The 54,148-nt window shown below is 66.3% G+C and carries 44 protein-coding genes and 1 tRNA gene; 18 read left to right on the top strand and 27 right to left on the bottom strand.

Features of this window, described 5'->3' with window-relative positions:
• Positions 1–120: 120 nt before the first annotated feature.
• Positions 121–822 carry a hypothetical protein gene (locus E6K79_09145; GenBank protein ID TMQ63800.1) on the top strand — a complete coding sequence of 234 codons (702 nt, stop codon included), beginning with the start codon at positions 121–123 and terminating at the stop codon, positions 820–822.
• Positions 823–839: 17 nt separating this feature from the next.
• Here E6K79_09145 and E6K79_09140 read toward each other — a convergent pair whose 3' ends face one another.
• The gene (locus tag E6K79_09140; protein TMQ63799.1) at positions 840–2,285 is read right to left on the bottom strand and encodes a DUF2029 domain-containing protein; all 1,446 of its coding nucleotides are present in this window, start codon (positions 2,283–2,285) and stop codon (positions 840–842) included.
• Between the two features lie 108 nt (positions 2,286–2,393).
• Here E6K79_09140 and E6K79_09135 point away from each other — a divergent pair, with 108 nt between their 5' ends.
• The 6 genes from E6K79_09135 to E6K79_09110 all read left to right on the top strand — a co-directional run bounded on the left by E6K79_09135 (position 2,394) and on the right by E6K79_09110 (position 15,377).
• On the top strand, positions 2,394–2,858 hold the full coding sequence (locus E6K79_09135) for a VOC family protein (GenBank protein ID TMQ63798.1): 465 nt from the start codon (positions 2,394–2,396) through the stop codon (positions 2,856–2,858).
• Complete coding sequence (locus tag E6K79_09130) at positions 2,858–3,817, top strand: cysteine synthase family protein (GenBank protein TMQ63905.1); 960 nt, start codon at positions 2,858–2,860, stop codon at positions 3,815–3,817. The genes E6K79_09135 and E6K79_09130 overlap by 1 nt, the downstream gene beginning before the upstream one ends.
• Positions 3,818–4,195: 378 nt before the next feature.
• Positions 4,196–12,553: a hypothetical protein gene (locus E6K79_09125; protein ID TMQ63797.1), complete on the top strand. Its 8,358-nt coding sequence runs from the start codon at positions 4,196–4,198 to the stop codon at positions 12,551–12,553.
• A 280-nt stretch (positions 12,554–12,833) separates the two neighbouring features.
• Positions 12,834–13,034 (top strand): cold-shock protein, encoded by a 201-nt coding sequence (locus E6K79_09120; protein TMQ63796.1) that lies wholly within the window; start codon positions 12,834–12,836, stop codon positions 13,032–13,034.
• Positions 13,035–13,136: 102 nt separating this feature from the next.
• On the top strand, positions 13,137–13,697 hold the full coding sequence (locus E6K79_09115; protein TMQ63795.1) for a hypothetical protein: 561 nt from the start codon (positions 13,137–13,139) through the stop codon (positions 13,695–13,697).
• A 57-nt stretch (positions 13,698–13,754) separates the two neighbouring features.
• The gene (locus tag E6K79_09110; GenBank protein ID TMQ63794.1) at positions 13,755–15,377 is read left to right on the top strand and encodes a hypothetical protein; all 1,623 of its coding nucleotides are present in this window, start codon (positions 13,755–13,757) and stop codon (positions 15,375–15,377) included.
• Between the two features lie 13 nt (positions 15,378–15,390).
• Here E6K79_09110 and E6K79_09105 read toward each other — a convergent pair whose 3' ends face one another.
• On the bottom strand, positions 15,391–15,783 hold the full coding sequence (locus tag E6K79_09105) for a hypothetical protein (protein TMQ63793.1): 393 nt from the start codon (positions 15,781–15,783) through the stop codon (positions 15,391–15,393).
• Positions 15,784–15,909: 126 nt separating this feature from the next.
• Here E6K79_09105 and E6K79_09100 point away from each other — a divergent pair, with 126 nt between their 5' ends.
• Positions 15,910–16,380 (top strand): DUF4440 domain-containing protein, encoded by a 471-nt coding sequence (locus tag E6K79_09100; protein TMQ63792.1) that lies wholly within the window; start codon positions 15,910–15,912, stop codon positions 16,378–16,380.
• Positions 16,381–16,421: 41 nt separating this feature from the next.
• Here E6K79_09100 and E6K79_09095 read toward each other — a convergent pair whose 3' ends face one another.
• The 4 genes from E6K79_09095 to E6K79_09080 form a co-directional block, all read right to left on the bottom strand.
• Positions 16,422–17,231 (bottom strand): hypothetical protein, encoded by an 810-nt coding sequence (locus tag E6K79_09095; protein TMQ63791.1) that lies wholly within the window; start codon positions 17,229–17,231, stop codon positions 16,422–16,424.
• A gap of 124 nt (positions 17,232–17,355) precedes the next feature.
• Positions 17,356–17,431 (bottom strand) — tRNA-Cys (locus tag E6K79_09090).
• A gap of 168 nt (positions 17,432–17,599) precedes the next feature.
• A complete protein-coding gene (locus tag E6K79_09085) occupies positions 17,600–19,921 on the bottom strand; it encodes a T9SS type A sorting domain-containing protein (GenBank protein ID TMQ63790.1) in 2,322 nt (773 codons plus the stop codon).
• The gene (locus E6K79_09080; GenBank protein ID TMQ63789.1) at positions 19,899–20,363 is read right to left on the bottom strand and encodes a VCBS repeat-containing protein; all 465 of its coding nucleotides are present in this window, start codon (positions 20,361–20,363) and stop codon (positions 19,899–19,901) included. The genes E6K79_09085 and E6K79_09080 overlap by 23 nt, the downstream gene beginning before the upstream one ends.
• Before the next feature lie 179 nt (positions 20,364–20,542).
• Here E6K79_09080 and E6K79_09075 point away from each other — a divergent pair, with 179 nt between their 5' ends.
• Complete coding sequence (locus tag E6K79_09075) at positions 20,543–21,436, top strand: EamA family transporter (GenBank protein TMQ63788.1); 894 nt, start codon at positions 20,543–20,545, stop codon at positions 21,434–21,436.
• 59 nt (positions 21,437–21,495) lie between these two features.
• Positions 21,496–21,936: a response regulator gene (locus tag E6K79_09070; protein ID TMQ63787.1), complete on the top strand. Its 441-nt coding sequence runs from the start codon at positions 21,496–21,498 to the stop codon at positions 21,934–21,936.
• A gap of 1 nt (position 21,937) precedes the next feature.
• Here E6K79_09070 and dinB read toward each other — a convergent pair whose 3' ends face one another.
• The gene (dinB, locus tag E6K79_09065) at positions 21,938–22,591 is read right to left on the bottom strand and encodes a DNA polymerase IV (GenBank protein ID TMQ63786.1); all 654 of its coding nucleotides are present in this window, start codon (positions 22,589–22,591) and stop codon (positions 21,938–21,940) included.
• Between the two features lie 15 nt (positions 22,592–22,606).
• Complete coding sequence (locus tag E6K79_09060) at positions 22,607–23,041, bottom strand: hypothetical protein (GenBank protein ID TMQ63785.1); 435 nt, start codon at positions 23,039–23,041, stop codon at positions 22,607–22,609.
• A 73-nt stretch (positions 23,042–23,114) separates the two neighbouring features.
• On the opposite strand from E6K79_09060, the gene E6K79_09055 reads away from it, so the two are divergent.
• Entirely contained in the window at positions 23,115–24,101 is a 987-nt protein-coding gene (locus tag E6K79_09055; protein ID TMQ63784.1) for an SMP-30/gluconolactonase/LRE family protein, read from the top strand.
• A gap of 21 nt (positions 24,102–24,122) precedes the next feature.
• Here the strand turns inward: E6K79_09055 and E6K79_09050 are convergent, their stop codons facing one another.
• Positions 24,123–25,112: an aldo/keto reductase gene (locus tag E6K79_09050; GenBank protein TMQ63783.1), complete on the bottom strand. Its 990-nt coding sequence runs from the start codon at positions 25,110–25,112 to the stop codon at positions 24,123–24,125.
• 131 nt (positions 25,113–25,243) lie between these two features.
• Between E6K79_09050 and E6K79_09045 the strand changes: the two genes are divergently transcribed.
• Genes E6K79_09045 through E6K79_09035 form a run of 3 tightly spaced genes read left to right on the top strand, consistent with a single transcriptional unit; the run spans position 25,244 to position 29,641 of the window.
• A complete protein-coding gene (locus E6K79_09045) occupies positions 25,244–26,041 on the top strand; it encodes a TIGR00730 family Rossman fold protein (protein TMQ63782.1) in 798 nt (265 codons plus the stop codon).
• Positions 26,038–27,552, top strand: a complete 1,515-nt coding sequence (locus E6K79_09040) for an RNB domain-containing ribonuclease (protein TMQ63781.1) — start codon at positions 26,038–26,040, stop codon at positions 27,550–27,552. Before E6K79_09045 ends, E6K79_09040 begins: the two co-directional genes overlap by 4 nt.
• Before the next feature lie 16 nt (positions 27,553–27,568).
• Positions 27,569–29,641 (top strand): SDR family oxidoreductase, encoded by a 2,073-nt coding sequence (locus E6K79_09035; GenBank protein ID TMQ63780.1) that lies wholly within the window; start codon positions 27,569–27,571, stop codon positions 29,639–29,641.
• On the opposite strand, the gene E6K79_09030 is transcribed toward E6K79_09035, so the two are convergent.
• The 10 genes from E6K79_09030 to gnd all read right to left on the bottom strand — a co-directional run bounded on the left by E6K79_09030 (position 29,601) and on the right by gnd (position 40,839).
• Positions 29,601–30,833, bottom strand: coding sequence for a pyridoxal-phosphate dependent enzyme (locus E6K79_09030; protein ID TMQ63779.1), 1,233 nt, complete (start codon positions 30,831–30,833; stop codon positions 29,601–29,603). The genes E6K79_09035 and E6K79_09030 overlap by 41 nt on opposite strands.
• Positions 30,613–32,871 carry a hypothetical protein gene (locus E6K79_09025; GenBank protein ID TMQ63778.1) on the bottom strand — a complete coding sequence of 753 codons (2,259 nt, stop codon included), beginning with the start codon at positions 32,869–32,871 and terminating at the stop codon, positions 30,613–30,615. The genes E6K79_09030 and E6K79_09025 overlap by 221 nt, the downstream gene beginning before the upstream one ends.
• Before the next feature lie 2 nt (positions 32,872–32,873).
• On the bottom strand, positions 32,874–34,088 hold the full coding sequence (locus tag E6K79_09020) for an ammonium transporter (protein TMQ63904.1): 1,215 nt from the start codon (positions 34,086–34,088) through the stop codon (positions 32,874–32,876).
• A 49-nt stretch (positions 34,089–34,137) separates the two neighbouring features.
• Entirely contained in the window at positions 34,138–34,986 is an 849-nt protein-coding gene (locus E6K79_09015; protein TMQ63777.1) for a hypothetical protein, read from the bottom strand.
• Positions 34,987–35,018: 32 nt separating this feature from the next.
• Entirely contained in the window at positions 35,019–36,377 is a 1,359-nt protein-coding gene (locus E6K79_09010; GenBank protein ID TMQ63776.1) for a DUF2156 domain-containing protein, read from the bottom strand.
• Between the two features lie 179 nt (positions 36,378–36,556).
• A complete protein-coding gene (locus tag E6K79_09005) occupies positions 36,557–36,961 on the bottom strand; it encodes a DUF4332 domain-containing protein (protein ID TMQ63775.1) in 405 nt (134 codons plus the stop codon).
• Entirely contained in the window at positions 36,958–37,395 is a 438-nt protein-coding gene (locus tag E6K79_09000) for a DUF4332 domain-containing protein (GenBank protein ID TMQ63774.1), read from the bottom strand. Before E6K79_09000 ends, E6K79_09005 begins: the two co-directional genes overlap by 4 nt.
• Before the next feature lie 407 nt (positions 37,396–37,802).
• Positions 37,803–38,486, bottom strand: a complete 684-nt coding sequence (gene pgl / locus E6K79_08995) for a 6-phosphogluconolactonase (protein ID TMQ63773.1) — start codon at positions 38,484–38,486, stop codon at positions 37,803–37,805.
• Positions 38,474–39,832: a glucose-6-phosphate dehydrogenase gene (gene zwf, locus E6K79_08990; GenBank protein ID TMQ63772.1), complete on the bottom strand. Its 1,359-nt coding sequence runs from the start codon at positions 39,830–39,832 to the stop codon at positions 38,474–38,476. The genes pgl and zwf overlap by 13 nt, the downstream gene beginning before the upstream one ends.
• Positions 39,829–40,839, bottom strand: a complete 1,011-nt coding sequence (gene gnd / locus E6K79_08985) for a decarboxylating 6-phosphogluconate dehydrogenase (GenBank protein TMQ63771.1) — start codon at positions 40,837–40,839, stop codon at positions 39,829–39,831. The genes zwf and gnd overlap by 4 nt, the downstream gene beginning before the upstream one ends.
• Positions 40,840–41,095: 256 nt before the next feature.
• On the opposite strand from gnd, the gene E6K79_08980 reads away from it, so the two are divergent.
• The gene (locus E6K79_08980; protein TMQ63770.1) at positions 41,096–41,455 is read left to right on the top strand and encodes a hypothetical protein; all 360 of its coding nucleotides are present in this window, start codon (positions 41,096–41,098) and stop codon (positions 41,453–41,455) included.
• Positions 41,456–41,688: 233 nt separating this feature from the next.
• Positions 41,689–42,624 (top strand): SH3 domain-containing protein, encoded by a 936-nt coding sequence (locus E6K79_08975; protein ID TMQ63903.1) that lies wholly within the window; start codon positions 41,689–41,691, stop codon positions 42,622–42,624.
• Positions 42,625–42,640: 16 nt separating this feature from the next.
• Here E6K79_08975 and E6K79_08970 read toward each other — a convergent pair whose 3' ends face one another.
• The 6 genes from E6K79_08970 to ligD are packed head-to-tail and all read right to left on the bottom strand — an operon-like array spanning position 42,641 to position 51,017.
• Positions 42,641–42,919: a DUF2277 domain-containing protein gene (locus tag E6K79_08970; GenBank protein TMQ63769.1), complete on the bottom strand. Its 279-nt coding sequence runs from the start codon at positions 42,917–42,919 to the stop codon at positions 42,641–42,643.
• A 49-nt stretch (positions 42,920–42,968) separates the two neighbouring features.
• Entirely contained in the window at positions 42,969–43,376 is a 408-nt protein-coding gene (locus E6K79_08965) for an EVE domain-containing protein (GenBank protein TMQ63768.1), read from the bottom strand.
• 2 nt (positions 43,377–43,378) lie between these two features.
• Entirely contained in the window at positions 43,379–46,855 is a 3,477-nt protein-coding gene (locus tag E6K79_08960) for a TM0106 family RecB-like putative nuclease (GenBank protein TMQ63767.1), read from the bottom strand.
• A gap of 33 nt (positions 46,856–46,888) precedes the next feature.
• Positions 46,889–47,614: a DUF72 domain-containing protein gene (locus E6K79_08955; GenBank protein TMQ63766.1), complete on the bottom strand. Its 726-nt coding sequence runs from the start codon at positions 47,612–47,614 to the stop codon at positions 46,889–46,891.
• The gene (locus tag E6K79_08950) at positions 47,593–48,291 is read right to left on the bottom strand and encodes an alpha/beta hydrolase (GenBank protein TMQ63765.1); all 699 of its coding nucleotides are present in this window, start codon (positions 48,289–48,291) and stop codon (positions 47,593–47,595) included. The genes E6K79_08955 and E6K79_08950 overlap by 22 nt, the downstream gene beginning before the upstream one ends.
• Positions 48,288–51,017 carry a DNA ligase D gene (gene ligD, locus E6K79_08945; protein TMQ63764.1) on the bottom strand — a complete coding sequence of 910 codons (2,730 nt, stop codon included), beginning with the start codon at positions 51,015–51,017 and terminating at the stop codon, positions 48,288–48,290. The genes E6K79_08950 and ligD overlap by 4 nt, the downstream gene beginning before the upstream one ends.
• Positions 51,018–51,125: 108 nt before the next feature.
• Here ligD and E6K79_08940 point away from each other — a divergent pair, with 108 nt between their 5' ends.
• On the top strand, positions 51,126–52,022 hold the full coding sequence (locus E6K79_08940) for a Ku protein (GenBank protein ID TMQ63763.1): 897 nt from the start codon (positions 51,126–51,128) through the stop codon (positions 52,020–52,022).
• A 25-nt stretch (positions 52,023–52,047) separates the two neighbouring features.
• Positions 52,048–52,935 (top strand): tetratricopeptide repeat protein, encoded by an 888-nt coding sequence (locus E6K79_08935; GenBank protein TMQ63762.1) that lies wholly within the window; start codon positions 52,048–52,050, stop codon positions 52,933–52,935.
• A gap of 4 nt (positions 52,936–52,939) precedes the next feature.
• Here the strand turns inward: E6K79_08935 and E6K79_08930 are convergent, their stop codons facing one another.
• Together E6K79_08930 and E6K79_08925 are read right to left on the bottom strand one after the other, a co-directional pair.
• Positions 52,940–53,623, bottom strand: a complete 684-nt coding sequence (locus tag E6K79_08930) for a peroxiredoxin (protein TMQ63761.1) — start codon at positions 53,621–53,623, stop codon at positions 52,940–52,942.
• Between the two features lie 135 nt (positions 53,624–53,758).
• Positions 53,759–54,112, bottom strand: a complete 354-nt coding sequence (locus E6K79_08925) for a hypothetical protein (protein TMQ63760.1) — start codon at positions 54,110–54,112, stop codon at positions 53,759–53,761.
• Positions 54,113–54,148 lie beyond the last annotated feature (36 nt).

Raw genomic sequence — 54,148 nt, 5'->3', positions numbered from 1 at the left:
GTACTCGGAGTCATAATAGAACTGCGTCGGGCAGTTCCAGACTCGCGCGGCGCGGGTGGCCGCGACGTCCCCTGCCAGGGTCGGCACGGGCGTCCCCTCGGGCGTCAGGTAGGGACCCAGGTGCTCGATGGAGCGCATCGATCGAAGGGCTCGAGCCAGGCCCAACGCACGATCGACGTGCCCGAAGCATGGGAGCCACGCCTCGCGGCATGCTCCGGTCACGGCGCCGAACAGGGTCGTGTCGGCGATCTCGAACAGCTTGATGCAGTCGAAGCCGTCGGAGCGGTAGTGAAAGATCTTGCGCCGCCCTTCCTCGGGCGATGCGGTGTTCTTCGCGCCGATGGGCGGCGAGGCAAGGTAGAGAGACGGGCTCAAAATCTCGCCGCGCTGCATTCGGCGCCGTACGATCGGGTGATCGGGCGAGCCGATCGTGCTCCGCACGGTGGTGACCCCGTTCGCGACGAAGAATTCCAGATACGCATCGACTTCGGTCCAGTTGATCCCCGGCGACGGCATGTGGAAATGCATGTCGATGAGACCCGGAATCAGATAGCGCCCGGTACCGTCGATCACGGTCGCACCGGTCGGGATCACGGTCTTGGCCGCCGGCCCGAATGCGACGATGCGCGACCCGCTGACGACGACGGTCTGATGAGGGAGAACGCGCGCCGAGTCCATGGGAATCACGTTGACGTCCCGAAATGCGGTGACCGTTCGATTGCCGCGCGCGAGGCGCGGGAGGAGCGGCTTGAGGACCGAATCGGGTTCCCCGAGCGCGAGCGACGTCGCCGGCGAGGCGAGGAGGAACACAAGGAGTGCTAGCGCGAGCGCTCTTGGCTTCACGTCGTGGCGGCGATGGCGGCTTCTCGGCCGCTTCGCCTGAGGGCTACGATCGCAAGCGCGATCGTCACGACCTGCGGAATCGTGCTTAGCAAAGCAAGCAGCCTGGGATCCATCGGCCAGTCCATCGGCCACGCGATGTTGAGCGCGAGCCAGGTCAGCAGAACAGCGGCAAGCGTCTTCGGCGTTAGAGCGGACATCGCCCCCAGCAGCACCAAAAGGACGAGCGCCGGGAACCCGGCGTAGCCCTGCGGGAGAAATGGGCTGCGCAGCGTGGCCAGGATGATGATTCCCAGCCACACCAGCGGCTTCTGGCGCGCGGCCACCGGACGCCTACCGATGGCGACGATGACCGCGAGGAGGATCAGCGTGTAGATCCATCCGACAACCTTCGCGGCGGCGAATGTCATTCCCGGCGCGCCGAATAGCTTGAGCTTGAACACGAGCCCGGGGATCGAGTAGTTGATCGCAACGGCCATTGGATTGCGGAATGCGGGGAACGCCTCGCCGCCGACGAGGCCCGGGAGATGGTCGAGAAATGCCACGAAGGGTGCCGAGCCGATATCGATCACGGTGACGGCCGCCAGGGCGACGCTCATCCCCGCAGTCCAGGCCACGGCGCGCCACTCACGCCGCGCGATCAGGTACACGACGAGAAGGCCCGGGTAGAGCTTGCTCACCGTGGCATAGGCGAGGAGCGCTCCGCCCATCCCCCATCGTCGGCGCTCGAAGAGCGCCATGGCGAGGATCGAGATCGCGATCACCAATGCCTGCGCATTGCCCTTCTGCAGCACGCTCAGAGTCGGAGCTGCGGCCCACATGAGCGGTGAGAGCAGCAGTGCGCGCGTTCCCGCGGCGGGCCCCAGACCGCGGGCTAGAACCAGCATGGCCAGGAGAATGACGGCTGAATTCAATCCGAACCACATCATGCGGAACCGCAGGAAATCCGGGAATACGGTCCGAAGCGCTCGCGGCAAGAGAAGGAACGGCGGCGGGTACTCGTACACATCGATCTTGAACGGACCGATCATCCGCGCCTTTCGTATGGTGGTCGGATCGTCATCAGGGCTCGTGTAGAGCGAATCCGCGTAGATGTTGGGCACGTGATCCGCAGCGCGAGCGGCGACGAAGTAGGCCGAGAGGCAGGAGTGGCGGACCTCCCAGTCGCTGGCGGGAACTTGGGAGTAGCCTGGCTTCGTCGGGTCCACCATGAATACCGCGAGTCGCGCGAGCTGAACCAGGGCCGCGACCGTCGCCACGAGCGCGACGATCTTGAGTCCGCGTGGGCTGGCGGCTTCGTCGATCGGGACAAGCGGGCGCGCCCGCCAGGCCCATCCGACGAGCGCCGCGACGATGACCGCGATGACGAACGCGGCGGCAAGGGAGCCCACGGCTCCCGCCGCGATCGTGAATGCGAAAATTCCGCAGGCAAGACCGAACAACAGTGCGCATGATGCCCGAAACCTAAGGGTGTGCGGAGGTGATGTCCAGTACGAAAGCCGTGCGTGTGGCGAGCCAGGCGACTACTCTTGGACAGTGGAGGGCGAACGACCATGAGCCATGTCAAACCGATACCCGAAAACTCCTCCGTTCTGATTCCGATGCTGGTGTGCCGTGACCCTTCGGTGCAGGTCGACTTCTGCAAGACGACGTTCGGCGCCGCGGAGCTGGGGAGCCGATCAGGTCCGGATGGCACCGTGGCGCATGCCTTGCTGTCGATCGGCGGCGCGATGGTCATCATCGAAGCGGAGTGGCCGACCCTCGCGAGCCGTGCTCCCCAGCCGGACGGCAGCTCGCCGGTCGTAATCTTTGTTTACGTTGAGGACGTCGACAAGGTAGTAGAGCGGGCGGTTGCTGCGGGCGCGAAGGTCCTGCTCCCGGTGAAGAATCAGTTCTGGGGGGACCGCACCGGGCGGATTATCGATCCGATGGGACACGTGTGGACGATTGCCACGCGCATCGAAGAGACCTCGACCGAAGAGAGGAAGGAACGGTGGTCCAGCATCGTCAAAGGCTGATGCCGTCGGCACCGGCCAGCGCCGCGGGCCCGCCAAGCCTGAGGATTCTCGACGCGATCGGGAACACTCCGCTGGTCGAGCTTCGCCATGTCGTGCCGGCTGGGTCCGCCCGCGTCGTAGCGAAGCTGGAATCGACCAATCCCACGGGAAGCATGAAGGATCGCATGGCCAGGGCGTTGATCGAGCGCGCGGCCGCGGACGGACGGCTGTCGCCCGGAGGTACGGTCGTCGAGTACACGGCCGGCACGACCGGCATCTCCCTCGCGCTCGCGTGCACCGCGCTTGGATATCGGACCCACTTTGTCTTCTCGGACGCCTTCAGTGACGAGAAGCGCTGCACGATGCGCGCCCTTGGCGCAGAGATCACGGATGTGCCGAGCGAGAACGGGAAGATCACGGAAAAACTGATCAAGGCGATGATCCGAACCGCGGGAGAGATCGGTCGCCGGCCAGGACACTGGTCGTGCGATCAGTTGAACAATCGGGACGGGGAGGACGGCTACCACCCGCTCGGTGAAGAGATCTGGGAGCAGACCGGCAAGCGCGTCGATGCCTTCGTGCAGTCCGTCGGCACGGCGCACTCGATCCACGGTACGGCCCACGCACTGCGGCGCCACAACCCCAAGGTGCGCGTCTTCGCGGTAGAGCCCGCCGAGTCCGCCGTCCTTTCGGGCAAGCCTTCAGGGTCCCATCAGATCGAAGGGATCGGCATCGGCTTCATTCCTCCACTCTGGAAGCCCAACGAGGTCGATGAGATTTTCACGGTGACCACGGAAGAGGCGAAGGAGATGGCGCGGCGTCTGGCGCGGGAGGAGGCGATCTTTGCGGGAACGTCAACGGGCGCGAACGTGGTTGCGGCGATCCGGGTGGCGGAACGCCTCGGCTCCAAGGCGACCGTAGCCACCATCGTGGTCGACTCGGGGTTGCGCTACGTCAGCGCGGACGTGTTCCGACCCTAATTCCAGCAAAGCGGTCGATCCCACGTGCGCACTCTCGCTCGGGACGAAGGTCCAACTGCCCCATCCCTGCTACTATAGGTTGGTCGCCCTGATCGGGGCCGCGGGCTCCCCGCGGTCCTTTCCGAAAGGACTACAGGCCTTTGCTAGGCACTCACGACACGCCGTCCCGCGCCGCTCCCCATGCGGCCCCGGCCCACCAATCGCTGATCGGCCTTGACTCCAGCCCACTGCACGGCGAGCTCCTCGGCGTCGAGCGCCTGGAAGAACGCCGGATTCACGCTCTCGCGAAACCCGCGGCGTGGCCCCCCCCGGCTGCTGCGCCGCCTGTCCGACGATACGCGCGTACTCCGTGACGCGTATCGCATTCTGGCCGGCGACGTGCGGCACGGCGAGCCGATCGCGCCCGCCGCAGAGTGGCTGCTCGACAACTTTCACCTGGTCGAAGGCGAGATACGCGAGATACGCCATCACCTTCCGACTCGGTACTACCTCGAGCTTCCGAAGCTCGCCACGCGCGAACTCGTCGGGACCGCTCGCGTATACGCCATGGCGGTGGAGCTGCTCCGCTACAGCGACGCACGACTCGACGCTCGCCGGCTAAACCGGTTCATCTACGCCTATCAAACCGTCGCACCCCTCACGATTGGCGAGCTATGGGCGTGGCCCAGCATGCTCAAGCTCGCGCTGATCGAGCACCTGCGCCGGCTCTCCGAGGAATTGATCGACAGCCGCGCGGGCCGCCTCGAGGCGGATCGATGTTTCGCCGACTTCGAGAGCGCGCGGGAAAGCGGCCGCGTGCCCCTCCTTCCGGAGGTCCTCCACGTGGCGTTCGTGGACCAACTGCTGCAGCGCATGCGAGAGTACGGCGCCGGCGCCGCCGGGCTCAGGAGGCAGCTGGAGGTGCGGCTGGATGCCGCCAGCACGACGGTGGAGGACGCCGTGCGCGCCGAGCATCAGCGACAGGCGATGAACAACCTCTCGATGGGCAACTCCATCACCAGCCTCAGGCTGTGCGCCACGCTCGATTGGAACGAGTACGTCGAGGGCGTCAGCCTGATCGAACAGATCCTCCAGCGCGATCCACAAGGCGTCTACCGCCGGATGGAGTTCAACAGCCGCGATCGCTACCGCCACGCGGTCGAGGCGCTGGCAGACCCGACCGGCGAGGCCCAAGTGAGGGTCGCGCTGCGCGCCATCGAGAGCGCCCGTCAGGCGGCGGAAAAGCTGGGCACCGATTCCAGAACCGCACACGTAGGTTACCACCTGATCGGACGCGGCCGCCGCGAGCTGGAGAGCGACGTCGCCCACCACCCCCGACTGCCGATACGCCTGAAGCGCCTGGTGTTTGAGCATGCCACGCCCATCTACCTCGGCTCTCTCGCCGCGCTCACGGGGATCGGGGTGGCGACCGCGGTGGCGGCGGCGCGAGCGGCGCGGGCACCGCAGTGGATGTGGATCTGGGTCGGCGCGCTCGCGCTCATTCCCGTAAGCGAATTCGCGGTGGCGCTCATGCACCGGGTGGTCCACCGGATCGCGAGGCCGTGGCCGCTGCCGCGCCTCGACTTGCGCGGCGGCGTGCCCGAACACGCTCGGACCATGGTCATTGTTCCCACCCTCGTTTCCTCGGTCGAGGGCGCGCGGGCTCTTGTCGAGCGCCTCGAGGTGCACGCGCTCGGCAATATGGATCCGCATATCCATTTCGCATTGCTCACGGACTTCCCGGACGCGCCGTGCGAGCACCTGGCGGGCGAGGACGAGGTACTCGGGGCAGCGATCGCGGCGATCGAGGCACTCAATGCGCGCTACGCGCCCGGCGCGGCCGACCGCTTCTACCTCTTCCATCGCGCTCGCCGCTGGAACGGCAGCGAGGGCGTCTGGATGGGCTGGGAGCGTAAGCGCGGCAAGATCGAGGAGTTCAACCGGTTGCTGCGGGGCGCCACCGATACGAGTTTCACAGTGAGGGTGGGCGATCCCGAGATCCTGCCGCGCGTCCGCTACTGCATCACGCTCGACAGTGACACCCGCCTGCCGCGCGATGCGGCGCGGCAACTAATCGGTGTAATCGAGCACCCGCTCAATCGTCCGCGTTTTGACCACGCGCTCCGGCGCGTCGTCGAGGGCTACGGGATCCTCCAGCCCAGGGTCAGCGTCACGATGGCGAGCGCGGCCGGCTCGCTCTTCGCCCGGGCCTACGCCGGGCACACCGGCATCGATCCCTACACGACCGCGGTTTCCGACACGTACCAGGACCTTTTCGCTGAAGGCATCTTCACCGGCAAGGGGCTGTACGATGTGGATGCCTTCTCGGCAGCGCTCGAGGGTCGGGTGGCCGAGAACGCCATGCTCTCGCATGACCTGTTCGAGGGCCTGTTCGCGCGCTGCGCGCTGATCTCGGATATCGAGGTCGTGGACGACTTTCCCTCGAGCGTGCTCACCCACGCTCGGCGTCAGCACCGTTGGGTGCGCGGCGACTGGCAGATCTTGTTCTGCCTCCTCCCGGTGACGCCGACGCGGCACGGCCTCGAACGCACCCAGCTGCCCCTCATCAGCCGCTGGAAGGTCCTCGACAACCTGCGCCGCAGCCTGCTCGCACCGGCGCTCGTGGCGGTGCTGGCCTCGGCGTGGACCTGGCTCCCGGGCTCGCCGCTCGCCTGGACCGTGGCGACGCTCGCGGTGCTCGGGTTTCCGTTGGCCCCGCCCCTGGTGCACTTCGCCGGCGGCCCGCGTCCTCTGCAGCCGCTCGGCGTGTTCCTGCACGACGTGTGGGCGGAGCTGCAGACGGCCGGCGCTCAGGTGCTGCTCCAGATCGTTTTGCTCCCCTATCACGCGCTCGAGATGGTGCACGCCATCGTCCTGTCCCTCGTCCGTATGGTGATCACGCAGCGACGGCTGCTCGAGTGGGAGACCGCAGCCGCGACCGCCGCCCGCGCCGCCGGGCTGCTCGCGCGCCAGGGCCCGCGCGTCTTCATCGCCGAGATGTGGGCGGGCCCCGCGGCCGCCCTGGTTTTGCTGCTGGGAGTGGTGCCGCTCCGGGCCACCGCGTTGCCGCTGGCGCTGCCGTTCCTGGCAGCCTGGCTCGCCTCGCCGCTGGTCGCGTGGTGGCTCAGCCGGCCGGTGGTCCCGCGGCGCTTGGCGCTCGGCGCGGAAGACACGGAACAGTTGCGCCGCATCGCGCGCCGGACCTGGCACTATTTCGAGCGATTCACCACGGCGCACGATCACTGGCTGCCGCCCGACAACGTGCAGGAGAATCCAGATCTGCGCATCGCGCACCGCACGTCGCCGACCAACATCAGCATGGGCTTGCTCTCGACGCTCGCCGCGCACGACCTTGGCTACATCGGGACCGCCTTCTTCACCGACCGGATCGAGAACACGCTCGAGATCGTCGAGGCGTTGGAGCGTTACGAAGGACACTTGCTGAACTGGTACGACACGGAAAGCCTCGCGCCGCTTGTGCCGCGCTACGTATCAACCGTGGACAGCGGCAATCTCGCCGGTGTGCTCATGACGCTCTCGGCCGGGCTGCGCGAGCTCGCCGCGGGTAGGGGTGACGACGATCGAATCGGGGCGGGCGTCGCCGACACGGCGGGCGTGTTGGACGACGCGCTCGCGACGCTAGGGCGTCACGCGCACGGCGCCGCGCCTCTGCGGGCCGCCTGCGCGCTCGCCGAGGGCGAGCTCGACACGCTGCGCGCCGCGCTGGGCAGCGAGGGGCCGGCGACCGAGCGCCTCGCGGCCGCAGCGCGCCACCTTGCCGGCGTGCGCACGGCGCTCGAGCGGGTCGCCGCCGTGGCGCCCGCCGGTCCCGAGGCCGACGACATCACCGTATGGGGTCGCCTGCTCGACGAGGCGCTCGCCCCGGCGCACGGTCTCCCAACGCCCTCCAATGTGCCGAGCGAACGACTCGAGAATCTCGCCCGCCGCTGCGACGCGCTCGCGGACGGCATCAACTGGACGTTTTTGTACGACCGCACGCGCGGCGCGTTCTCGATCGGTTACCGTCTGGCGGATGCCGAGGGGCCTGGTCGCCTCGACGCCTCGTACTACGATCTGCTGGCGTCCGAGGCCCGCCTCGCGAGCTTCATCGCCATCGCCCGCGGTGACGTGCCCCAGGAGCACTGGTTCCGGCTCTCGCGCGCCCTCGTGAGCGTCGAGGGCTCCACCACGCTCGTGTCCTGGAGCGGCTCGATGTTCGAGTACCTGATGCCGCTGCTGATGCTTCGCAGCCATCCCGAGACCCTGCTCGAGAACACATGCCGCGCGGTGGTGCGAGCGCAGGTTCTCTACGGACAACGTCACCGGGTGCCATGGGGCATCTCAGAGTCGGCCTTCGACTCCGTGGACCCGCACGGAACCTACCAGTACAAGGCCTTCGGCGTCCCCGGCCTCGGGCTCAAACGCGGGCTCGGCGAAGACCTGGTCATCGCGCCCTACGCCACCGCGCTTGCCGCCCTGGTCGATCCCGCCGCCGCCGCGGCCAACTTCCGCCGCCTCGCACGCGAGGGGGCCGTGGGGCGGTTCGGGTTCCACGAGGCACTCGACTACACGCCACGCAAGGGTCCGGTTCTCGAAGGCGAGGCGGCGCCCGACCATGCTCGCTTCCACGGCGTGCGGGCATACTTCGCCCACCATCAGGGCATGAGCTTGGGCGCGCTCGCGAACGCCGTGCTCGGCGCCCCGATGGTGCGCCGCTTCCATTCGGATCCCCGCGTGCAGGCTACCGAGCCGCTGCTGCAGGAGCGCGTGCCGCGCTTCGTGCCCGTCATCCGGCCGCGTCCGGCCGAGTCCACGCGTGTCGAGCCGGTGGCGCCCGTTCTGTCGCCGAGGCGCTTCAGCTCGCCGCACACGCTCTACCCGAGCGCGCAGTTCCTGTCGAACGGCCAATACACCACTGTGGTGACGAACGGCGGGGGCGGCGCGAGTACTTGGCGTGGACGCGCTGTGACTCGGCAGCGCGATGACCCGACCTGCGATCCGGGGGGCCAGTTCATCTACCTACGGGACGTGCGCAGCGGCCTGATCTGGTCGGCCGCCCACCAGCCGGTCTGTCGCGAGCCCGAACGCTACCGGGTGACCTATCGCGCCGACGGGGCCCTTTACGTACGTACGGACGACGGCATCGAAACCCGGCTCGAGGTCACGGTCTCGCCCGAGGACGACGTCGAGGTGCGCCGAGTGTCGCTGGTCAATCACACCGATCTCCTGCGCGAGATCGAGGTCACGAGCCTGGTGGAGATCGTGCTCGCTCCGCACGCCGAGGACCTCTCCCACCCCGCGTTCCTCAAGCTCTTCCTCGAGACCGAGTACCGCCCTGAGTGCATGGCCCTGCTGTGCGGCCGCCGCCCGCGCTCGCCCGACGAGCAGGCGCCGTGGGCGGTGCACGTGCTGAGCGCCGAGGGCGGTGTCCACGGCGCCATCGAGTGGGAGACCGACCGCAAGCGATTCCTCGGGCGCGGGCGCACGCCCGAGAATCCTATCGCGCTCGACGGCCGGGCGCTCTCGGGCACAACGGGCGCGGTGCTCGATCCGGTCCTGAGCCTGCGCCGCCGTGTGCGGATCGCCCCCGGAGGGCAGGTGCGCCTCGCATTTGCGACCGGCGTCGCAGCGACCAGGGCCGCCGCCCTAGCCCTGGCCGAGAAATACGACGATCCGACTTCGGCCGCCCGCACCTTCGCGCTCGCGGCCACCCAGACCCAGCTGCTGCTGCGTCACCTTGGCATCTCGACCGACGAAGCGCAGCTCTACGAGCGGCTCGCCTCGCGCGTGCTCTGGACCGACGCCGCGCTCCGTGCCTCCCCCACGATTTTCGCGAGCAACACCCTCGGCCAAGCCGGCCTCTGGGCCCACGGCATCTCCGGCGATCTCCCGATCCTGATCGTGCGCGTGGTCGAGGAGGGCGATCTTTCCCTGGTGCGCCAAGCGCTGCGCGCGCAGGAATACTGGCGGCTGAAGGGCCTCAGTGCCGACGTCGTCATTCTCAACGAGCATCCGGTGAGCTATCTGGACGAGATGCACGAGCAGCTCGAGGGCCTGCTTGAGAAGGGGCCGTGGGCCGCGTGGAGACAGCGCCCCGGCGGAGTGTTCCTGCTGCGCGGCGACGGCATGCCTGAGGCGGAGCGCACGGTCCTGCTGGCGGTCGCGCGTGCGGTGCTGAGCGGCGAGCGCGGCGACCTCGCGGACCAGCTCGGCCTTCCCTACCCCGAGCCGACCTGGCCGGAGCCACTGGTGTCGCCCTCGCTGTCAGAGGGAGAAACGACCAACGATGCCGCGGCGGAGGTCGAAGCGCCGCCGCTCGCGCTCGCGAACGGACTCGGCGGATTCACCGCCGGAGGGCGCGAGTACGCGATCGTGCTTCAGGGCGATGCCGACACTCCGCAGCCGTGGGTGAACGTGATCGCGAACGAGCGCTTCGGTACCGTGGTCGGTGCCACCGGCTCGGCCTGGACTTGGGCCGGGAACAGTCGAGAGAATCGTCTGACCCCGTTCGGTAACGACGCGGTTAGCGAGTTCAGCGGCGAGGCCCTCTATCTACGCGACGAGGATTCCGCGGAGGTATGGGGCGCCACTCCGGGCCCGCTCCAGCGAGCGCCCGAGGGCGGCCGCTGGGTCACGCGTCATGGCGCCGGGGTCACGCGATACGCCCACCGCGATCACGGCGTCACCTGCGAGCTGGCGGTGTTCGTGCACGCCGATGAGCCGGTCAAGCTCTCTCTGGTTTCGCTGACCAACCACACCGCGCTCCCACGGCGCCTGAGCGTATTTGCCTACAACGAGTGGGCGCTCTGCCCGCCGCGCGCGGGCGAGCAGCGCTTCGTGGTCACCGAGCAGGACGCTGAGACGAGCGTCGTCTTGGCTCGCAATACCTACAACTCGGACTTCATGGGCCGCGTGGCGTTCGCGCACGCAAGCCAGCCGCCCGCTTCGGCAACAGCCGACCGGCTCGAATTCCTGGGGCGGAACGGCTCGTTGCGGCGACCGGCTGCGCTCAAGCGAGTTTCCCTGGGGCAGCGCTTCGGCGCCGGCCTCGATCCGTGCGCCGCGCTTCAGATCCGTGTTGATCTCAATCCCGGCGAGACCAAGCAGGTCGTGGTGCTGCTGGGCCAGGGCGACGACCGCGCGCACGCGCTGGCACTGGCGAGCCGGCTTGGCAGCGTCCGCGCCGCGCGCTCGGCGTTGGAGCAGGTCGAGCAGCGCTGGGACGAGTTGCTCGGCGCCGTGCAGATCGAGACGCCGGATGATTCGTTCGACCTGATCATGAATCGGTGGCTGCTCTACCAGGCGGTGAGCTCGCGGCTGTGGGGTCGCACTGGTTTCTTTCAGCCGGGCGGCGCCTATGGCTTCCGCGATCAGCTCCAGGACGTGATGGCGCTCGGCTTCGCGCGGCCGAACCTCCTCCGCGATCACTTGCTGCGTTGCGCCTCACGCCAGTTCATCGAAGGCGACGTGCAGCACTGGTGGCACGAGCACAGCGGGCGCGGCGTGCGCACCCGGTGCTCCGACGACCTGCTGTGGCTGCCGTACGCCGTGGCCCACTATGTGAAGCACACTGGGGATCACGCGGTGCTCGATGTGCCCGTGCCATTCTTGGAGTCGCCCATACTCCAACCCGGCGAGCTGGAGGCCTACGGTCAGCCCGCGACCAGGGGGGAGAGCGGAACACTCTACGAGCACTGCATCCGCGCCATCGAGCGTCGGCTCACCGTCGGCGCGCATGGCCTTCCCCTGATCGGCACCGGGGACTGGAACGACGGCATGAACCGTGTCGGACACCAGGGCCGCGGCGAGAGCGTCTGGCTCGGCTGGTTCCTGTCGAAGATCCTTCACGATTTCTCCGCGTTGGTGAGAGCGCGCGGGGACACGGCGCGCGCAGTCCGTTGGGCCGGAGAGCGCGAGCGAATGGCGACGATGCTCGAGCAGGCGTGGGATGGCGACTGGTACCGCCGCGCCTACTTCGACGACGGCACCCCGCTCGGCTCGGCCCAAGCGCAGGAGTGCAGGATCGACGCGATCTCGCAGTCCTGGGCCGTGCTCTCGCGAGTGGCGCCGCGGCGCAGGGCCGAGCGCGCCATGGACGCGGTTCGCATGCAGCTGGTGCGACGCGACACCGGCGTGATTCAGTTGCTCGCCCCGCCGTTCGACCAGTCGTCGCTCGACCCTGGCTACATTAGGGGTTACATACCGGGGGTGCGCGAGAACGGAGGTCAGTACACGCACGCCGCGATCTGGACGGTGATGGCGATGGCGCACCTCGGTAGCGGAGACGAGGCGGTCGAGCTTTTCCACATGCTGAATCCGATCAATCACAATCGCACCCCGGCCGATGTCGAGCGCTACCAGGTGGAGCCCTACGTCGTGGCGGCCGATGTCTACACGCACCCGGCGCATATCGGCCGTGGCGGCTGGACCTGGTATACCGGGTCTGCCGCCTGGATGTATCGCCTCGGCCTCGAGTCGATCCTCGGACTCAGGCGTCGTGGCCAGCGCTTTTCAGTGGCACCGTGCGTTCCCGGAACATGGAACGGCTTCGTGGTGCGGTGGCGCTATGGCCGGAGCCTCTACGAGATCACGGTGGAAAATCCTGGTCGTACGAACCGCGGCGTCGCGGAGGCGGTATTGGACGGCGACCGGGTCGACGCCCGGTCGATCCCGCTGGTCGACGACGGCGCTACGCATCGACTTCGAGTGGTGATGGGCGAGCCGGTGCCCGAGGCCGCGCCGACGCCCACGCTATAGCGCACGCGTCCATTGAGATAGCCGCGGGAGCGTTGACCGGCGGGGACTGCGCCGAGAATTGACTGTCATTCCTGCGAGACTCGGACTACACTCCGTTCTGTCTTCGGTTGCCTGTGGATGTGCCGCGCGCGTTCAGATTCCGCCAGAGATCCCTCTGGCGGTTTTTTGTTGGACGGTCACCCGCGATCGATCGAAGCATCGGTCATTGAGATCGGACGCCGTCGCGGCGTGATACGCGGCAAGTGCGGGTCCTCGGACCCAGAGACAGCAGGAGATTCAAGTGGCAACTGGCACCGTGAAGTGGTTCAACGAGGCAAAGGGTTTTGGCTTTATCTCCCAGTCGGGTGGCGAGGACGTGTTCGTCCATTTTTCCGCGATCGCCGGCGAGGGGTTCAAGACGCTCGCCGAGGGTGAAGCGCTCGAGTTCGACATTACCCAGGGCCCGAAGGGGCTGCAGGCGGCGAACGTTCGCAAGGCCTAAGACGCTCGAGTACCACCTCGCGCCGTACGGGCGGTGTCCGCAAGGATGCCGCCCCTGGCGTTTTCAGCAGACGCGAACCGTCATTTCCGAGTCTAGGGATCGATGCTCAAGAGAGCGCAATTTCGCCTCCGCTTCCCTGAGGCGGACATCGCCAGATGGGCCACTCGATTTGGTGACGATGGCAGCGACGACGAAATCCTGGGCAACATCCGCCCCCTCGTTCTCGCACGCGGCCACCTCACGCGCCCCGAATTCCTGAAGATCTGCGCCTGGAAGTCCGTCCGCACCAAGTCGAGCTGTCGCAGGAACGGCGGGCACAACGTTGAAACCCTCACTCGCGCCGCGTTCGCCACTCCCGACGAGGCGCTGAAGATCAGCCTCCTCCGGCTCCTCGACGGCGTCGAGTGGCCCACGGCCTCCACGATTCTGCACTTCTGCGATACACGCGCGTATCCCATCCTCGATTACCGCGCCCTCTGGTCCCTCGGCTTCGCCAATCCCCCGCGCTACGCGATGGAGTTCTGGCTCGCTTACCTCGCCTTCACCCGCGGCCTGGCCCTTCGACTGGGCGTTCCCATCCGAACGGTGGATAAGGCCCTCTGGCAATACTCGAAGGAGAGGCAGAAATTCGGTAGCACGCGGTCACATGAAGGAGCACCTTAGGAGTGAGAACGAGGCGAAGATACGGCGGGATTAAGATTTCTCCGACCAGGGGATTCCGTGGACATTGACGTGCTTGTCGTCGGAGCGGGCCCGACCGGGCTGATGATGGCGAATCAGCTGCACCGGCGGGGTGTGCGCACGATGATCATCGACCGGCACGCAGGGCCAACGCTTCAGACGAGAGCCCTCGCTGTGCAGGCGCGCACGCTCGAGATCTACTCGCACCTCGGCATTGCCGACCGGGCGGTCGAGATGGGCAAGCGGGCCACCGGCGCCAACCTTTGGGCGCGGGGGCGGCGCACTGCTCGAATCCCTGTGGGCGACATCGGCCAGGGCCTGAGCCCATATCCTTTCCTGCTCGTGCTGGGTCAGGACGACAACGAGATGTTGCTGGGCCAGGCCCTTCGCAAGCAGAGTGCGGATGTGTATTGGAGCACGGAGCTCGTCGGCCTAGCACAGCATTCCGATCACGTAACCGCGAAGCTCAAGCAGCCGGACGGAACGGTCCGGGAGACTACGGTCGGGTGGGTCGCGGGATGCGACGGTGCCCGCAGCAGCGTCCGCGAGCTGAGCGGGATCCCCTTCCTTGGCGCACCCTACGAGCACGTGTTCTTCGTCGCCGATACTCGGGCGACGGGGCCGATGGTGCCGGACGAGATCAATGTCTATCTATGGAGCGACGGATTCCACCTGGTCTTCCCCATGCGCGGAGCAGACCACTGGCGAATCGTGGGAATCGTCCCGCCGGCCTTGCGCGGGAAGGGCGACCTGACGTTCGATGAAGTGGTCCCTTCGATGCGCCAGGAAGCCGGGACTGCGCTGACCTTCCAGGAATGCACTTGGTTCTCCACCTACCGCATCCATCACCGGCGCGCGGAACGCTTTCGCGACCGCCGCTGCTTCGTGCTGGGCGACGCGGCGCACATACACAGCCCGGTCGGCGGCCAAGGAATGAACACGGGGCTTCAAGATTCGTACAACCTGGCGTGGAAACTGGCCCTCGTCGTATCGGGGCGCGCGAGCGAGGACCTGCTCGACTCCTACGCGAGCGAGCGCGTCCCTGTCGCCCAGCGGCTGCTGAGCTCGACCGACCGGGGTTTCTCGGTGATCGTATCGAACAACGGACTGGCCAGGCTGTTCCGCACGCGGATCCTCGCGAAGATCATGGCGCGTGCGATGCACTTCGAGCGGATCCGAAAGGCGGCATTTCTCACCATTTCCCAGATCGGCATCGAGTATCGGAAAAGTTCTCTATCGGAAAACCTGCCCGGCCTGCCGGACGCGGCGCCGCGCGCCGGCGATCGGTTCCCCTGGCTGCGGCTCAAATTCGAGCTCAACGGGCCGATCGAGGACTTGTTTCAGAAGCTCGACGATACGCGGTTCAATCTGATTCTCATCGGGCAGCCGTCGCGGCCGCACGGGACACTGGGCCTCGACGACATGCTGCGCGTCCACGTTGTCCCCAGCGACCCTCACAACGATCGGGAGCTCGAGCGCACACGGATTCCCCAGCCCTCGTTTTACCTCCTGCGGCCCGACTGCTATGTCGGGCTGGCCGGGACTCAGCTGGATGCGGACGCGGCGGTGCGTTACGTCTCGGAGCGGCTGAAGCTGCGCCCGCCGAAGCTAGGTCGTTCCTCGCCGCGAATCGAATCGGAGACGTCCCTCGAACCGGTGTAGGGCTTTGCCGGAGTCAATCCAGCCATAGGTCGAATCCGCCTTTGACTCCGAAGAGGGTGGCTGGCTCGACGACTTGCGTCCCTCTGTCTTTCCCCTCGCTGACGTGATCCACACGCGCTTCAATCCGAAAAGCGCCGTGGCCGTTCTGGAGTTTGGTCCGCGCGCCGAGGCCCGCGCCGAAGACCGCGCTCACCGCGCTGACGCTGGCGCTAGGGCCGAGATTCACACCGGCCGAAATCCTACCTACGCCCGCGGTCACGAACGGTGAAGAGAGCTTCTCGGACGGAAACGTGTACTGGTAGTTGGCAGTCACCTCGATCGTGTGGGAACCCACACTGCCGCCGAACACCGAGAGACCAGTGTCGAAGTACAACTCGTTTCGCATCTTCTCATCCGAGACGCCCATCCGGGGCCCGCCGGATTGCGGGCGCGGTGCAGTCTAGGCATCAAGAAGACGGTCGTCCAATCCCCGGAGATAGTAGAATCGCGAGCCGGTGATCGATGCTCGCCGAACCAAAGTCAGGGGGTACTCATGAGGTTACTGATGCTGTATCTGTTCGCCGTCCCGGCCCTCCTCCTCGGATGCAGTTCCGCCCCGATGAATCTTGAAACTGAACGTCGTGCGATCCTCGCGCGGGATCAAGCGTGGGCTTCGGCCGCCGCCGCGAAGGACCTCGAGCGAACAGTCGCGTACTGGACCGACGATGCCACCCTGATGCCGCCAGACATGACGGCTCTGCATGGCAAGGTCGCGATTCGCCAGTACGTCGCTGGCGCATTCCAAGCCCCAGGCTTTGGGGTGACGTGGAAAGCTCAGGAGGTGGTTGTGAGTCCCGGTGGCAGGATGGCCTATGAGATCGGAACCAATCAGTTCACGATCGCCGACTCCGCTGGCGTCCTCCACACAAGCGCTGGAAAGGCCGTGGCGGTGTGGCGCAAGGACCCAGATGGAGTGTGGCGCTGCGTGGTCGATATTTGGAACGCTGCCGGCGGCACCCACTAGGGCCGCGAGGGCGGCCGGACCGTCGCGAAGCCGGAGGGCCGTCACCGGCCCTCGCCGAAATCGAATTCCCAGCCGGCGACGGCCTGCCATGACCCGTCGGACTTGAGGATCATTCCCTCCTCCAGCTCAAAGCGATCGCTCAAGTGCTCGGCGAAACCGAGCGTCCCCTCGGATTCAGATTGGCCCAGCACCGCGCCGCCAATATTAGCCAGGCTCCCGAGGCTTCCCGCCTGGCCATGGAAGCGGCCCCCTGCGCCGGTACTCGTGACCACCTCGGCCTCGATATCCAACACGGTCGTGAGATGCCATTCCGCCGCGAGGGAGGCTTCGAACGTGTTCTGTAGATGAACTCCCGGCGGACTGCCGACGAACGTGTAGACCGCGTTGAGGTCGAGATCGAACGGTACGAGCTCCTTGGTCACGATCGCACCGATGGAGTAATCGGCTTCGCCGGTGCCCAAGTCGCCCCGGCGCGCGGTCGGAAACTTGACCACCCCTTCCAGGGCGAACCCAGGCAGGTACCGGCGCTCGGTTGGGAACTCCCAGGTAACCGTCGCTTCGAGATCTCCCGGCCCGGTGATCGAATCGCCGTCTTTCTTGCGGACCACGACGTAGCTCGGCTCGACGCTCAGCTTGAGCATTTCCGTAAAGCCGTATTCCACGAGGAATGGGAAACCATACTGCGCCTCCTCACCGTCGGTCTCGTACTCGAGTCCGGAGCCGACGGTGAGGGCGAGCCCTTTGTTTTGACCGGGCCGCTTTGTGTTGACGATCTCCGCCCCGGCCGGCGCGGCGGTCGTGACCAAGATCGCGGCAGCCAGAAAAGACCCGGCGACCGTGCGCCGAAACATGCTCAAGGCCGCGTGACGGAGACGAGATTCAGGGCGCATTCCCAGGAGGTTCCCCGTGGGTTCCCGAAGCGGGGCTGGAAACCGGCACAGATAGCGTCACAGCGAGGATTCAAAAACCGATAGTTGGAGGCGGCACCCGGATTCGAACCGGGGAATAACGGTTTTGCAGACCGTCGCCTTAGCCACTTGGCTATGCCGCCCCGCAAGTGATTGAGTATAGCGCGGTTGGCGACGGGCGCAATCGGGGGAATTAGACGGGAATAGATCTCTAGCTTCAATCATGCTGGCCAGCTCTAGGCGGTACCGAAACGAGAAAGCCCAGGGAGCTGAACGCTCCCAAGGCTCTCATTCACTTACGGACGTGGGCCCTAGCGTGCCAGCACCACCTTGCGCACCTGAACCTCACCCCCATACTCCAGCCGCAAGAAATACGTCCCCGATCCAACCTCCCGCCCGGCCATGTCCCGACCGTCCCACACAACCGACCGCCAACCCGAACCCCCAAACTGATCCACGACCGAGGCCACGCGCCGCCCCTGCACGTCGTACACAGCCAACCGCACCCGTCCCCCTCGTGGGAGTCCGTACGTGAACTCCGCGTGCCCCCCGAAGGGGTTCGGCCGCGCCGACTCCAGGCGAAGCACCGCCGGAGCGCCCCTCCCCGCCGGCACCGACACCCACGTCTCAATCGCAGTCTCGTAGCCGGTGATATCCCGCACCACGAGTCGGTAGCCGTAGCTCACCCCGGGCGACACAGTGTCGTCTTCGTAGATGATTCTCCGGTTCGCGGGCTCGGGGCGCCCCTGGAGCACCCAGTCGCTCTCAGGGGTACGCCGGTAGACGCTTGCTTGAGAGATCCTGTCGCCGTTTGCGTACCACTCGATGCGCACCCGACCCACAGTCGTCTCTGTGCTCAGCGTAACGAGGCTGACGTCCGTGGTGGGGGGCGCGAGGTTGCGAAGGAACGACACGGAGTTGCCGCCATAGTTCGCAGTCAGAATATCCGGATTCCCGTCACCGCTCACGTCCGCGATCGCGACGCCGTAAGGGCCATTCCCCGCCCGATAGTCCACCTTCGGCAGGAATGCGTATCCGATCGATTCCAGCACCGACACCGTGTTGCCGCCTGAGTTCGCGACGACGAGATCCATCCTCCCGCTCCCGCTCCCGCTCCCGCTCAGATCCGCGAGCTCGACCGAGCGAGGGTTGGTTCCCGTCGGGTAATAGACCGCCGGCTGGAAGGTGCCACTGCCGTCACCATTGTTAATCAGGAAGGCCACGTTGTTGTCGTCATAGTTCGCCGTCACGATATCGGGCTTCCCGTCCCTGGTGATGTCCCCGACCGCGAGGGAGTACGGTTTGTCGCCCACGTTGTAGTACATGGGCGCGAAAAAGGTGCCACTCCCGGCCCCCAGCAGTACCGCGAGCGTGCCATTGACGGGCGACGCATTGATGTGCGACACCACGAGGTCGAGCTTTGAATCGCCGTTTAGATCCGCGATCCCAACCGAAGCCGGATTGGTTGCGACTCGGTGATCCTGCTTCGGACCGAAGGCGCCGAGGCCCAGCCCAGGCAACACGGATACTGTGGTGTCCGCATAGTTCGCTGTAACGATATCCAACGTACCGTCCCCGGTGACGTCCGCGATCGCGACCCCGCCCGGAGCGTTGCCTGTTACGTAGTCGATCTTCGTATAGAAGTCGCCGTCGCCCTTCCCTTTCAGGAAGGACACCGAGGCCCCGCCGAAATTCGTCGTCACGATGTCCGGCCTCGAATCGCCGTCCACATCCTCGATCGCGACGGAGGTGGGGTTGAGTCCTGTCGCGAACTCATGCCTCGCTTGGAACGTGCCGTCGCCGTTCCCAAGCCGCACCGACACATCGCTTCCGCTGTTGTTCGCCGCCACCAGGTCGGGTTTCAAGTCACCGTTCAGGTCCTTCACCGCGACCGATACGGGGGAACCCGCCGTCGCGTAGTCCACGCGTTCGACGAACGTGCCGTCTCCCCGGCCCAGGACCACCCACACGGCCTTCTCGGCGCCCGACGAGTTCGCCGTCACGATATCCATGTTTCCGTCGCCATTCACGTCCCCGATCGTGACGGAGTTGGGACCGACTCCAGTCCCAACATCGACCTTTTGCTGGAAGGCGCCATTCCCATTGCTCAATAGCAGCGCGATGGTCGCGGCACCGTTCGCCGTCACGAGATCCCCCTTCCCGTCACCGTTCAAGTCCCAGATCGCGACGGCGACGGGGCTACCCCCCGTCACCTGGTCCAGCTTGGCCTGGAACGTGCCGTTCCCGTTCCCCAGCAGCACGGACAAGGAGCCATCGCCCTGGTTCGCCGTCACGATGTCAGGCTTCCCATCACCGCTCACGTCCCCGACCGCGACGGAGTACGGGCCGGCCCCCGTGTCGTAGTCCACCTTCGGCAGGAACAAGCCGCTTCCAGCATTCAGCAGCACCGACGTGGTGCCGTCGAGCCAGTTCGCCGTCACGATATCCGACTTCCCGTCACCATTCAGGTCCCCGATCGCCACCGATCGGTTGCCGTTCCCGGTCGCAGCGTAGGAGTTCGGCTGGAATGTACCGTCTCCATTTCCCAACATGATCGTCACGGTCCCGACGGCAGGGGAGCCAAGGGTGAGATTCCCCACAGCGAGATCCTCATTCCCGTTTCCCGTCACCATCCAGATCCCCGATCGCGACGGATACAGGATTGGGATTCGTCGGGTAGTCCACCTTCGTCTGGAACGTGCCGTCCCCGTTGCCCATGAGCACCCATACGGTGGGGGAGGAGCCACTCGTGGTCACGAGGTCGAGCTTCCCGTCATTGTTCAGGTCCCCAATCCGGAGGCAGTTCGGGCTGGGTCCAGTCGTGTAGTCCACGCCAGTCTGGAAGAAGCCGTCGCCGTTGCCCAAGAGCACCGACACGGTATTGCTGTAGGAGAAGTGCACGACCGCCGCATCGAGCATCCCGTCGTTGTTCAGATCCCCGACCGCGGCAGAGTAGGGCGGGCTTGCCAAATCGGTCGAGCGGGCCGCGCTGAAGATCGGAGCGGCCAGCCCGGGCCCCACGAAGGCCCCTTGAAGCCACACACATAAAATCAACGCCGAAAGCAACCTGGTCATTTGGACCTGAGCGCACTACCAAAGAGCCGTTCGTTCACCCGAGTGAATGACATGATCCACCCCCCGTGAGTTGACCCTGGAATACCCCTCGATTGCCGCCATCCTATTGCAGGACCTTCGACTTTACCTCGTGGGAATCGGTGCTGGCTACGGTCTTGGCTACGGTGTAAACCCAATTCGTGAACCGCGCGTCCACGCCCCGCTTTTCTCCCGTTTGGCTCGTTCTGATCGGCATCCTTTCGGTGCAGTTTGGCGCGGTGATCTCCAAGGGCCTCTTCGGCGAGATTCCCCCGGTGGGGATGGTGTTCCTCCGGCTGATCACCAGCTCCCTGATCCTGCTCGTCTTTGCCCGGCCGCGGTTGCGCGGCCGGCCGGCCGCCGACTGGTGGCCCGTGCTGGCGCTGGGGTTCGCGCTCGGCGCGATGAACTGGGCGTTCTACGAGTCGTTCGCCCGCATCCCGCTCGGTGTGGCGGTCACCATCGAGTTCGTGGGTCCGCTGTCGCTGGCCGCGGTCGGCAGCCGGCGGCCCCGCGACTTGGTGTGGGTGGGCCTGGCCGCCCTCGGCATTACGCTGTTCGGCGCCGGCCCCACCAAGGTCGACGCCGTCGGGTTCGGCCTGGCGCTGGTCGCCGGCGGCTGCTGGGCGCTGTACATCGTCTCGACGGCGGCCACGGGGCGCCGCTGGGCCGGCGTCGAGGGGCTGGCCGTGGCCAGCACCATCGCCACGCTGGCGATCGCACCGTTCGCGGTGGTGGCGGCCGGCGAGCGGCTGCTCGAGCCTCGTCTGCTGGTGTTGGGGGCGCTGGTCGGCCTGCTGAGCTCGGTGATCCCCTACAGCCTCGAGATGGTGGCGCTGCGCACCCTGCCGCCCCGGGTGTTCGGCATCTTGATGAGCCTGGAACCGGGCGCCGCTGCCCTCGCCGCCGCGATCGTGCTCAGGGAGTGGCTCACGCCCCTGCAACTGCTGGCGATGGCGTGTGTGACGGCCGCGAGCGTGGGCTCAATCTCGACTGGCGATCCTCGATTTCCCGCTAATTTGGACCCGGATTCTTCCGATAATTCAGGGGGATAAAGAGCGTGGGCTTGGGCAGCGATCCCGAGCCCTCGTCTGCCAAACAGCGGAGGACTCCAATGACCGAGAGCAACATACCGGGCCCCTCCGGGGGGCGAATCCTAATTATCGAGGACGACGAGGCGCTAGGACGGCTCCTGCGGGGCCACTTGGAGCGCGCCGGCCACGAGGTTCATTTCATAAATCGAGCAAAGCCGGCGCTCACCTTCGCGGCCGAGAACCGGATGGATGTGGTCGTCCTCGACATCATGCTGCCCGACATGAACGGCTACGACGTCTGCGTCGAGCTGCGGAGGCTCTACCACCCTTGGATCCTCCCCATCGTGATCCTGAGCGCGCTCAACTTGCCCAAGCAGAAGCATATGGGGTTCAGCCGCGGCGCCGAGGCGTACCTCACGAAGCCGGTCCAAGCCGTCGATTTCGTCGGGACCGTCGCCGTCATGCTCCATCGGGCGAGAGAACGTGGCGCGGCGCCTTCTCAAGCGCGGCCAACGCGGTAGATCACTCGAGCCGCAGCTGCGCGGTTTCGGGGTCGGCGCTCCGCACGTCCACCAGCCGCTCGACGCCGCGCGCGCGCAGCCGCTTGGCGGTCACGGGACCGACGCCCCAGAGCGCGTCGACGCCTAGCTGCTGCAAGAACGACTCGACCCGCTCCGGAGCCACCACCGTGAGGCCGTCCGGCTTGCGCCAGCCGGAAGCGATTTTCGCCAGGAACTTATTGGGCGCGACGCCCGCAGATGCCGTGAGCCCGGTCGCTTCGCGAATCGCAGCCTTCACCCGCTTCGCTACGTTCACCCCGAGTGGCTCGCCCCAAGCGTTCTGCGTCACATCGAGATACGCCTCGTCGAGCGAGAGCGGCTCGACCAGGGGCGTGACGCCGCGAAGAATCGACATGACCTGTCCGGAGACCAGTCGATACTTCGCAAAGTTGGGCGGGACGATCGTCAGGTCGGGGCAAAGGCGAATGGCTTGACTCATCGGCATGGCGGATCGGACGCCGCACCGACGCGCCTCATAGCTGGCGGCAGCGACGACGCCCCGTGAAGTGGGAGAGCCGCCCACGGCGACCGACCGGCCGCAAAGCTCGGGCCGGTCTCGTTGCTCGACGGACGCGTAGAACGCGTCCATGTCGATGTGCACGATGCGTCGGATCATGATTTCACGGTGGAGTCAAAAGAACCCACGGAGGAACTCCGCAGCTTCATCCGAAATGCCGACAATCTTGTTCGTTGCCTGCCGATAGAACTTGAAGTTGAGCTCTGTCTCGGGTCGGTCGTCGTTCCAGTTGGTGAACGCCTTGAGCTCGCGCCGCCCCAGGCTGCGCTTCGCGAGCGCGGTACGCCTCATGGTGAGATTGACGCGCGGCGTCTGCCGTGCGATACCGGTCTTCTTCCTGGTCGCTTCGGCCGAGGTGACGACGCCGGCTGCGATGAGACCTGGCCCACCCTCGTTCTCGCTCGCGAATACGAAGAGCGTATCGCCTTTGGCGATATGCTTGCCACCGTACATCGTTTTCTGCGCTCTGAACGTGAGCGTCTTGGCCGACGGATCGCTGACCTCGACTTTGATTGCGAACAATGTGCTCCTCCGCGCCATTGAGTCCATGCGAGGCCGTCAACCTCGAAGCTCCCTGCCTGGTGCGCGTGCCGTCCCCGCAAGTGATTGGGCGTAACTCAGAATGGAGTATATTCGGCGCGTGGCCCAATTGTCCCTCCAGGCTTCCATCGCCCCGAAAGGATCCCGACTGAGAACGCGCGGACTCATGTGCATCGTCGTCTGCATTATGGCCTCTGCCGCGGCAGCGCGAGCCGAAGAAGTCACCATCGTGAGCGATGTGCTTGGCCCCGAGGGACCGCTGTTCGTGAACGGGAATCTCTACTACGTGGCGTGGACATCCAGCACACTCTCGAAGTGGGATGGCAAGACCACCACCGTGCTGAACAGTCTTCCGGGCTGCAGCCACAATGGCCTGGCGCTCACAAAGCAGAATACCTTCCTGGTCGCGTGCACCGACGAGCATGGCGCGATCCTCGAACTCGACATGACCGGCAAGCTGTTGCATCGCTGGGACGGCGACGACAAGGGCGGCAAGTTCGATGGCGGCATCAACGATGTCGTGGTCACAGCCAATGGGGGCACCTACGCCACGGTGTTCGGCCCCTATCAGGGCGTGCCGACCGCAGTCGCCGGCAAGATCCTCTATCTCGCGCCCGGCAGCCAGCAGTGGGTCGAGGTTGCGAACGACCTGAACTATGCCAACGGCATCGGCATCTCCCCGGACCAAAAGACGCTCTACGTCAGCGAGACCGTCGGGAACTGCATCTTGAAATTCGCGGTCAACAACGATGGTTCGCTCAGTCACCGCGAGAATTTCGCGCTACTGAATCTCCTGACGCCGAACAAGAACAGTACCTGGTGGCTGGGACCGGACAGCATGAAGATCGACGCCAAAGGCAATATCTACGTCGCCCAGTGGTTCGGCGGGAAAATCTTGAAAATCTCGCCCGACGGCAAGCTGCTGCACGTCTTCCCGATCGCTGCCGGAGATGGCACCACCAACGTGGCGTTCGGTCCCGGTGGAAAGCAATTGTACATCACGGTGGTGAAGGATCCGAACGACCCGCAGGCGAGGGGCAGCATCGTCAGGATTCCCAACGCCGAATAGCGTCGCCATGCCTTTCTCCTCTCAGCGGCCCGTCGTGCGCTCCAGCTCTTCCGGGTAGCGCGCCCCTTGTATCGTGATTCTCGAGGCAGCGCTCTCGATCTCGCGGAGATCGTCCGTCGTAAGGACTAGGGCGGCCGCGCCGATATTCTCCTCCAGACGCGCAAGCTTCGTGGTACCGGGGATGGGAACGATCCACGGCTTCCGCGCCAGGAGCCACGCGAGCGCGATTTGGGCCGGCGTCGCCTTCTTCCGTTGCCCAATCTTGCCAAGCAGGTCCACCAGGGTTTGGTTGGCTTTCCGCGCCTCCGGCGTGAAACGCGGCAGCTTGTTGCGGAAGTCCGTGCTGTCGAACGTGGTGGCTTGGTCGATCTTCCCCGTGAGGAAGCCCCTGCCGAGGGGGCTGAAGGGAACGAAGCCGATCCCGAGCTCCTCGAGGGTTGGCAACACCTCCTCTTCCGGGCGTCTCCACCACAGGGAATATTCGCTCTGAAGAACCGTGACCGGCTGGACGGCGTGAGCGCGGCGGATCGTTTGCACGCCTGCTTCGGAGAGGCCGAAGTGCTTGACCTTGCCCTGCTGAATCAGGGCCTTCACCGCGCCCGCCACGTCCTCGATCGGCACGTCAGGGTCAACGCGGTGTTGGTAGAGGAGGTCGAGGGTCTCGACCCCGAGCCGCTTCAGCGAACTCTCGGCGACCCGCCTGATGTGCTCTGGTCGACTGTCCAGACCCGTCTGCTCTCCCTTGGGGCCGAACTTGAAACCGAATTTGGTGGCGATGACCACTTTGCCTTTGAATGGGGCGAGGGCTTCGCCCACGAGTTCTTCGTTCGCGAATGGGCCGTACGCTTCAGCCGTATCGAAGAGCGTGACGCCGCGCTCAACGGCCGACCGAAGAAGCGAGATCATCTCCTGCTTGTCTGCCGGCGGACCGTAGCCAAAGCTCATTCCCATGCAGCCCAATCCAACGGCCGAGACCTCCAGGCCACTTTTCCCGAGTTTGCGCTTTTGCATTGGTCGACTCCCACGGGCCAAAGCGAAGAAGCGAAGAGTCCTCGTGGCAGTGAGCATACCGCAGTGGGGTTCGGTCGAGTACAGTTGCCCGCGGTAGGCCGGTCGGCGTATCCTCCTGACACGAAACACCTATGACGAAGCCCAACCAGCCGTCACCCGCGGATGCACGACCGCCCCTCGCTTATCGCAGCGAAGAATTCCTCGACAGCGAGGATGGGCGGCCGCTGCGCATCCTCTCAGAATACCTCCAGCCACTCCATGTCTTCCGGCAACGGCGCCTCCACGACACCATCGTCTTTTTCGGGTCTGCAAGGGTGCGCGAGGACGACCCTCTCGGCACGTACCTCGCCAAGGCCCGCGAGCTCGCGCGCCTGGTCACCGAGTGGTCCATGGGGCTGAATTCTCCAGCGCATCGTTTCGTCGTCTGCACGGGTGGGGGCGGAGGGATCATGGAGGCTTCGAATCGGGGCGCGGCCGAGGCGGGTGGGCGCACGGTCGGGCTCAACATCGGTCTGCCCCACGAGCAGCGCCCCAATCCCTACATCACGCCGGGGCTCTCACTTGAATTTCACTACTTCTTCATGCGCAAGCTTTGGTTCGCGCACCTAGCGCGCGCGATCGTGGCGTTCCCGGGAGGCTTCGGGACCCTGGACGAACTCTTCGAAATTCTGACGCTGGCGCAAACCGGCAAGCTCGACCGGCGCATGGTCGTCCTCTTGTACGGCTCTGCCTATTGGAACGAGATCGTGAACTTCAAGGCGCTCGTGCGCCACGGGATGATCCAAGAGAAGGATCTCGAACTGTTCCATCTCGTGGACAGCCCGGGCGAGGCGCTCGAGGCCCTGAAGCAGGGGCTCGCCATTGGGATGGAGGCCACTACCCCGGCGATCGCGCCGTCGGTCACTTCCTCTCCGAGGAACCCGCGATGAGCGTGCGGATGGAAGGAGAGCGCGCTCTATTGCTGCGCGTAGCGCGGCAGGCGATGGTCGCGCGAGGTCTCGAGCCCGAGTTTTCGGCCGCGGCACTTGCCGAGGCGCAGCGAATTGCGGCCCCGGCGGCTCCATTCGGCCCCGACCTACGCGACCTGCGGGAGCTTGTCTGGTGCTCCATCGATAACGACGACTCGCGTGACCTTGACCAGCTCACCGTGGCCGCACCCGTCCCTGGCGGCGGCACCCGGCTTCTGGTCGCGATTGCCGACGTGAGCGCGTCGGTGGTGCCTGGCTCCGCTCTGGACGGCCATGCGGGCGCCAATACAACCTCGATCTACACGGTGCCGCAGAACTTCCCCATGCTGCCCGAGCGACTCAGCACGAATCTCACGTCGCTCGGCCAGGGCGAGGACCGGATGGCCGTCGTCGTGGAGATCGTGGTCGGCGACGTGGGCTCGAGCGATACTTCGAGCGTCTACCGCGCCATCGTGCGGAACCAAGCCAAGCTCGCCTATTCGAGCGTTGGCGCGTGGCTCGAGGGCCGGGGTGGGATGCCGCCGGCGATCGCCGCCGTGGCGGGACTGGCCGACAACCTCCGTCTTCAAGATCGCGCGGCCCAGCGTCTCAAAGCCTGGCGCCACGAACATGGCGCGCTGGAGCTGGAGACGATCGAGGTGCGCGCCACATTCGACGGCGACTCGTTGAGCGGCCTCGTGGCTGAGGACAGGAACCGCGCGAAGGAGATCATCGAGGACTCCATGATCGCTGCGAATGGCGCCATCGCCCGGTTCCTGACGGACCACCGCTTCCCCGTCATGCGGCGCGTTGTGCGCTCGCCCGAGCGCTGGCAACGCATCGTCGACATCGCCGCGCAATTCGGCGACCCGCTCCCTTCCACGCCCGACGCGAGTGCTCTGCACGACTTCCTGACTCGGCGACGTGCCGCGGATCCGCTCCGTTTTCCTGACCTCTCGCTATCGGTCATCAAGCTGCTCGGCCGCGGCGAATACGAAGCCAGCTTCCCGGGCCAGGAGGTCACCGGCCACTTTGGCCTCGCGGTGAACGACTACACTCACTCCACGGCACCGAACCGGCGCTACCCAGATCTCATCACGCAACGGCTGGTCAAGGCCGCCCTTGCCGGACAACCGGTACCGTACGATCGCCACCCGCTCGAGGCGCTCGCGGCGCACTGTACGCAGAAAGAGGACGATGCCCAGAAGGTGGAGCGCCTCCTGCGAAAGGCGGCCGCCGCCTATCTGCTCACGGACCGGATCGGCCAGGAATTCGAAGGAATCGTCACCGGCGCGTCCGACAAGGGGACGTGGGCGCGTATTTTCGACCCGCCGGTCGAGGGCCGCATCGAGCAGGGTGCGGCAGGGCTCGATGTCGGCGACCGCGTGCGCCTGAAGCTCACCCACACAGATCCGGAGCGCGGATTCATCGACTTCACCTGCGTCCACCACGACGCGGCAGCCCCGGCCCGCGGACGGGCTAGTGGCGCCTAACTCCTCGCTGCCAAGCATGGTCGCACACAGCGTCTCCGCGCGAATCGACGATCGTTGGGGTGCCGGGCCCGCGCCCGGCGCGGACGACCTCGCGCAGCTCGTCTACCTCTCGAACCTCATCGGACAAGAACCCCGCCTGGTGCAGCCCGGCGGTGGTAACACGTCGATCAAGGTAGGGGATGCGTTGCTGGTCAAGGGAAGCGGCACCGATTTGCGCACGGTCGGGCCGGAGGGATTCACGCGCCTGTCGCTGGCGGCCCTGGCTACGCTGCGGACTATCGAGACGATGCACGACGCCGAAATGATGAAATTCATGGCGCGCGCGATGCTGGCTGAAGGGCCCGCGCCGAGCGTGGAGACGCCGCTTCACTCGCTCCTCCCCCATCGGGTCATCGCGCACACCCACGACGTCCCGACGATGAGCCTCACCAACGTGGGGGATGCTGTCGCGCAGCGACTCGTTGCCGAGCTGTTCGCGGGAGAAATCGTATACGTGCCGTACGTGCGCCCGGGGTTCCCCCTGGCCCGAGCGGTCAGCGGCATCGTGGATCGGCTGCCGCGCGGGGCCATCGGGCTCGCGCTCGCACATCACGGCCTGGTCGTGTGGGGGGAGGATTCGCGGGAGTGCTACGCGCGATTGCTCCGCGCCGTGAACGTGATCGAGGACTACCTGCTCTCGAAGCGACGCAGTCGGACCGCGCCGCGAGCCGAGCTGGTCCCGACCCCATCGGTGGACGTTCGCCGGCGCGCCGCCGAGCTCGTGCTTCCCGTCGTTCGCGGCGCCCTTGGATCGACGAACCGCGTCATCCTGCATTTCGACGACTCCGACGATGTCCTGACCGCTCTCGCGAACAAAGGCCTCCCCGCGCTCGCCCGCCGCGGGATGGCGACGCCGGAACACATCCTGCGTGCCGGGGCGCTTCCCGCGTGGCTGGACCTCGATCCGACCGCACCCCCGGAGGAGACGGCCGCGGTGGTCCGCTCTCAGCTCGGGCGGCAGCGGAAGGAATACGAGGACTATCACGCGCGGCACGCCACCAATGGCGAGGCTCCGCTCGACGACTGGGCAAAGGTCGTGCTTGCACCAGGTCTCGGGATGATCACCGCGTCCCGGGACAAGCGGAGCGCCGTCACGGCGAATCTGTGTTATCGGGCCGTGCTCGAGACGATCGCGAACGCGGAGGCGATCGACGCGTTCCGGTTCCTTTCCGAGGCGGACGTCTTCGAGTTCGAGCACTGGCCTCTCGAGCGGCGGAAGGTTGACGAACAGGACGCCAAAGAGAAAGCCTCGTTGCTGCTCCCCCGCCACATAGCGGTTGTGATCGGCGGCGGGAGCGGGATCGGACAGGCTGCGGCCCGGCGTTTCGTCGAGGAAGGCGCGCACGTCGTGGTCGCTGACCTCGACGGCGGGTCCGCCGAGGCGGTAGCGGCCGGGATCAAGACAACGTACCCGGGCCGCGCCATTGGTGTCGCGCTGGACGTCCGGGACGACGAGAGTCTCGCGCGCTTGGTGCGGCGAACGGTATTCGAGTTCGGCGGTCTCGATAGCCTGTTCTACACGGCGGGCCAGGCGCCCCGATTCGCGGGCGTGACCGAGATCCGGCGCGAGGATCTTCAGCATCAGCTCAATGTCCATTACATTGGCGCCGTTCTGGCGATGGGGTCGGCTGCGTCCGTCATGCGACGCCAGCAGCTGGGTGGCTCGATCGTCGCGTCGGTATCGAAGGCCGCCATGGCGCCGGGCCGGGACGCCGCGGCGTATGGTGGGAGCAAGGCAGCGCTGCTCCAGGCGATGCGGGTCGCCGCCGTCGAGCTGGGCGGCGACGGCATTCGAGTGAACGCCATCAACGCAGATCAGATCGAGACGCCGCTCTTCTTGAAGTTCGTCAAAGAGCGGGCCGCCATGCGGGGCGTTTCAGTCGAGGATCAACTGGAGGCGTACCGCAGGCGCAACGTCATGGGCGTATCGCTCATACCGGCTGAGACCGTCGCCGACCTAGCGGCGCTGCTGGCGAGCGAGCGATTCCGCTATACCACCGGAGACATCATCACCGTGGACGGCGGCCTTCCGGAGGCGTTTCCTCGCTGAGCACGGCGATCGCGCGAGCCGGGTCCACGTTCCCCCCAGAAACCAACGCAACGACCGGCACCCCTCTGGGGAGCCGAATCCTTCCGCTGAGGAGCGCCGCGACGGCCGCGGCACCGGAGCCTTCCACGTAGAGCTTCGCGCGCGTAAAGAGAAGCCGCATCGCCTCGATGATCTCTTCCTCGGAAACGACGATGATCTCGTGCACGAAACGGCGCGCGACCTCGACCGCGATCTCACCAACGAAAGGTGGACACATCCCATCGGCGAGCGTGTCCATCGGACGCGGTACCGGAACCGGCTTCCCCGCCGCAAGGGCTGGTCCTAGACCCGGGCCCGCCTGGAGCTCGACGGCGTAGACTTTCGCCCTGGGAATCATGGCGGCGACCGCGCACGCGATCCCGCTCATGAGACCGCCCCCTCCCACGGGAACGATAACGGCACCGATATCTGGAGCATCCTCCGCGATCTCGAGCCCGGCCGTCCCCGCCCCGGCAACCACGACCGGATCGTCAAAGGGGTGCACGAATATCGCGCCTCGCTCGCGCTCGACTTCGTGGACCCTGTCGAAGAGAGTGGCCCTGTCGCCGTGGAGAATCACCTCGGCGCCGTACCCTCGAACGGCGTCCAGCTTGGACTGCGAAGCTCCGGTCGGCATCACGACGACGGCCGGTGCCTTATCCTGCCGCGCCGCCCACGCGACCGCCTGCGCGTGATTCCCCGCCGATACGGTGACGAGGCCCTTCGCGCGCTCCTCACGAGAGAGCGTCAGGATTTTGTTCAGCGCGCCGCGGGGTTTGAACGAGCCGGTCTTCTGGAAGTTTTCGCATTTAAGCCGAAGCGACACACCGGCTCGCTCCCCGATCGACGAGGCGGAGAGTATCGGCGTGCGATGAATCCGCCCGCGGATTCGCTCGGCGGCAGCTCGGATTTGCGCGATCTCGATCACAAGATTCCTTATCCGGGGCGGCGGCTCACTCCCACACGTCCCGCATGACCTCTTTGAATTGAGGACGCTCCCGATGGTACTCCCAAAACGGGAGCCTGCGGGACCAGAGCAGCAGCGGATCGCGTTCAGCCACGGCGCGCTCCGCCCAGCGAATCGCCGGCTCCTCGAGGTCCGCGCAGCCAGCCGCGACGGAGAGCCAGCAGGGCGACACGAACTCGTGGCGCGAGCGCCCCTCCAACTCGTCATAGCATGCGCGCGCCTGGCCCGCGCGGTCCGCCCGACCGTACGTCCACGCAAGCAGACCGAGCGCCCAGTGATGGCGACCCGAATCCCCCAGCAATGCCGGCGCCTCCCTGATGGCGCGGTCGTAGCGGCCGGCCCATGCATGGGCGCGCATCAGATTCCAGCGGGCGAAGAACGATTCCTCGTCGAGTCCCATCGACCGTTCCGCCTCAGCGGTCGATTCCGTATGTCTTCCTGTGATGCCGAGAAGGTAGGAATGCATGCTACCGACCCAGGGGTTGAGCGGATCGTCGTGAACGGCACGGCGAAGCTCAGCAATGGCTGTTTCGTCCGGCATCACGCCGCGGATCGCCCTCCACAGCGCCCACTGGGCGCGCGTGGTCGCGTTGCGCGGCTCATACTCCAGCGCCCGCTCGTACAGCGAGTCGGAGCGCGCGAAGTTGCGATCGTATTGCTCTTCCACGGCCGCCAGCGTCGCCCAGGCTTCAACAAGCCTCGGATCGATCGCCAGGGCCCGCTCGGCGAGGTCCTTCGACTTCGACATGACCTCGGCAAACGGGGCGACACCGAATGTGCCCATCAGGCGGTAGGAATCGGACAGCGACGCCAGGGGCTCCGCGTAGCGCGGATCGATTGAGATCGCCTTCTCGAAGAGCGCGATCGCCTGCAGCATGAACCGGCCACGCTTGATCAGCAGGGCGCGGCCCCGCAGCACCAGCTCGTACGCCTCGAGGTTCTCGGTGCCGCCCCGCGCGCGGCTCCGGTCCGCTTCCGCATGCATGGTCCCGCGCAGTCGGGTGGCGATGGCGCTCGCGATCTCGTCCTGCACCGCGAAGACGTCCGTCATCTCGCGATCGTAGCGCTCCGACCAGAGTTGGTAGCCGTCGGCGGCGTTGGCGAGCTGCACGGTGATGCGCAGCCGCGGGCCCGCCCTGCGAACCGTCCCTTCGAGCACCGTGGTCACATCGAGCTTCTCGCCGATCGCCCGGAGGTCCTCCCTCCGGCCTTTGAACGCGAAGCACGACGCGCGCGCCGCCACGCGCAGGCCCTCGACCTGCGCGAGCGCGTTCAGGATTTCGTCCGTGACGCCGTCGGCGAAGAATTCGTCGTCGGCCCCGCTCTGGTTTTCGAACGGCAGCACCGCGATCGATTTCTCGCGGCCCGCCGCGGCCTTTCCGCTCCCCGAGGCGATGTCGGACAGCTCGAGTCGCACGTCCCGAATGTCGCGCGGCCGCTCGTCGGCGTTCTTGCGCAGGCAGCGTCGCAGAATCTCGCGGATCCTCGGCGGCGAGCCGGCCGGCATCGTCGCCCAATCGGGCTCACGCTCGAGGATTCGCGCGATCAGATCCGACGCGGTCTCGCCGGCAAAGGCTGGGCGCCCAGCAAAGCACTCGTAGAGCACGCAGCCGAACGACCAGACGTCGGTGCGCCGATCTACCGGCTTGCCGCGCGCCTGTTCGGGGCTCATATAGGCCGCTGTGCCGAGGATCACGCCGGCCACCGTCGCCGGATGCTCCGAGAGCGTCGGCGAATCGGAGAGCATGGTCCCGCTCGCCGGCCCCGGATCGCTTTTCGCGAGTCCGAAGTCGAGCACCTTCGCCATTCCCCCAGGGTTGATCATGACGTTCCCCGGTTTCAGATCGCGATGGACGATGCCGCGCTCGTGGGCCGCCTCGATCGCGCCCGCGATCTGGATGCCCAGCGCCAGCGCCTCGCCCTGCGGCAGCGCCCCGCGCGCCAAGCGCGCGGCCAGCGTCTCGCCTTCGACCAGCTCGAGGACGAGATGGGGCGTGCCGGCGGTCTCCTCGAGCCCGTAGATCGCCGCGATGTTCGGATGATTCAAGGAAGCGAGCGTCTGAGCCTCGCGTCGGAAGCGGGAGAGCCGCGCCGGGTCCGCGGCGAACGCGGGCGGCAGCGCCTTGATCGCGACGTCTCGCCCGAGCCGCGTGTCGCGCGCGCGGTAGACCTCGCCCATGCCTCCGGCGCCCAGAGGTCCGACGATCTCGTACGGTCCAAGCCAAGTGCCGCGGGTCAGCGTCACCCCTACAGCGCCTCGTATGCCGTCTCGCCGTGGAGCGCCTCGTCGAGGCCGACTTCCTCGGCACCTGCCCCCACCTTGACCGGGGTGACCCGGTCGATCAGCCAGAGCATGCCGAGCGTGAAGGCGAAGGCCCACACCGACGACAGCAGCACGGCGACGCACTGCTTCACGAAGAACACAGGATTGCCCGCGAGAAGCCCGTTGGTGCCCGCAGGGTTGTAGGCCTTGGTCGCGAAGATGCCGAGCATGACAATGCCGATGAAGCCGCCCACGCCGTGCACCCCCCACACGTCGAGCGCATCGTCCCAGTGGAGCTTGTTCTTGAGCGCCACGGCGTAGAAGCAAACCACGCCCGAAACGATGCCGATGATCGCCGCGCTGGCGGGGGAGACAAAGCCCGCGGCGGGCGTGATTGTGGCCAGCCCGGCCACGGAGCCGGTGAGGAGTCCCAGGAATTTCGGTTTCGCTCCCGACATCCATTCGACCGCGAACCACGCCATCCCCGCGAATGAAGCGGCGAGGTCGGTATTGAGGAAGGCGGTTGCGCTCACGGCGTCGACCCGGAATTCGCTGCCGGCGTTGAATCCGTACCAGCCGAACCAGAGAAGCCCCGTGCCGAGCGCCACAAGCGGAATGCTGTGCGGACCCTTGTCCTGCACGCGGCGCCGCCCGACGTAGAGTACCGAAGCGAGCGCCGCGATGCCCGCGATGTTGTGCACCACGATGCCGCCGGCGAAGTCCAGAACGCCCCACTTCGCGAGCAGGCCACCGCCCCAAACCATGTGCACGAACGGGAAGTACACGAAGAGCAGCCAAAGCGTGAGAAAGATGAAGTACGCCTTGAAGGTCACGCGGTTGGCGAAGGCCCCCGTGATGAGAGCGGGGGTGATGATCGCGAACATCATCTGGTAGGCGATGTGCACGATCAGCGGGATGCTGTCGTTGGGCGAGGGCGTCATCAGATTGACGCCGCGCATGAAGGCCATGTCCAAGTTGCCGATCACGCCGCCGACGTCGCCGGAGAAACAAAGGGAGTAGCCGCAGACGAACCAGATCACCGTGGTCCAGCAGAGCGAGACGAAGCTCTGAATCATGATCGCCAGCACGTTCTTGCGGCCGACCAGCCCGCCGTAGAAGAAGGCGAGGCCGGGGGTCATGAGCATCACGAGGCTGCTGCACAGGAGCATGAAGGCGGTATTACCGGTGTCGAGTCGCAGCACGGAGCTTCCCTCCTAGGTCAAATGGGCCGAACTAGGTTGCCGGACTTCATTTCTTGCTGCCCGCCAACAGATCCAGATCGACGTCGAGCTGCGCGGTCCAGAGCGACTTCGAGGCGCCGGGCTGCAGCTCATCCTCGAAGAAGAAGACGGGGCCGATCAGGAGGTCAATCGCCGGCGTGAAATACAGGTAGGCGCCGCCCCCGGTCGCGCCGAGGGCATTCTTTCCGGTCTGGAGGTCCCAGGCCAGGACGATCTTGTCGATGCGTGGCACATCGATGGGGGGCGACAGCCAGCCCGCCATCAAGCCGCTCCGCTCCGCCTTCCCGCTGGCCGAGCGGAACAGATCCTTGTTCAGAGCGTAATACCCGCCGATCGAGGCCGCTCCGAATCGCGGCAGCGTCTTCCCGATCATGGCGCCCAGCACGTTCTGGTCATTGAATCCCTTCTTGAGGCCCGCTCCGAAGATCCCGGCCGACCATCCCGGCTGGCCCTTGAAGTACGTATCCTCGGGAGCCCCCACTTTCGCATTGAGGACGAGGGGCAGGTCGATCGCACTGGATCCCGCGATGCTTGGGTAGAGCAAGTCGAAGCCAATCTCGGACTGGAGACGCTTCCCCGGAAGCACTCCCATGGTTAGCCCCAGGTCGATGGGATAGGCCGCCTTCGACCCGAAATAGGTGTCGTACGTCACGTGAAGCACTCCGAGCGGCTGTACAAACGGCGTGGATGGGGCCCAGAAGGTCGTGGAGGGCGTGGCGCACGCGGTCCGGGCCAGCGCAGCAGCCAAGATGACTGCGGCCAGGGCTGCCAGAGAGAGGCGCCCGGGTCGGAACATCGAGGCGAGGGTCATGGAGGACGAATAGTAGCACCGGTTCCTCTCCGGCGCGAACCTCACTGGAGCGTCTTCCATAGTGGAGCGTCGGTTCCCTAGCCACCCACCGAACCTCGATGGGCGCGGCCGATCCACAAGAGGATCGTCGCGGCCGTGGGCGCCATCACTGCGACGAGGATCACCCCGAGGTCCAACGGCGTATGGTGTCGGGGAAGATCGTAGAACACAGCCTGGAACAGGGTGAGGACGGCGTCGAGCGCAATCGCGGTCGCGAGCACGGTCGCAAGCCGTCGGTTCCACCGCTCGCTCAACCGATACAGGGCGACGCACACCGCGATATCGAAGATCACCCATCCCCACCGGGAGGCCTCGGACGGAAACCACGCCCGGCTCACGGGCAGTGATAGCAGAAGCGTCCAAGGCGCCAGAAGGACCGCGAGCACGCGTATGGCGATGGCGGGCCCTCGTAGCAACGTCTGCGCGCCGAACGCCAAGAGCCCGCCCCTCGAAAACGCGGTCAGGGCGTCGATGATGGCGCCCCAGCTCGATCCCCCCGGCGGATAGGAGAGGTAGATCGGATCCCAGGCGCGGGGCCTGAATCTCCCCTTGAATGCGCGCAGCCCGTCGAAGTCGAACAGCAGCATGCCCCAGCGGCGGACGGCGCGAATGCGGACACCGACTTCGCCCACGAGGGGCACGAGTCCCAGCGTCGCGTAGGGAATCCCATTCGCCGCGGCCGCTCGCATCCCCGCGTCGATCAGCAGCTCGACCGTGCCGTTCGGGGCGATCGGGTCGCTCAGAAAATCCTCGAAGAACCATCCGCCCCGCGCGTAGATGGGAATGACACCGAGAAAGCCCACCACGCGCTCCCCGAGCTGGGCCACGAAGGAGTGCCGCTCCTCGGGAAACGTATACGGGTGCACCTGAACGAGGAATCCCATCGGGGCCATCGGGCGCGTGTGAAGCCACCGTGCGATAAGGGCGTCGACCCGATCTCGCATCGGATGCCCGGGGGAGAGCTCGACCGCGTCGAGCCTCCGGACCTTCACCCCCTTCGCGCGTGCGCGGCGAAGCTGCTCGCGAAGCGAGCGGCTGCGCTGGAGGGTCGCGTCCCAGTCCTCGGGGGCCCACACCGGTTGATCTCCGATTCGCAGGCCGTGCCATCCGACCGCTTCCTGGAAGCGCGACTCCGTGCCGAAGAATGCCACGCGCTTGCCGGCCGTGGAGGCGAGTGCTGAGAACGATTGGGCGACGTCCCGGAGGCGCTCGCGCGGCGCGATGGGCGCGCCGGCGACGACCCACGCCTTGCCGGTATCGACGTACCCGACGCACGCGTCTTCCCCGTCGAACCAGTAGCGAAATCCGGGCTCAAGAACCTGGAACGAAGTTGCGTTCCATCCGTATGCCCGGAGCAGCGTCAGGACTCGGGCTCGTTCCTGGTCGTCGAGGCTCATGGGTAGCAACCCTGACGGGGTCGGAGCGATCGTTCAACCTGTATCGCGTTGGCGAGCCTCCGGCGATCAAGCGAGCAAAATGAACTCGGCCACGATCTTTCGGTCGTGGCCGAGATTGAGAAGGGAGGCGCTTCTTTCGATCGAGATGTCGCTAAGGCGGCGCCTCCCCCACCGCCGCGCTACTTTGCGGCAGTGGCTGCCGAGATCTGATCCGTGAACCACGGCCTGACCTGCTCCAGCGTCGGCACCGGGCTCGTTAGATTCTTCTCCGTGGCAACCTCGCCCAGGCGCTTCACCAGCGATTCCGGCGTGTGCTCGAAGAGACTCCTCGGACCGTCGATTCCCGCGGCCACGAGCACGCCAACGTACTTCGGTCCCACGTTCTTCACGCGCGCGAGTCTCGACATCCCAACCAGGTCCGTGAAGTGGTCAAGAGCGATGCCCGTCTGCGTCGCGAGCGCGATACGCTTGGGCTGATCGGCCCACACGCGCATCATGTCGTCCGAGTTCTCGATGCCGGCTTCCCGGAGCTTCTCGACTTGTTCCGGATTGATGCCCTGAAACTCGCTCATCTTGTAGGTCACGCTGGGCTCCCTTCGGGTGTTGGGCTCGAGGCCGGTCTCCCGTTCGCTTCCGGCTTCGGGTTATCAAACCAGGACGTGATCTCTTGAAGCGTTGGGATCGGGCCCGCCAGCTTCTTCTCGGCCGCCACCTCGCCCAGATGCTTCACCAGCGTCTCCGGCGTGTACTTGAAGAGTCGCTTCGGTCCGTCGATTCCGGCGGCGACGAGGACGTCGAGGTGCTGCAGAGCCATCCCCTTCACGCGCCCAAGGCGAGCCATGGCCGCGAACCTCATGAAGTTCTCCTCTGCAATACCCGTGCTGGCCACAAGGCCCGCACGCTTCTCCTTGTCGCTCCAGATCTTCATCAGGTCATCGGTGTTCTCGATGCCGGCGACGCCAAGCGTGGTGACCTGGCTCGGTTCAATTCCGTGAAACTCGCTCATCTTGAGGGACACGATGCGATTCCTTCCTAGTCCAAGCCGACCGCACACGCGAACGATCGGAACAATGCCCGTTCATGGCGGCGGATGCTGGCGGGGCGTTGCCCCGATGGCGATTGGACTGGTGTAGGGAGGGGTGCGACGCGGGCCGATTCGATTGCGGGCGCTCCAGAACTTGGTTCTACAAAGCGCAGGCCTTCTGCCGTTTGGACCCGTAATCGCGGGATTTCCGCCTTCACGGGGATCGACCGTCCTGCTTGGATTCCAGGGCCGGCCTGAGGCGCCACCCGCGGTGTCTGGCAGGCAACTTCGGCTGGGTGGATGTGAATCTTGAATCTGACTACATAAGATAAGATATCTCAATAATTTGCGCGGTGCCACCTTATTCGCGGCAAGGCGCCAAGAGGCGCGTGAGAGAGAGGTTAGGGGGTGTCCGTTACGACCACCGTGCGATCGCCCCGAACGCGGCCCGCTGGAATCAAGCGATCGCCGCGGCGCAGGCGCGCGAGAGCCTCCGCCTTCCCTGCTCCGGTGACGACCCAGAGGACGCGCAGGCCCCGATTCAAGGCCGGCAGGGTAAGGGTCATGCGCCGGTACCCCTGATACGGAGCCGACACCGCGACATCGGCGTCGTCAATTTCGAGCGCGGGGTCGCCTGGAACAAGCGAGGCAGTGTGACCGTCGGCCCCGAGCCCGAGATGCACGAGGTCAAGCGTCGCGGGATTGCCTGCGACTTCCTGAAGCGTGGCGGCGTAGCGCTTCGCCGCGGATTCCAGATCCGTCTCCTCGACCGGCATCGCGTGGAGGTGCCCGGGGGGGAGCTCAATGCGCGCGACCAGATTTTCAAGCAGCTGCGTCAGATTGCGATCGGGGCTCCCGGCCGGCGCCACCCGCTCGTCGACCTGAAAGAGATGCACGTCGGACCAAGGAATGTCTTCCTTCGCGAGAAGCTGAAGCATGCGCCGGGGAGTCTCTCCGCCGCTCGTCGCGAACAGAAATCGGCCTCGAGCGGCGACCGAAGCCCGTGCCACTTCCGCGATCACATCCGCCGCCCGGCGAGCGACAGCCTCGGCGTCCGCCAGGACTTCGACCGTCACTGAAACCAGCCGCCGGGAACGAGCGTCTCAGCTTCCTTCGGTCCCCACGTGCCGCGTTCGTATTCGCGCACCGGCGGATCGCCGAGGAGCGCCGGGTCGACGATGCGCCAGGCCTCCTCCACGTAGTCCTGCCGCGCGAAACGGAACGTCTCTCCCATGATGGCGTCCCCGAGCAGCTCTTCGTAGGGATCGCTCTCGGTGCCGTCCTGCTCGTGCGTCGCCACAAGCTCCACGTCTCGAAAGGCGGTCTTGTGGCCGGATTCGCGCACCGTCGCACCTAGGGCGATGATGAATTCGGGGCTCAACCGGAAGCGGACGTGATTGGAGGTGAGATCGACCCCTTGGACGATCGGCGGTGGGCGGCGCAGCTTCGCCACGACCTCGGTCAAGGTGACGGGCATGTACTTGCCGGCACGGATGAAGAACGGCACCCCCTGCCAGCGCCACGAATTCACCTCGAGCCGAACGGCCGCGAACGTTTCCATAGTCGAATCGGGCGCGACTCCCGCCTCGGCGCGGTAGTTCCGGAATTGACCGCGGACCACATGCCCGGGCTCGAGCGGGGAAATCGATTTCAGCACCTTGACCTTCTCGTCGCGAAGTCGCTCCGTGTCCTGGTTGCCCGGCGGCGGCTCCATGGCCACGTTCGACAAGATCTGGAGGAGGTGATTCTGGATCACGTCGCGAATCGCCCCCGTCTTGTCGTAGAAAGCTCCGCGGCCGCCGATGCCGAAGTTCTCGGCCATCGTGATCTGGACAGACTCGACGTAGAGGCGATTCCAGATCGGCTCCAGGAACGTGTTCGCGAAGCGGAAGAAGATCAGGTTCTGGACCGAGTCCTTGGCGAGGTAATGGTCAATCCGGAAAATGTCCCGCTCGCCGAAGCATCTGTGAAGGACGGCATTGAGCCGTCGCGCCGAGGCGAGATCTCTGCCGAACGGCTTCTCGAGGACGAGACGGGCTCCCGTGCGACAACCCGAGTGTTCGAGCTGTCTCACAACCTCCTCGAACAGCTCGGGAGGAATGGCCATGTAGTGGAGTGGTGCCTTGGCGGCCCCGAGCGCCGCGCGCAGTGACTCGAACGTCGAAGGATCGGAGTAGTCCCCCTCGACGTAGCGAAGCAGCTTCATCAGTCGGGGAAACGCCTCCGGGTCCACGCCGCCATGCTCCTCGGCGCTCTCGCGCATCCGTTCCCGCAGGCGGTCGAGTGTCCAGCCACCCCGCGCGACACCGATCACGGGCACATCGAGGATTCCGGAGCGGACCATGCGCTGCAGCGCGGGGAAAATCTTCTTGTACGCAAGATCGCCCGTGACTCCGAAGAGCACCAGCGCGTCCGCCTTTGCGTGGCTCACGCCTTCTCCTGGTGGCCGCCGAATGCCGCGCGCATCGCGGAGAGAAGCTTGTCGGCGTAGTCCGCAGCGCCCTGAGAGGAGAAGCGCTGGTAGAGCGCCATGGAGAGCACGGGAGCAGGCACGCCCTCGTCGATCGCCGCGTGAATCGTCCACCGGCCTTCGCCCGAATCCGAGACGCGACCCGAGAATTTGGCGAGGCCTGAGTCCTCGGCCAGCGCGGAGGCCGTCAGATCGAGCAGCCACGAGGCGACGACGCTCCCCCGCCGCCACAACTCCGAGATCTCCCCCACGTTGAAATCGTAACGGTAGCGCTCCGGCTCCCGGAGGGGCGCGGTCTCCGCATCGTGCTCCTGTTTGTGCCGTCCGGCGTCGGCGTGGTGCAGGATATTGAGTCCCTCGGCCAGCGCGGCCATGAGGCCATACTCGATCCCGTTATGGACCATCTTGACGAAGTGGCCGGCGCCGCTCGGGCCGCAGTGAAGGTAGCCTTGCTCCGCGGTGCTTCCCTTTGCCGCGCGACCCGGCGTGCGGGGCGCCGACCCGATGCCGGGTGCGAGCGCCTCGAACAACGGATCGAGATGCTTCACCGGCGCGGGCTCTCCACCGATCATCAGGCAATACCCCCGCTCCAGGCCCCAGACCCCGCCGCTCGTGCCGACGTCGACATAGTGAATTCCCTTCGCCGCCAGATCCTTCGATCGGCGGAGGTCATCGATGTAGTACGAGTTTCCTCCGTCCACGATGATGTCGGCTCGATTCAAATGCGGTGCCAACTCGCCGATCGCTCCGTCCACCACGGCCGCCGGGAGCATCATCCAAACGGTGCGCGGCGCCGCGAGCTTCTTCATGAAGTCATCGAGCGACCGGGCGCCGGCGGCGCCTTCCCGCTCCAAGCCCTGGACCGCCTCTCGCGATCGATCGAACACCACGCATTCGTGTCCGGCGCGAGTCAGCCGCCGAACCATGTTGGCCCCCATCCGACCGAGCCCGATCATGCCCAGTTGCATTGACGCTCCTTTCAGTGTCCCATCTCGGTCGCCCTGGTCATCTCCGGTACAGTTGAGGGCCGTAGATTCCCGGACAGGAGACCTCTAACACACACTCATCGCGCGTTGCCCCAAATCTCAGCCGGGTTTACGGTTCGGCCCACCTTCCCCACCGTCACCTGCGCCGCTGGCACGCAGCTTGAGTCTATTGAGATCATGCCGCGGCCGCGTTCTGTCAACATGGCGCGGTCGCCCCACGAGAAGGGAGGAATGGTTCATGAGAGACAATTGGGAAGGTCGGGTCGACCTCGATGAGGCCGCGAGCATCACCGAGCGAGATTTGCGCTCGCTCCGGCGAGGCGCTCGAGCCGGCAGGCTGGCGATGCTGTTGGCGCTGGCGGCTGCGGTCGCGGCCGGATGGAGTCTCCTTATGGGACCGGATGCGCTCGCCGGCTTCGCGGGGGTTCAAGACGTGAAGCTGAAAGTCCTTGCGGCCATCGGTCAACCGATCCCGGCGGAAGAGCATCAGCCTCAAGCGCCGGCGCCACGGCCAAGCGAGCCGCAGGCCGCGAACACGCGGGCCAGCTCCGCGCCTGATTCAAGCGCCACGCAGCTGAGCGTGTCGAACCATCGTTGAGCTAGCACCGCTGAATTGATCGCCAGGGCCCCGGCCTCACGCTGGGGCCCCTGGTCCCCCCAATCCCCTCGAATCACACTCATCCGCGCTCCCAGCGGACGTAGTCTGACATTGACACCCTCCGGGTATCGCGTGAGCATACCACGCTGAGTTCGCCGCTTTATCGCTCTTGAGGCTCGCGCCGCATGGCCGGGCTGCGGATGGACAGCGCTTCAATCACGGGGGGTATCGACATGATCCGGTTCAGCTCGCAGGCCCGCTTCCTCGCTCCGCTTCTTTTAGCATTCTCCCTGGCGGCAACAAATTCCCCGGCCCTCGCCAAAGACGAGGAAGGACCCCAGATTCCAACTTGCGACAAGAAGATCGGGACCATGTCCGTGCTCGAGCCGGAGACGAAGTGGTGGCTCGCATACAACCTGGAATCCCCGGAAGCCCTGATCAAGGTATATGCCAACGAGTGCAAATGCTTCACGCTGCTCGATCGCGGCAAGGGCCTGGCTGCCGCCGAGAAGGAGCGCGCGCTCGCTTCGGGTGGTGAGATGCGCGTGGGATCGAACGTAGGCAAAGGCCAGATGAAGGCCGCCGATTACGTGTTGGTTCCGGACATCGTGAACAAGAACGCCAACTCGGGCGGCAAGCACTTCGGTGCGGCCCTTGGCGGATTGGTTGGGCACGGCGTTGGCGCGGTTGTCGGCGGAGTCAATTTGAAGAGCAAGACCGCGGACGTGGTGCTCACGTTGACGGACGTGCGCTCGACCGAGCAGGTGGCCATCGTGCAGGGGCACGCGAAGAAGACCAACGTCGGGTGGGGCGCGGGAGGCGGAGGCTACTTCGGAGCGTTCGCCGCGGCGGGCGCGAGCAGCTACGCGAACACCGAGATCGGACAGGTCGTGGCGATGGCCTATCTCGACGCATTCAAGAAGCTCATCGAGGAGGTCCAGAAGAATACGCCCGACGCCAAGGCGGCCAATGTTTCCCAGTCCGTCACGATGGCAAAGCCCGGAAGGTTGTACGAGAAGGCAGACAACAAATCGAAGGTGGTCCGCGAGCTCGACGCCGGAACGATGCTCTATCCGACTGGCGAGAAGGACGGCATCTGGTGGAAGGTCTCCGACGAGCTGGGCAACGAAGGCTGGGTGCCTTCGCCGCTCTTTAATCTGGCGAAGTAGATCCTCGATTCACCAGTCAGCCCCGCGCGGCTCCAAACCTCTCGGCCGCGCGCATCCGGGCCTTGGCCGCTTCGGTGTCCCGGTCTTTCGGGGGCGCCGTGGTGGTCAGCGAATCGAGCAGCGTTCGCGCGGCGTGGGCGACCTGATCGATGGCGCGGTCGAATGCCGCCTGGTTGGCGAGCGACGGCTTGGTAAACCCGCTGACCTTCCTGACGAACTGGAGTGCGGAGGCGCGGACCTCTTCATCCGTAGCGGTTGGCGAGTAGTTGAACAACGTCCGGATGTTCCTGCACATCGTGCTACCCCTTCTGTTGTGAGATGCGACCCACCCGACTCCCCGCCCCCTACGCTCCCGAGAGCTTCAGCAGGCGTCGAAAATGAGCTTCGCTGAACGGCATGACCGATAGCCGGGGCAGGCGCGCCAGCTCGGTGCCCTTGAGCACGACGTCGGCCTTCACCTGCGCCAGCGTCACCGGCTGGGGCAACCCTCTCTCGGCCGCGAGGTCCACCACCGGCCGCTTTGGATCCTTGAGCTTGGGGTCCGGGTAGGCATCCGAGGTCGCGACCGCCAGCCCCACGGCCTGCTTCTCGTCCCCGGTGTGGTACACGATCACGGTATCGCCCTTGCGGATCGTGGCGAGGTACTTCAGGGCGACCGGGTTCGACACTCCGTCCCACACCGTGCGCTTGTCGCGTTGAAGGTCGTCAAACGAGTAGGTCGAGGGCTCGGTCTTAACAAGGAATCTTGCCATGGCTAGAGAATAGCAGCCCGCGGACCGATGCGCACCTCCCGAGCCACCTCCAGGAATCGGCAGAAGGCGTTCGCGAGCTTCATCTGTCTGGGGCTCTGGCAGTCCGGCTCGAAGAGGCGCGGGCTTCCCACCACGATGCAAACGCATTGCGCGCGCGACGTGGCCACGTTGAAGCGGTTGGGGCTGTAGAGGAACTCCATGCCCCGCGGGGCGTCCTCAGGCGTCGACGTCGTCATGGAGTAGATCACGATCGGCGCCTCCTGCCCCTGAAATCGATCCACCGTGCCGACGCGCGCCCCAGCTGGAAGCCGCGCGGTCAGGTCGGCGACCTGCGCGTTATAGGGGGCGATCACGAGGATGTCGCCCAGGCCGAGCGGGCTCTCACGGCCGTCCCGATCGCGCCATCGAACGCCGCCTTCCATCAGCGTCCTCACCAGCTCGGCGACGATTTCCACTTCCTCTGGGCTGGCACCCTGATTCGCATCGTGCCGGGCCGGAACGAACCACAACCCCGAGCCCGCGAACGGAACGTCACCGAGGAGCACCTGCCGCTCGACGCCCGCGCGCGGGTGCAGCCGTCGCTCGTAAAAGAGCTCGGACGTGAGCCCGCATATGGCGGGCGGGAGCCGCCAGGTCTCCTCGAGGAAGAGCCCGCGGTCGTCCGCGATCGTCTGGGCGCCATCCAAGACGTGCTCGAGCGCCGAGACCGCGGTGCCTTCGGGATGAGAGCCCTGGATCGGCTGCTCGAGCTGCTGCGGATCGCCGAGCAGAACCAGGCTCTTCGCGCACGGGGCGATCGCGAGCACGTTCGCAAGGGACATCTGCCCGGCCTCGTCCACGAACAGGACATCCACGGACTCGGAATACTCTTTCCTGCCCCACAGCCACGCGGTGCCGCCGGCGACGCGAGCCTGGCCGGTCCGAAGCGCGGCCAGAACGGCGACGTTGTCGTCGGTCACCGCGATGCCGGGTTCGCCTACGGCATCCTCCTCCGCCTTGCGGAGACAGGGGGCATAAACGTTCTCCTCCTCGGCGGCTTTCACGACCTCCTTCAAGAGATTCACGATCACCTTGTGGCTCACCGCGCAGACTCCCACCCGTTTCCCCGCCCGGACGAGGTCGCAGATCATGCGGGCTCCGGTAAAGGTCTTGCCCGATCCGGGCGGACCCTGAACGGCGAGGGTGCCGCGATCCAGAAGAAGCGCGAGCCGGCGCGCCGCGCGCACGCCTCCTTCCCCAGGCATTTCGAGCGGCCCTTTCACTGGAACGGTAAGCCGCGGCGTGCGCCGGAGCAGCAGGTCGCGCGCGGCCCGGTACTCGCCGGGCGCGTCGATGCCGTGCGCGGCCACCCAGTCGCCGAGTCGCAGGAGCGAATCCGCCTGCACCTTCGATGCCCTGGTATCGTGCGCGAAGACGCTGGCCGGGTGATGCGCGGCGCACACAGCGTTCTTCTTCACGTCGAGCGTGCGCGCCGCGAAATCGATCCTCTCCACCTCGCCGAACCGGCGCCCGTCCGGGAGCGGCAGGTGGAGCTTGTCGCCTTCTCGGATCCTCGTCTCCTGGGCCTGGAAACGGTATCGATCCACCGCGGTACGGCCGCTCGCCGGGAGATGCTCGGCGAATTCGAGTCCCGCGAGCGCCGACGTCTCGTCGAGCAGCTCCTCGTCCGGCAGCTCGCGCAGGCGGTAGTACTCCCACCACGGCGCCTTCTCCTCGCGCCGATGAAAGTCGAGCATGTGGGCGAGAAGCCATACCGCCTGCTGCTCCTCGGAACGCTCCTCGGCCTCCACAGGTACTCCGGCCAGGAGTCGCCCCGCCAGCTCGAGCGTGCGGCGCTCCCGATCGCCGATCGCCTCGTTCGGGTCGCCGGATTCCTCGGCCGGCCGCGGAATCTCGACGCCGCCGGCCTCCGCGCCGGCGCGCAGGACCTCGAGCCAGTCGCGCAAGGCGCGAGCCGAAAGGCAGTCCTCGCGGTTGTAGGCTTCCACGATGCGCGCGCTCTCGTCTTCCGCGGCGACCGCCGTGCCCAGCTCCAAGCTCCCCTGAATCACGCGCAGGGCGGCGCCGGCTTCCTCGAGCGGCTGCTTGCGCTCGAAACCGTAGAACGCCTCGAGCTTCTTGATGGAGTATTCCTCGACACTCGCACGCAACGACTGCTTCACGAGGGCGTGCAGATCCACGAAGCGCCCCGCCCGCAGCAGGCGATCGACTTCGGCCTCGCGCATGGCGTGTCGGCCCATCAACCGCTTGATCGCCCCCGTCTCGTACCCGCCGTAGTGATAGACGTGCATGTTCGGGTCGAGCGCCCAGCGACCCATGATCGCGTCCATCAGCGTCTCGAAGCCGCGGCGCTCGGCCGCCCGGTCGAGCGCCCAGCGGCTGTGGTAGACGGGCGGACGCACTTCCAGCTCCAGCGTCCCGGGCGGAGGATCGTCCGCGACAGCCCAACCAAAGAGGTACTCAAGCCCGCCCTCGTCGACGTAGGGATCGGCCTCGAGGTCGAGGAACAGGTCGCCCGGCGAGGGAGCGGGCAGGCAGGCGAGCCCGCGTCCCGGCGCTATGGGAAGGAGCTCGTGCAGATGTCGGTGCTCGGTCCGGCCGGTGAGCTGGATGCGCGCCTGCTCCCGAACGCGGCCGTAGCCGTCCTTGGCGCCGCGGGCCGGCTTCCAGCGAATGGGCAACGGCTCCGCCGCGAGTGCCGCGAGCGTCGTGACCTCGCGGGATTTGAGCTCGCGCGCCTGAAGGCGCGAGAGCCCGGCCACGAGCGAGAGATGGTCGTCGGCGCGCCTTTGCCGATCGCATCGCGGCCACCAGCGGCAGATTTCGCAGTGCGGCACCGGATCGGGATAGGTGGTGGCGCCGTTCCCCTCGACCGCGTCGACCGCGGCTTCGAGGCGGCGGCGCACGAGGCGGTAGTAGGCGAGGTAATCCTCGACGCGGTAGGTGTCGAGCGGGAAGTCGGGCCGCCGCGGCACCACGTGCATGCGCTCCGGCACGACTCCCTGGATCTCGCCCAAGAGCTCCGAATAGAGGCAGAGCTGGAGGACGGCGCCGGCCTTCGTCTCACGCGCCAGCTTCGTGTCGAGCGCCTCGTAGGACCACGCGCCGAGCCCGCTCGGGCGCTCCACGCGAAGCAGGATGTCGGCCCGTCCGAGCCAGCGCCCGACCGCCAGCGTCGCCTGCGCGATCACCTCGGCTCCCGCGTACATCGCGGCGACCGTCAGCTCGAGCGCGCGCCGGCCTTCGATCTCCTCGTCGACGCGCGTGATCCGCCGTCCCTGCCGCTCGAGGTGAGCGAGGTACGCGCGCTCGTGCTCGAGGCCCCGCTCGCGGAGCAGGGCTGCCTCGGGCCTGAACCAATCCGGCGGCTTCCACCGGCCCTCGGCGACACCTCGATCCAGGCCGGTCAGGTGGCGGCAGGCGAGGTGGTTCGCGAGGTCGGTGGCCGAAAGCCTCAGGGTGCCGGTCTCGAGCTTCACCGCGCGTCCATGCCTCGATCTCCGCGGGCCACCCTACCCGCGGCAGAACTCCGTCAGCCGGGCCGCGAGCTTCGGGCCCTTCCCCTCTTCCTCGTGCTTCAGGAACACGTACGCGTCGCCCCACGGCTGCTCGCGGATACGCCGGGCCCAGTCGCGCAGATCCTTGTCGCTGAAGTCCTCGCGCCGCAGGCGAAGATACCCCCAATCGGTGGTAGCGACGAGCGGGGCGGCGGGCTCTTCCCCCGTGTCCGCCACGCAGAGCGCGGCGCGCTGGCCGCGCAGGGTCTCGTAGACCTCGTCATCGAACCAGGATGCATGCCGGAACTCGACCGCCACGCGCCGGCGCTCGGGCATCTCCTCGAAGAAGCTCTTGAGACGCGGCACGTCCTTCTTGAAGTTCGGGGGAAGCTGAAACAGGAGCGGCCCGAGCCGCGAGCCCAGCGTCGACGTGACCCCGAAGAGATACGCGAGCAGCTCGCCGCACTCCTTGAGCCGCTTGTCGTGCGTGATCCGCTTGGATGCCTTGATCACGAACGTGAAGCTCTCCGGCACCTGCTCGGCCCAGCCCGCAAGCAACGCCTCTTTCGGCATCCGGTAGAAGGTGTTGTTGATCTCGACCGTGGGAAAGCGCTCGGCGTAGAAGCGCAGCATGTCCTTCGCGGCCATCTTCTCGGGGTAGAAGTTCCCCTTCCACTCGGCATAGGAGTAGCCGCTGGTACCGATCCGCACGTCAACGCTCACGTCAGGCTCTCCCGCCATTCGGCCGTCGCTATGGCCAGCTCGTCCAACACCTGCTCATCGGTCCGACCGCTGCGCTTCAAGACGTGGAACGAGTGGTCGGCCTGCTCGATCACGCGCAGGGTGGCGCGGTCCCCCAGTCGCTCGACGACCGGCCCCAGCAGCGTGAGGTCGGCAAGCGTATCGCGGGTTCCCTGGAGAAACAGCATCGGAATGTCGACCCGCGCGAGGTGCTCGGCGCGCGAGACGCCGGGCTGCCCAGCCGGGTGGAGCGGGAACCCGAGAAAGACTACCCCCGCGACTCCGGGAAGCGCCTCGGATGCGGCGGCCCGCGAAGTCATGCGTCCGCCCATCGACTTGCCGCCGGCCAGGAGCGGGAGGGTGCCCGCCGCCTCGCGCCCCGCCGCGACCGCGGCGCGGACGGTGGCGAGCAGCAGCGGCTCGGGATCGGGCCGCCGGCTTCCCTGCTCCGTGTAGGGGAACTGATAGCGCAGGGTGCCGATTCCATGCGCGGCGAGGCGCTGCGCGATCGATTCCATGAACGGGTGCCGCATTCCGGCGCCCGCGCCGTGGGCGAGCACATAGAGGGCGGTCTGCCGCGCTGGCTGGAGCAGCAGCGTCGAGACATCGATGCCTCCGGATACGCGGATGGCGCCGCCGACGGGCTCGGCGCTCCTGGGATGCGCGGCCTTCGTCATTTCCGCTTCGCCTTGCGCTTCAATCGCTCCTCGATCGCCGCGATCGCGACGCCGATGTTGACCCCTTTCCCCATCACGCCCGCGAGCGGGTCTTCCATCTTCTCGAACCGCTTGGGCAGCGTCCGGATCGTGAATTTCGCGGGGTCGAGCTTCCCGTTCACCTCGCTCCACTGGAGCGGACACGACGCCGGCGCGCCCGGGATGGGCCGGAGCGAGAAGGGCGCGACGATGGTGATGCCGTGCCCGTTCTGCCCCCAGTCGACGTAGACCTTGCCGCCGCGTGCATGGAGAGGACGCGCGAGCGTGGCGATCTCGGGATTCGCCTCCAACGCCAGCGACGCAAGCACGCGCGCGAAGGTCTTGCACTCCTCGTGCGTGTAGCGCCGGCCCAGCGGGATCAGGATGTGGAGCCCGGCCTGGCCCGATGTCTTCGGGTAGCTCGGCAGCTCCAGCTCTTCCAGCAGCCGATGCAGGCTTCGCGCGATCTCGACGACGTGCGAGAAGGGCGCACCCTTGGGATCGAGGTCGAGCACCAGCCAGTCGGGGCGCTCGAGCGAGCCGGACCGGGCGCTCCACATGTGGATTGGAATCGTGCCCAGGTTCGCCACATACCGGAGCGACTCTTCATCGTCGAGGACGAAGAAGCGGATGTCGCGATCGGAGTCCTTGGAGTAGACCAATTCGATGCGCATCCAGTCGGGGACAAACACCGGGGCGTCCTTCTGGAAGAACGACTTCCCTTTGATGCCGTCCGGGTACCGGGTGAGCACCACGGGCCGATCGCGCAGATAGGGCAACATGAGCGGGGCGATCGTGTCGTAGTAGGCGACGAGGTCGCCCTTGGTGTAGCCCTCGTCCGGCCAGAACGCCTTGCGCAGATTGGAGAGGCGGACCTCGCGCGGCTCGGCGGCCGGCGTCGGCGCACTCGGCGGACCGGCGGAGGAGCCTGGGCCGGTCCCGGAGTCAGCATCGTCCGGCTCCGGAGCGGCGTCGCTCTCCGGCCCGCCCTCGCGCCGGATCTCCTCGGGCTTCCGGTCGGTACGCAGCCCGATGAATATCGGATGGCGCACGCCCCCGTCCGCGGTCCACTCGGTGAAGCGCACTTCGCACACCAGCTTCGGCTCCACCCAGTGATTGCCGCGACCGGTCGGCCCCGTCGTGCCGAAGGGCGACTCCGCGCGGGCCAGCGGCTGGAGAAGCTGCCACACATGGTCTTGCATGGCCCCGTCGAAGCCGCTCCCGACGCGCGTCACGTGCCGGAGCTGATCGCCTTCGTAGACGCCGACGTGCAACGCGCCGAAATGCCGGTCGCCGCCGCGCGGCTCGGCATAGCCGCCGATCACGAACTCCTGCCGGCGCTGGCACTTGATCTTGACCCAGTCGGACGATCGCTTGCCCGTATAGGCGCTGTCGGCGCGCTTCGCGATCATCCCCTCGAGCCCCATCTCGGATGCGGCATTGAAAAACGCCTCGCCGTGCTCCGCGATGTGGTCGCTCGCCTGGACGATGCCGGCGGGCGGCAGGATGCGGGCGAGGCATTCCTTCCGGTCGAGGAGCCGGAGCTTGCGCAGGTCGTGGCCCTCGAGCGCCAAGCAGTCGAAGAAGACCGCGCGCACCGGAACCCGCGCCATCGCAGCGGCGATGTCGTGCGGGCGCGAGAGCAGCATGCGCTTCTGTAGACGGCCGAAGCTCGGGCGACCCGACGCGTCGTACGCCACGATCTCGCCGTCCACCACGAAGTGTTCCGCGGTGAGCCCATGGAGCGCCGCGGCGATCTCGGGGTACCGCGCGGTGATATCTTCGCCGCTCCGGCCGAGCATCCGCACTTCCTCGCCGCGGCGCTCGGCGATCACGCGCACGCCGTCGTACTTGATCTCGAACACCCAGCCCGCCCTCGAGAAGGGCTTCTCGGCCGACGTGGCCAGCATGTGCTGAACCTTGTCGGCGCGCAGGTCTCCGCGCGGGGCCTTCAGGGAGTCGACGCGGGCGCGCAGGGCGGCGGTCCAGCCGGGCACGTCGCGCATCTCCTGGACGGTGAGGCCCGAGATCACCGAGCGCGGCCAACGCTCGAGCACGTCCTGCTCCGAGGCCGCGCTATCGGCCTTCTTCAGCAGCAGCCAGTCCTTCTCGCTCTTGCTCATGCGAACGAGCGTCCAGCGCCCGCCGAGCTTGTGACCGAACAGCTCCAGCTCGAGCTTCCCGCGCGCGTATTGCTCGCGGATGTCCTCGGGCTTGAACGAGCCGTAGCCGCCGCGGTCCCAGACGATCACCGAGCCCGCGCCGTAGTTCCCGGCCGGGATCACCCCCTCGAAGTTCGCGTATTCGATCGGGTGGTCCTCGACGTGCACCGCGAGCCTTTTCTCCTCCGCGCGGAGCGAGGGTCCCTTCGGCACCGCCCAGCTCTTCAGCACCCCCTCCAACTCGAGCCGCAGATCGAAATGCATGTTGCGCGCCCAGTGTTGCTGCACGACGAATCGCGAAGCTTGGCCGCCGGACGTCGCGACGGAAGGAGCGCGGGCGGCCGAGACGCCACCGAACGGCTCCGTCGTGCGGCCGGGGTCCCGCTTGCGGCGATAGGTCTCGAGCGGGGCAGGCGCTGGAGGGGCTTTGGGCTTCGGCGTCGGGGACGCCTTTGGCTTCGCGGCACCGCGGGCTTTCGGCTTCAGGGCGCCGGTTTTTGGCTTGCTGGGGCGAGACTTACCGGGAGCGCCGGTGCGGGGCGACATGGGGGCTGGTTAACGTTCCAAGGTTTATCGGCCGATGGATAAGGCGTTGAGCAAAGTAAAGCACGGTGCTAGCGTTAGGCGCTACTGCCCCATCTGGAGGGATATAAAATGCCGCTGCACTCCATCGGGTCGGGGACGATCTCCTTCGGCCTGGTTTCGATCCCGATCAAGATGTACTCGGCCGCCACCTCGGCCGGCGTTTCGTTCAACCAGCTCCACCAGAAGTGCGGCGGACGCATCCGCCAGCAGCTGATCTGCCCCACCTGCAACGAGGTCGTCGAGCGAGGCGCGCTGGTCAAGGGCTACGAGTTCGCTAAGGACCAGTACGTGCAATTCACGGAAGAGGAGCTCAAGGCGCTCGAGGAAGAAACAAACAAGATGATCGACATCGCGGAGTTCGTCCCGCTAGCCGAGGTGGATCCGATCTACTTCGAGAAGACTTACTACCTGGGCCCGGACAAGGGCGGTGAGAAGGCGTACCGGCTGCTCACCGACGCCATGCAGAAGTCCGAGCGTGTGGCGCTCGCCAAGTTCGTGATGCGGGGGAAGGAAAATCTGGTGCTCATCCGCCCTGCGAAGGACGGGTTGATGCTGCACACGATGTACTTTGCCGATGAGATCCGGGACTTCGGCGAGGTGGACAAGGGCGATGCCGCCAAGGTCAAGCCCGGCGAGCTGGACCTGGCGGAGCGGCTGGTCGGCGAGCTCACCAGCGAGAAGTTCCGTCCGGAGCAGTACTCCGACGAGTATCGGACCCGCGTCCTCCAGGTCGTCGAATCCAAGGTCGAAGGGCGCGAAGTGACGTCGCTCGCGCCGCAGGCGCAGCGCGCGCAGGTGATCGACCTGATGGAGGCTCTCAAGCAGAGCCTCGGCAAGCGCGGCTCGGGAGCTGAAGACGCCGGCACCAAGAAGGCGGCTACCCTCCAGAAGAAGCCTGCCACTCGGGCGCGGCAGAAGGCGGAGCCGGCCCCGCGCGAGAAGAGGGTCCAGGGGAACAAGCGCTGACGCGGAACCCAGGGGAGGCAGACCGGTGAGGGTAGACGCTGAGATCGGCCTCTCGGAGCCTCAGTCGGACCAGCGATTTTCCCTGCGCGAGGCGGCGCGCATCCTCGAAGTGCCCGAAGCGCGCCTGCGCGCCCTGGCCCGCGCCGGATTTCTGGCGCCCCAACGCGGGCCGGTCGGTCCCCTCTCGTTCGGCTTCCGGGACCTCCTCCTGCTCCGGACCACGAAGGGACTCCTCCAATCGGGCGTGCCGATGCGGCGGATCCGTCGCATCTGGGCTTCTCTCCGCGAGCAGCTCGATGCCGGGCTTCCGCTCACGAGCATCGCGATCCATACGGACGGAGAGGAGGTAGTTGCTTCGGACGGCGGCTCTCGCTGGCAGCCGGACTCGGGTCAGTTTCTCCTCAACTTCGAGGCCAGCGAGATCGTGGAGCGGGCCGCCATCGGCGCCGTCGGCCGTGAAGATGCCGCGCCGGGCGATTCCGCGTATGACCCTGGGCCCACCGCCGAGCAATGGTACGAGGCCGGCTGCGCTCTGGAAGCGACGTCGCCCGAGCAGGCACGCGAGGCCTATCAGCGCGCCCTCGAGATCGACCCGCGCGTGACCGACGCGCACATCAATCTCGGCCGCCAGCTTCACATCGCGGGCGAGCTGGGCCGCGCCGAGCCCCACTACCGTGAGGCAGCGAGGCTCGATCCGGACGACCCCACCCCGCACTTCAACCTCGGCGTCCTGCTCGAGGAGGTGGGACGGCGGGACGAAGCTGTCCACGCCTATCGCCAGGCGATTCTCCGCGATCCCGATTTTGCCGACGCGCACTGCAATATTGGATTGCTGCTGGAATCGCTCGGCCGGCGGCTGGAGGCCGTGCGCCACCTGATGGCCGCCCGCCAGCTAAACGGGTCGCAGGAGTAGTCTCCTAAGACTTCGGCTGGGGCACGATCCTGAGATACGGCCTCGGCGCCTTCCATCCCTGCGGATACGTTTTCTTCGCATCATCGTCCGAGACCGAGCCCGCGATGATCACGTCCTCCCCCTGCTTCCAGTTCACCGGGGTCGCGACCTTGTGCTTCGCGGTCAGCTGCATCGAGTCGATGACGCGCAGGACCTCATCGAAATTCCGTCCGGTCGTCATGGGATACGCGATCATCAGCTTGATCTTCTTGTCGGGTCCGATCACGTACACGTTCCGAACGGTTTGGTTATCGGCGGCGGTTCTGCCGTCGCATGACCCCTCCAAGTCCGCGGGCAACATACCGTAGAGCTTGGAGACGGCCAGATCGGTGTCGCCGATCATCGGGTAATTCGGCGCGAACCCTTGTGTCTCCTTGATGTCGTTCGACCACTTCACGTGATTGTCCACGGGATCCACGCTCAGCCCGATGACCTTCGTGTTTCGCTTGTCGAATTCGGGCTTGAGCTTGGCCATGTAGCCGAGCTCGGTGGTGCAAACCGGGGTGAAGTCTTTGGGATGCGAGAAAAGCACCGCCCACGAATCTCCGATCCACTCGTGGAAGCGGATCGGTCCCGCAGTCGTCTGAGCCTCGAAATCCGGGGCCACGCTGCCGATCTGAAGAGCCGCGTTTCCAATCTGAACGGCCATGCTTGCCTCCCTGAAAAGGTCCCCACAACGGCTAGCTTCCCAGTTTCAGCACGCCAGTCTGGGCCCGAGGAGGGTCGATGGCAAGGCGGGAACTACGACGGAGGGCGGCCACGAGGGCCACGGCGGGCTTGATCCCTACCGGTCCGGCTTACGCTCTCTCGGACGGCCGGCCAGGAGTTCCCGAACCGCCCGCTGCCAATCGCGGGCTGCCGTTGCGTAGGAATCGTCCGCGAGAGCTTTCACGGGGCTATGCTCGATATCGCGCCTCGTGGCCAGGCCTGCTTGAAAGGTGACCAGCACGCTGTCCCCGGGAAGGGGCTGCATGTTAACGAAGCAACGGCCGAACGCATTCCCTGAGAGGCGCCGGAAGATGAAGTTGCGGATCGGCTTCCACCTGGTTCTCAATCGTTGATCCGCCGCCCGCGAGGGCTCGACCACCCAATCGTCCTCCTCCAACGCCGCCCGGGCCGCGACGAGGGCCATCTTCATAGGCGTCGCCAGCGTGTCATGCTGAGCGGCACCGAG

The sequence above is a fragment of the Candidatus Eisenbacteria bacterium genome (genome assembly GCA_005893305.1).
In the GTDB taxonomy this organism is placed as follows: Bacteria; Eisenbacteria; RBG-16-71-46; order SZUA-252; family SZUA-252; genus WS-9.
The sequence above is the reverse complement of the archived record's forward strand: the minus strand, read 5'-3'. Positions and strand labels throughout refer to the sequence as shown.

Coding starts and splice junctions, on each gene's coding strand:
- E6K79_09135 (TMQ63798.1), top strand. CDS start 2,394: ATGAGCCATGTCAAACCGATACCCGAAAACTCCTCCGTTCTGATTCCG.
- E6K79_09130 (TMQ63905.1), top strand. CDS start 2,858: ATGCCGTCGGCACCGGCCAGCGCCGCGGGCCCGCCAAGCCTGAGGATT.
- E6K79_09115 (TMQ63795.1), top strand. CDS start 13,137: ATGCTCAAGAGAGCGCAATTTCGCCTCCGCTTCCCTGAGGCGGACATC.
- E6K79_09105 (TMQ63793.1), bottom strand. CDS start 15,783: ATGGGCGTCTCGGATGAGAAGATGCGAAACGAGTTGTACTTCGACACT.
- E6K79_09100 (TMQ63792.1), top strand. CDS start 15,910: ATGAGGTTACTGATGCTGTATCTGTTCGCCGTCCCGGCCCTCCTCCTC.
- E6K79_09095 (TMQ63791.1), bottom strand. CDS start 17,231: ATGTTTCGGCGCACGGTCGCCGGGTCTTTTCTGGCTGCCGCGATCTTG.
- E6K79_09085 (TMQ63790.1), bottom strand. CDS start 19,921: ATGGTGACGGGAAACGGGAATGAGGATCTCGCTGTGGGGAATCTCACC.
- E6K79_09080 (TMQ63789.1), bottom strand. CDS start 20,363: ATGACCAGGTTGCTTTCGGCGTTGATTTTATGTGTGTGGCTTCAAGGG.
- E6K79_09070 (TMQ63787.1), top strand. CDS start 21,496: ATGACCGAGAGCAACATACCGGGCCCCTCCGGGGGGCGAATCCTAATT.
- dinB (TMQ63786.1), bottom strand. CDS start 22,591: ATGATCCGACGCATCGTGCACATCGACATGGACGCGTTCTACGCGTCC.
- E6K79_09060 (TMQ63785.1), bottom strand. CDS start 23,041: ATGGACTCAATGGCGCGGAGGAGCACATTGTTCGCAATCAAAGTCGAG.
- E6K79_09055 (TMQ63784.1), top strand. CDS start 23,115: ATGGAGTATATTCGGCGCGTGGCCCAATTGTCCCTCCAGGCTTCCATC.
- E6K79_09050 (TMQ63783.1), bottom strand. CDS start 25,112: ATGCAAAAGCGCAAACTCGGGAAAAGTGGCCTGGAGGTCTCGGCCGTT.
- E6K79_09045 (TMQ63782.1), top strand. CDS start 25,244: ATGACGAAGCCCAACCAGCCGTCACCCGCGGATGCACGACCGCCCCTC.
- E6K79_09040 (TMQ63781.1), top strand. CDS start 26,038: ATGAGCGTGCGGATGGAAGGAGAGCGCGCTCTATTGCTGCGCGTAGCG.
- E6K79_09035 (TMQ63780.1), top strand. CDS start 27,569: ATGGTCGCACACAGCGTCTCCGCGCGAATCGACGATCGTTGGGGTGCC.
- E6K79_09030 (TMQ63779.1), bottom strand. CDS start 30,833: ATGACGAGTTGGAGGGGCGCTCGCGCCACGAGTTCGTGTCGCCCTGCT.
- E6K79_09010 (TMQ63776.1), bottom strand. CDS start 36,377: ATGAGCCTCGACGACCAGGAACGAGCCCGAGTCCTGACGCTGCTCCGG.
- gnd (TMQ63771.1), bottom strand. CDS start 40,839: ATGCAACTGGGCATGATCGGGCTCGGTCGGATGGGGGCCAACATGGTT.
- E6K79_08980 (TMQ63770.1), top strand. CDS start 41,096: ATGAGAGACAATTGGGAAGGTCGGGTCGACCTCGATGAGGCCGCGAGC.
- E6K79_08975 (TMQ63903.1), top strand. CDS start 41,689: ATGATCCGGTTCAGCTCGCAGGCCCGCTTCCTCGCTCCGCTTCTTTTA.
- E6K79_08970 (TMQ63769.1), bottom strand. CDS start 42,919: ATGTGCAGGAACATCCGGACGTTGTTCAACTACTCGCCAACCGCTACG.
- E6K79_08965 (TMQ63768.1), bottom strand. CDS start 43,376: ATGGCAAGATTCCTTGTTAAGACCGAGCCCTCGACCTACTCGTTTGAC.
- E6K79_08955 (TMQ63766.1), bottom strand. CDS start 47,614: ATGGCGGGAGAGCCTGACGTGAGCGTTGACGTGCGGATCGGTACCAGC.
- E6K79_08950 (TMQ63765.1), bottom strand. CDS start 48,291: ATGACGAAGGCCGCGCATCCCAGGAGCGCCGAGCCCGTCGGCGGCGCC.
- ligD (TMQ63764.1), bottom strand. CDS start 51,017: ATGTCGCCCCGCACCGGCGCTCCCGGTAAGTCTCGCCCCAGCAAGCCA.
- E6K79_08940 (TMQ63763.1), top strand. CDS start 51,126: ATGCCGCTGCACTCCATCGGGTCGGGGACGATCTCCTTCGGCCTGGTT.
- E6K79_08930 (TMQ63761.1), bottom strand. CDS start 53,623: ATGGCCGTTCAGATTGGAAACGCGGCTCTTCAGATCGGCAGCGTGGCC.
- E6K79_08925 (TMQ63760.1), bottom strand. CDS start 54,112: ATGAAGATGGCCCTCGTCGCGGCCCGGGCGGCGTTGGAGGAGGACGAT.